Annotated in this window: 57 protein-coding genes (2 of these 57 running past the window's edge); 13 read left to right on the forward strand and 44 right to left on the reverse strand. The window is 47.9% G+C overall.

Annotated elements, in window-relative coordinates; translation table 11 throughout:
* The 10 genes from prc to msrB form a co-directional block, all read right to left on the reverse strand.
* Positions 1-1,699: the 5' portion of a carboxy terminal-processing peptidase gene (prc, locus tag CWE09_RS03020; protein WP_126802534.1), read on the reverse strand. It extends 338 nt beyond the left edge of the window; 1,699 of the gene's 2,037 nt are visible here — the first part of the coding sequence; its start codon is at positions 1,697-1,699; the stop codon falls past the left edge of the window.
* A gap of 10 nt (positions 1,700-1,709) precedes the next feature.
* Positions 1,710-2,351 (reverse strand): RNA chaperone ProQ, encoded by a 642-nt coding sequence (proQ, locus tag CWE09_RS03025; protein WP_126802535.1) that lies wholly within the window; start codon positions 2,349-2,351, stop codon positions 1,710-1,712.
* Between the two features lie 10 nt (positions 2,352-2,361).
* Positions 2,362-2,673 carry a hypothetical protein gene (locus CWE09_RS03030; RefSeq protein WP_126802536.1) on the reverse strand — a complete coding sequence of 104 codons (312 nt, stop codon included), beginning with the start codon at positions 2,671-2,673 and terminating at the stop codon, positions 2,362-2,364.
* Entirely contained in the window at positions 2,663-3,145 is a 483-nt protein-coding gene (locus CWE09_RS03035) for a GAF domain-containing protein (protein ID WP_126802537.1), read from the reverse strand. Before CWE09_RS03035 ends, CWE09_RS03030 begins: the two co-directional genes overlap by 11 nt.
* A 3-nt stretch (positions 3,146-3,148) precedes the next feature.
* Positions 3,149-3,436 carry a YeaC family protein gene (locus CWE09_RS03040; RefSeq protein ID WP_126802538.1) on the reverse strand — a complete coding sequence of 96 codons (288 nt, stop codon included), beginning with the start codon at positions 3,434-3,436 and terminating at the stop codon, positions 3,149-3,151.
* 1 nt (position 3,437) lies between these two features.
* On the reverse strand, positions 3,438-3,773 hold the full coding sequence (locus tag CWE09_RS03045) for a hypothetical protein (protein WP_126802539.1): 336 nt from the start codon (positions 3,771-3,773) through the stop codon (positions 3,438-3,440).
* Between the two features lie 126 nt (positions 3,774-3,899).
* Entirely contained in the window at positions 3,900-5,576 is a 1,677-nt protein-coding gene (locus tag CWE09_RS03050; RefSeq protein ID WP_126802540.1) for an alanine/glycine:cation symporter family protein, read from the reverse strand.
* Positions 5,577-5,662: 86 nt separating this feature from the next.
* Complete coding sequence (locus tag CWE09_RS03055; protein WP_126802541.1) at positions 5,663-6,790, reverse strand: M14 family metallopeptidase; 1,128 nt, start codon at positions 6,788-6,790, stop codon at positions 5,663-5,665.
* Positions 6,791-6,882: 92 nt separating this feature from the next.
* On the reverse strand, positions 6,883-8,328 hold the full coding sequence (locus CWE09_RS03060; RefSeq protein WP_126802542.1) for a glyceraldehyde-3-phosphate dehydrogenase: 1,446 nt from the start codon (positions 8,326-8,328) through the stop codon (positions 6,883-6,885).
* Between the two features lie 74 nt (positions 8,329-8,402).
* Positions 8,403-8,789 carry a peptide-methionine (R)-S-oxide reductase MsrB gene (gene msrB / locus CWE09_RS03065; RefSeq protein WP_126802543.1) on the reverse strand — a complete coding sequence of 129 codons (387 nt, stop codon included), beginning with the start codon at positions 8,787-8,789 and terminating at the stop codon, positions 8,403-8,405.
* A 118-nt stretch (positions 8,790-8,907) separates the two neighbouring features.
* On the opposite strand from msrB, the gene pyk reads away from it, so the two are divergent.
* Positions 8,908-10,341: a pyruvate kinase gene (pyk, locus tag CWE09_RS03070; RefSeq protein WP_126802544.1), complete on the forward strand. Its 1,434-nt coding sequence runs from the start codon at positions 8,908-8,910 to the stop codon at positions 10,339-10,341.
* On the opposite strand, the gene CWE09_RS03075 is transcribed toward pyk, so the two are convergent.
* From CWE09_RS03075 to CWE09_RS03085, 3 genes are all read right to left on the reverse strand, one after another.
* Positions 10,342-11,220: a DUF6279 family lipoprotein gene (locus CWE09_RS03075; protein WP_126802545.1), complete on the reverse strand. Its 879-nt coding sequence runs from the start codon at positions 11,218-11,220 to the stop codon at positions 10,342-10,344.
* Between the two features lie 76 nt (positions 11,221-11,296).
* Positions 11,297-12,124, reverse strand: a complete 828-nt coding sequence (locus tag CWE09_RS03080) for a LytR/AlgR family response regulator transcription factor (RefSeq protein ID WP_126802546.1) — start codon at positions 12,122-12,124, stop codon at positions 11,297-11,299.
* Positions 12,125-12,128: 4 nt separating this feature from the next.
* Positions 12,129-13,196, reverse strand: a complete 1,068-nt coding sequence (locus CWE09_RS03085) for a sensor histidine kinase (RefSeq protein ID WP_126802547.1) — start codon at positions 13,194-13,196, stop codon at positions 12,129-12,131.
* Positions 13,197-13,333: 137 nt separating this feature from the next.
* On the opposite strand from CWE09_RS03085, the gene CWE09_RS03090 reads away from it, so the two are divergent.
* A complete protein-coding gene (locus tag CWE09_RS03090; RefSeq protein ID WP_126802548.1) occupies positions 13,334-15,127 on the forward strand; it encodes a M61 family metallopeptidase in 1,794 nt (597 codons plus the stop codon).
* Here the strand turns inward: CWE09_RS03090 and CWE09_RS03095 are convergent.
* The 3 genes from CWE09_RS03095 to CWE09_RS03105 are packed head-to-tail and all read right to left on the reverse strand — an operon-like array spanning position 15,107 to position 17,435.
* The gene (locus CWE09_RS03095; RefSeq protein ID WP_126802549.1) at positions 15,107-15,931 is read right to left on the reverse strand and encodes a M23 family metallopeptidase; all 825 of its coding nucleotides are present in this window, start codon (positions 15,929-15,931) and stop codon (positions 15,107-15,109) included. The genes CWE09_RS03090 and CWE09_RS03095 overlap by 21 nt on opposite strands.
* Complete coding sequence (locus CWE09_RS03100) at positions 15,924-16,805, reverse strand: 6-carboxytetrahydropterin synthase (RefSeq protein WP_126802550.1); 882 nt, start codon at positions 16,803-16,805, stop codon at positions 15,924-15,926. The genes CWE09_RS03095 and CWE09_RS03100 overlap by 8 nt, the downstream gene beginning before the upstream one ends.
* Positions 16,806-16,859: 54 nt before the next feature.
* Positions 16,860-17,435: a LysE family transporter gene (locus tag CWE09_RS03105; protein WP_126803898.1), complete on the reverse strand. Its 576-nt coding sequence runs from the start codon at positions 17,433-17,435 to the stop codon at positions 16,860-16,862.
* Between the two features lie 167 nt (positions 17,436-17,602).
* Between CWE09_RS03105 and CWE09_RS03110 the strand changes: the two genes are divergently transcribed.
* On the forward strand, positions 17,603-18,493 hold the full coding sequence (locus CWE09_RS03110) for a LysR family transcriptional regulator (RefSeq protein WP_126802551.1): 891 nt from the start codon (positions 17,603-17,605) through the stop codon (positions 18,491-18,493).
* Here the strand turns inward: CWE09_RS03110 and CWE09_RS03115 are convergent.
* The 10 genes from CWE09_RS03115 to CWE09_RS03160 all read right to left on the reverse strand — a co-directional run bounded on the left by CWE09_RS03115 (position 18,480) and on the right by CWE09_RS03160 (position 31,349).
* Complete coding sequence (locus CWE09_RS03115) at positions 18,480-21,134, reverse strand: cation-translocating P-type ATPase (RefSeq protein ID WP_126802552.1); 2,655 nt, start codon at positions 21,132-21,134, stop codon at positions 18,480-18,482. The genes CWE09_RS03110 and CWE09_RS03115 overlap by 14 nt on opposite strands.
* A 27-nt stretch (positions 21,135-21,161) precedes the next feature.
* Positions 21,162-22,445 (reverse strand): acetyl-CoA hydrolase/transferase family protein, encoded by a 1,284-nt coding sequence (locus CWE09_RS03120; RefSeq protein ID WP_126802553.1) that lies wholly within the window; start codon positions 22,443-22,445, stop codon positions 21,162-21,164.
* A 77-nt stretch (positions 22,446-22,522) separates the two neighbouring features.
* Positions 22,523-23,977, reverse strand: a complete 1,455-nt coding sequence (locus tag CWE09_RS03125) for a phospholipase D family protein (RefSeq protein ID WP_241974293.1) — start codon at positions 23,975-23,977, stop codon at positions 22,523-22,525.
* 203 nt (positions 23,978-24,180) lie between these two features.
* Entirely contained in the window at positions 24,181-25,536 is a 1,356-nt protein-coding gene (locus CWE09_RS03130) for an MBL fold metallo-hydrolase RNA specificity domain-containing protein (protein WP_126802555.1), read from the reverse strand.
* 73 nt (positions 25,537-25,609) lie between these two features.
* On the reverse strand, positions 25,610-26,779 hold the full coding sequence (locus tag CWE09_RS03135) for a vWA domain-containing protein (protein WP_126802556.1): 1,170 nt from the start codon (positions 26,777-26,779) through the stop codon (positions 25,610-25,612).
* Positions 26,779-27,627, reverse strand: a complete 849-nt coding sequence (locus CWE09_RS03140) for an AAA family ATPase (RefSeq protein ID WP_126802557.1) — start codon at positions 27,625-27,627, stop codon at positions 26,779-26,781. Before CWE09_RS03140 ends, CWE09_RS03135 begins: the two co-directional genes overlap by 1 nt.
* 114 nt (positions 27,628-27,741) lie before the next feature.
* Positions 27,742-27,948 (reverse strand): DUF3185 family protein, encoded by a 207-nt coding sequence (locus tag CWE09_RS03145; protein ID WP_126802558.1) that lies wholly within the window; start codon positions 27,946-27,948, stop codon positions 27,742-27,744.
* A gap of 48 nt (positions 27,949-27,996) precedes the next feature.
* Positions 27,997-29,916, reverse strand: a complete 1,920-nt coding sequence (locus CWE09_RS03150; protein WP_126802559.1) for a PAS domain-containing hybrid sensor histidine kinase/response regulator — start codon at positions 29,914-29,916, stop codon at positions 27,997-27,999.
* A 23-nt stretch (positions 29,917-29,939) separates the two neighbouring features.
* Positions 29,940-31,010 (reverse strand): alpha/beta hydrolase, encoded by a 1,071-nt coding sequence (locus CWE09_RS03155; RefSeq protein WP_126802560.1) that lies wholly within the window; start codon positions 31,008-31,010, stop codon positions 29,940-29,942.
* Positions 31,011-31,028: 18 nt separating this feature from the next.
* Positions 31,029-31,349 (reverse strand): DUF3392 domain-containing protein, encoded by a 321-nt coding sequence (locus CWE09_RS03160; protein WP_126802561.1) that lies wholly within the window; start codon positions 31,347-31,349, stop codon positions 31,029-31,031.
* A 126-nt stretch (positions 31,350-31,475) separates the two neighbouring features.
* Here CWE09_RS03160 and xthA point away from each other — a divergent pair, with 126 nt between their 5' ends.
* Positions 31,476-32,285 (forward strand): exodeoxyribonuclease III, encoded by an 810-nt coding sequence (xthA, locus tag CWE09_RS03165; protein ID WP_126802562.1) that lies wholly within the window; start codon positions 31,476-31,478, stop codon positions 32,283-32,285.
* Here xthA and yfbV read toward each other — a convergent pair.
* Entirely contained in the window at positions 32,282-32,719 is a 438-nt protein-coding gene (gene yfbV, locus CWE09_RS03170) for a terminus macrodomain insulation protein YfbV (RefSeq protein WP_126802563.1), read from the reverse strand. The two genes, xthA and yfbV, sit on opposite strands and share 4 nt — an antisense overlap.
* A gap of 240 nt (positions 32,720-32,959) precedes the next feature.
* Between yfbV and CWE09_RS03175 the strand changes: the two genes are divergently transcribed.
* The 4 genes from CWE09_RS03175 to CWE09_RS03190 are packed head-to-tail and all read left to right on the forward strand — an operon-like array spanning position 32,960 to position 35,609.
* Positions 32,960-33,454, forward strand: a complete 495-nt coding sequence (locus tag CWE09_RS03175; RefSeq protein WP_126802564.1) for a PTS glucose transporter subunit IIA — start codon at positions 32,960-32,962, stop codon at positions 33,452-33,454.
* A 9-nt stretch (positions 33,455-33,463) separates the two neighbouring features.
* Positions 33,464-33,811: a Spx/MgsR family RNA polymerase-binding regulatory protein gene (locus CWE09_RS03180; RefSeq protein ID WP_126802565.1), complete on the forward strand. Its 348-nt coding sequence runs from the start codon at positions 33,464-33,466 to the stop codon at positions 33,809-33,811.
* A complete protein-coding gene (dapE, locus tag CWE09_RS03185) occupies positions 33,808-34,956 on the forward strand; it encodes a succinyl-diaminopimelate desuccinylase (protein ID WP_126802566.1) in 1,149 nt (382 codons plus the stop codon). Before CWE09_RS03180 ends, dapE begins: the two co-directional genes overlap by 4 nt.
* Positions 34,957-34,979: 23 nt before the next feature.
* Positions 34,980-35,609, forward strand: coding sequence for a M15 family metallopeptidase (locus CWE09_RS03190; RefSeq protein ID WP_126802567.1), 630 nt, complete (start codon positions 34,980-34,982; stop codon positions 35,607-35,609).
* Positions 35,610-35,660: 51 nt separating this feature from the next.
* Here the strand turns inward: CWE09_RS03190 and purC are convergent, their stop codons facing one another.
* Genes purC through dapA form a run of 3 tightly spaced genes read right to left on the reverse strand, consistent with a single transcriptional unit; the run spans position 35,661 to position 38,381 of the window.
* Complete coding sequence (purC, locus tag CWE09_RS03195; RefSeq protein WP_126802568.1) at positions 35,661-36,371, reverse strand: phosphoribosylaminoimidazolesuccinocarboxamide synthase; 711 nt, start codon at positions 36,369-36,371, stop codon at positions 35,661-35,663.
* Positions 36,372-36,397: 26 nt separating this feature from the next.
* Positions 36,398-37,492: an outer membrane protein assembly factor BamC gene (bamC, locus tag CWE09_RS03200; RefSeq protein WP_126802569.1), complete on the reverse strand. Its 1,095-nt coding sequence runs from the start codon at positions 37,490-37,492 to the stop codon at positions 36,398-36,400.
* 10 nt (positions 37,493-37,502) lie between these two features.
* The gene (dapA, locus tag CWE09_RS03205) at positions 37,503-38,381 is read right to left on the reverse strand and encodes a 4-hydroxy-tetrahydrodipicolinate synthase (RefSeq protein ID WP_126802570.1); all 879 of its coding nucleotides are present in this window, start codon (positions 38,379-38,381) and stop codon (positions 37,503-37,505) included.
* 144 nt (positions 38,382-38,525) lie between these two features.
* Here dapA and bcp point away from each other — a divergent pair, with 144 nt between their 5' ends.
* Positions 38,526-38,987 (forward strand): thioredoxin-dependent thiol peroxidase, encoded by a 462-nt coding sequence (gene bcp / locus CWE09_RS03210; protein WP_126802571.1) that lies wholly within the window; start codon positions 38,526-38,528, stop codon positions 38,985-38,987.
* A 49-nt stretch (positions 38,988-39,036) separates the two neighbouring features.
* Here bcp and CWE09_RS03215 read toward each other — a convergent pair whose 3' ends face one another.
* The 5 genes from CWE09_RS03215 to ltaE form a co-directional block, all read right to left on the reverse strand.
* Positions 39,037-39,648, reverse strand: coding sequence for an ABC-type transport auxiliary lipoprotein family protein (locus tag CWE09_RS03215; protein WP_126802572.1), 612 nt, complete (start codon positions 39,646-39,648; stop codon positions 39,037-39,039).
* On the reverse strand, positions 39,645-40,583 hold the full coding sequence (locus CWE09_RS03220; RefSeq protein ID WP_157982797.1) for an MlaD family protein: 939 nt from the start codon (positions 40,581-40,583) through the stop codon (positions 39,645-39,647). The genes CWE09_RS03215 and CWE09_RS03220 overlap by 4 nt, the downstream gene beginning before the upstream one ends.
* A gap of 1 nt (position 40,584) precedes the next feature.
* On the reverse strand, positions 40,585-41,364 hold the full coding sequence (locus tag CWE09_RS03225) for an ABC transporter ATP-binding protein (protein ID WP_126802574.1): 780 nt from the start codon (positions 41,362-41,364) through the stop codon (positions 40,585-40,587).
* A complete protein-coding gene (locus CWE09_RS03230) occupies positions 41,358-42,494 on the reverse strand; it encodes an ABC transporter permease (protein ID WP_126802575.1) in 1,137 nt (378 codons plus the stop codon). The genes CWE09_RS03225 and CWE09_RS03230 overlap by 7 nt, the downstream gene beginning before the upstream one ends.
* A gap of 77 nt (positions 42,495-42,571) precedes the next feature.
* Positions 42,572-43,591, reverse strand: coding sequence for a low-specificity L-threonine aldolase (gene ltaE, locus CWE09_RS03235; protein WP_275541087.1), 1,020 nt, complete (start codon positions 43,589-43,591; stop codon positions 42,572-42,574).
* Between the two features lie 59 nt (positions 43,592-43,650).
* On the opposite strand from ltaE, the gene CWE09_RS03240 reads away from it, so the two are divergent.
* Complete coding sequence (locus CWE09_RS03240; RefSeq protein ID WP_126802576.1) at positions 43,651-43,812, forward strand: YqaE/Pmp3 family membrane protein; 162 nt, start codon at positions 43,651-43,653, stop codon at positions 43,810-43,812.
* A 59-nt stretch (positions 43,813-43,871) separates the two neighbouring features.
* Here the strand turns inward: CWE09_RS03240 and CWE09_RS03245 are convergent, their stop codons facing one another.
* The 7 genes from CWE09_RS03245 to waaA all read right to left on the reverse strand — a co-directional run bounded on the left by CWE09_RS03245 (position 43,872) and on the right by waaA (position 50,968).
* The gene (locus CWE09_RS03245; RefSeq protein WP_126802577.1) at positions 43,872-45,956 is read right to left on the reverse strand and encodes a M13 family metallopeptidase; all 2,085 of its coding nucleotides are present in this window, start codon (positions 45,954-45,956) and stop codon (positions 43,872-43,874) included.
* Between the two features lie 191 nt (positions 45,957-46,147).
* Complete coding sequence (locus CWE09_RS03250; protein ID WP_126802578.1) at positions 46,148-47,398, reverse strand: conjugal transfer protein TraF; 1,251 nt, start codon at positions 47,396-47,398, stop codon at positions 46,148-46,150.
* A 68-nt stretch (positions 47,399-47,466) separates the two neighbouring features.
* Positions 47,467-47,994, reverse strand: a complete 528-nt coding sequence (locus tag CWE09_RS03255) for a YgjV family protein (RefSeq protein ID WP_126802579.1) — start codon at positions 47,992-47,994, stop codon at positions 47,467-47,469.
* A 14-nt stretch (positions 47,995-48,008) separates the two neighbouring features.
* Positions 48,009-48,362 (reverse strand): outer membrane protein assembly factor BamE, encoded by a 354-nt coding sequence (locus tag CWE09_RS03260; protein ID WP_126802580.1) that lies wholly within the window; start codon positions 48,360-48,362, stop codon positions 48,009-48,011.
* A gap of 15 nt (positions 48,363-48,377) precedes the next feature.
* Entirely contained in the window at positions 48,378-48,908 is a 531-nt protein-coding gene (locus CWE09_RS03265; protein WP_157982798.1) for a DUF192 domain-containing protein, read from the reverse strand.
* Positions 48,892-49,659 (reverse strand): 3-deoxy-D-manno-octulosonic acid kinase, encoded by a 768-nt coding sequence (locus tag CWE09_RS03270; RefSeq protein ID WP_157982799.1) that lies wholly within the window; start codon positions 49,657-49,659, stop codon positions 48,892-48,894. Before CWE09_RS03270 ends, CWE09_RS03265 begins: the two co-directional genes overlap by 17 nt.
* Entirely contained in the window at positions 49,640-50,968 is a 1,329-nt protein-coding gene (waaA, locus tag CWE09_RS03275) for a lipid IV(A) 3-deoxy-D-manno-octulosonic acid transferase (RefSeq protein WP_126802583.1), read from the reverse strand. The genes CWE09_RS03270 and waaA overlap by 20 nt, the downstream gene beginning before the upstream one ends.
* A 110-nt stretch (positions 50,969-51,078) precedes the next feature.
* Here waaA and CWE09_RS03280 point away from each other — a divergent pair, with 110 nt between their 5' ends.
* The 3 genes from CWE09_RS03280 to CWE09_RS03290 are packed head-to-tail and all read left to right on the forward strand — an operon-like array spanning position 51,079 to position 56,684.
* Complete coding sequence (locus CWE09_RS03280; protein WP_126802584.1) at positions 51,079-51,975, forward strand: gluconeogenesis factor YvcK family protein; 897 nt, start codon at positions 51,079-51,081, stop codon at positions 51,973-51,975.
* 34 nt (positions 51,976-52,009) lie between these two features.
* The gene (locus CWE09_RS03285) at positions 52,010-54,694 is read left to right on the forward strand and encodes a M14 family metallopeptidase (RefSeq protein ID WP_126802585.1); all 2,685 of its coding nucleotides are present in this window, start codon (positions 52,010-52,012) and stop codon (positions 54,692-54,694) included.
* 1 nt (position 54,695) lies between these two features.
* Entirely contained in the window at positions 54,696-56,684 is a 1,989-nt protein-coding gene (locus tag CWE09_RS03290; RefSeq protein WP_198679584.1) for a S9 family peptidase, read from the forward strand.
* A gap of 97 nt (positions 56,685-56,781) precedes the next feature.
* Here the strand turns inward: CWE09_RS03290 and dcd are convergent, their stop codons facing one another.
* On the reverse strand, positions 56,782-57,369 hold the full coding sequence (dcd, locus tag CWE09_RS03295) for a dCTP deaminase (protein WP_126802587.1): 588 nt from the start codon (positions 57,367-57,369) through the stop codon (positions 56,782-56,784).
* Positions 57,370-57,376: 7 nt separating this feature from the next.
* Positions 57,377-57,671 carry the end of an iron-sulfur cluster carrier protein ApbC gene (gene apbC / locus CWE09_RS03300; protein WP_126802588.1) on the reverse strand. 725 nt of this gene lie beyond the right edge of the window, so the window shows 295 of its 1,020 coding nt (coding positions 726-1,020); its start codon lies off the right edge, out of view; it ends in the stop codon at positions 57,377-57,379.

The following is a 57,671-nucleotide window of genomic DNA, read 5'->3' on the forward strand; positions in this document are numbered from 1 at the left end:
AGCCTAAACGGTCGAACTCTACTGAATCAATTTGATCCCAGGGTAAAGCGTTGTCAGCACGGCTTTCACCAAAATCATCAGGTTCAATAGGTGAAGGGAACAGAATATCAGGCACTACGCCGCGATGCTGTGTACTGCCCCCATCAATACGATAGAACTTAGCGATCGTATACTGAATGCTACCTAATGGATTTGAGTAAAAATCAAAACGACGCTGCAGGTTCCGATGCTGCTGCACAGTACCTTTTCCGAAGGTCTGCTCACCCACTACAATGCCTCGGTTATAATCCTGAATAGCTGCGGCAAAAATTTCAGAAGCCGAAGCGCTGAAGCGGTCCACCAGTACTGTCAATGGGCCTTCATAATAAGACACACCATCTTCATCCCTATTAACATCGATACGTCCACTGCTGTCGCGAACCTGAACAACCGGGCCCGATTCAATAAACAATCCGGTTAGAAAGATAGACTCACTCAGCGAACCGCCGCCGTTGCCTCGCAGGTCAACAACAATGCCTTCAATATCTTTCTCTTCTAATTCTTTAAGCAACTTGCGTACATCCGCTGACAAGTTGTTATAAAAACCAGGGATTTCAATAACCCCAACAGGGCGATCAGAATATTCACTTTCTTCCAGAATTTTCACGCTGGCTTTAGCTTCACGATCTTCAATACGTACTTTATCGCGAACGATTTCAACCGTTTCTGGTGTTCCCCCAGAGCCTTCGCTTTCTTTCAACACCTGCAACCGCACGGTGCTGCCTTTAGGGCCGGTAATTAAATCGACCACGTCATCAAGACGCCAGCCAATGATATCGACGAACTCTTTATCGCCCTGGGCCACTGCAATAATGCGGTCATCCGGGGCCAGTTCACCGGTTTGGTCAGCCGGACCACCAGGCACCAGGCTACGAATAACGGTATAGTCATATTCAGCCTGCAATACAGCCCCGATGCCTTCCAGTTGCAGATTCATATTTTGCTGGAAACGTTCGGCGTTACGCGGAGACAGGTAACTCGTATGGGCCTCTACGCTTCGGGCAAAGGCGTTCATTACTGTTTGAAAAGCATCTTCGCTTTTTGAGTTGGTTAACCGCTGTATCGCACTTTGGTAACGCCGCTCAAGGTTTTCCTGAATTTCATCCTGGTCGCGGCCTGCCATAGCCAAATTCAGTGCATCATTCTTCAGTCGCTGCTGCCACACAGCTTCTAACTCACTCGAATCCGCAGCCCAGTCTTCTTCAGCACGATCATAATAATAACGTTCGCCTTCGACCTCGAAATCAAACTCTTCACCTAATAACGATAAAGCATGAGCATAACGCTCGTAGCGACGTTCCAGGCTCAACTGGTAAATTTCATAAGGGAGAGAAAGATCCCCTTCCTGTAACATCACATGAAAGTTTTCAGCGTGCTCTCTGAACTTGTCGATATCTTCCTGCAGGAAAAACATGCGATTGTAGTCAAGCTGTTCAAAGAAACGGTCAAAAATTTGCTCGCCCATTGCCTCGTCCATTTCAACGCGGCTGTAATGGTAGCGGGTAAAATACGACGCAATCCGTTTACTCGCCGTTTCATGCTGGGACTCAGCGGATAATCTGGGTAATTCATCAAGATTATGATTTGGGGTTACCGCAAAAGCCAGCGGTGCCATTATAAAACCACTGAGAATCAGGCTACGGAAAAACGGCTTTCTCATTCATATACTCCTAAGATGTGACAAACACATTCTCAATCTTTACTTTCACAGTGATGCCAGACACCAACTGTACTTGTACCTCAGACTTCTCAATAGCAATAACAGTTCCCGGCATTGGTGACTGTCCTACTTTAACCTGAACATTCTGACCTTCTTCGAGGTCACCGAGCGTAACTGCTTTCAATTCAGGTTCCGCTTTTTTGTGCTTAGATTTATTGGCTGCTTTGCCCGCAGAAGGTTTTGGCCGGGGTTTCTTTTTATCGCTGGGCTGAGTTTTATCTGCTGCCGGTTTCTCCGCTTTGCGTTTTTCCGCCACTTTAGCTTTGGATTCAGCCAGAGTTTCCTGAGCATGCTGCGCATGCTCATCTTCTACAATACCCGCTTTAGCACCATCAAGATCAACACGGTCCGTACCTGTTTTCACTCCCCTAAGGTAGCGCCAGGAGCTGGTGTACTGACGCAGAGCGCTGCGCAGGCGTGTTTTACTGACCTTGGGATCCCCTTCCATGCGCTTCGCAAGGTCTTCAAAAATGCCAATTTTTAAAGGCTTAGCTTCACCACTGAGGGTAAAACACTGCGGAAATTGTTCAGCCAGGTAAGCTATTACTGCTTTGCTGGTCGCAAGCTTTTCTGATGTTTCTTGGTTGTCCATTAACTAAACCTTAATTACTGTCACTATCATCATAGTCAGCTTCATCGCGTTGTTGTTCCATTTTACGAATCACACCTGACACATAATCATCCATCTCATCACTTTCCAGCTCTGTAAGAGCTGGCTCGCGAAACCAAATGAAGCATAACTCCTCAATCAACTCAATAATCTGGGGATGACTCCAGTCATCTGCCTGCGCCTGAGTAACGGCGCTGTGTAACATCATATTAAGTTGATCAGCAGCTAATTCTGCCTCTTCTTCAAATTCATCCATATCCGCCACACTAACCAGATAGGGATGGATCTCAAATTCATTTAACATAAAAAGACCAGTTAAGGCTTTCTAGCAAATTAAGTAACTTCTCTAATCCTGCCTGGTCATCTTCATTAAAGCGACCCAAGTCAGGGCTATCTATATCAAGAACAGCCACAACTTGCTGTTCTTTTACAATAGGTATGACAATTTCTGAATTACTGGCAGCGTCACAGGCAATATGTCCTGGAAACGCATGCACATCAGTTACCAGTTTAGTCTGCTTTTCTGCTGCTGCACTACCACAAACTCCCTGTCCAAAAGGAATGCGCACGCAAGCTACTTTTCCCTGAAAAGGGCCCAGCACTAAAGTCTGGTCCTGAGCCTGTTCGTTAATATAAAACCCGGCCCAATTAATATTATCCAGACGTTCATAAAGCAACGCACTAATATTGGCCAGATTCGCAATTAAATCAGGTTCATCGGCGCACAAGGCTTCTGCCTGCTGCGTAATTTCGAGATACAAATTTGGGTCTTTCACTACTTAAGTCGACTCCGTTTCAGACGAGTTTAGGTCAAAGCGCGCGATGCTTTGCTGTTCGCGACGAAGCTCAGCCTTAGTTTTTTCTACCAGGGTGCCATTTTTACTAATTGAAAATGGTTCATCCTGTTCCAAATGACGCGCCTGATATAACATGACCAGCGCTAACGTATCTTCCCGTTGTGAAGGTGTTAATATCTGACCATCGGCCCAGCGCCCAGTCTCAACAGCATCAAGCAAACGCTGATACAGGTCGATAGTCATGTTGGCAATCAGTTGCTCATGTTGCATATTACAGTCGCTTCTTCACTAAAATGATGCGAGCCCGGTTAATCAGATACCAGATAAAACCAACAACCATAACCAGCATTGAAACCTGTACCTGCCATCCCGGGTCCGGGCTGCTTTCGTCCCGGAAATAAAAAGTACCTGCTATACCTAACATGAACAGAAGCATAGCAAGCATGCTTTGAGAGGTTAGTTTATTGATTTTGTCGGCTTTGGTGCGGCTACGCAAGCGGGCAAGCTGAGCCTGGTCCTGCCCTTCAAGGACAAAACCGCAATGCTCACATACCGCTGCTTTATCTGAAATTTTCTGACTGCACTGTGGGCAGCTTACAATAGCCATAGCTTTTCCTCTCACTACTCACTTTATGTGGGCATTGTGCCACAACATCAAGTAGCAAGGTAAGCGTAAAAAAATAAAGCAACAAACTGAACTCGTCAGTTTGTTGCTCGCTTGCGACTAACTACCTTATTTTTTATCAGGTAACTTATGCTTGTTCTCTTTCCAGTACTTATTAACGGTGCTTTTCATTTCTTTACGCATCAGAAAAATGCCCAGCAGGTTTGGCAATGTCATCATGACAATAGCCACCGCTGCGATTTTCCAGATAAGGGTAGTGTCTGACACCGCCGCGATGAAGAAACCCGCAACATAGAACAAGCGATATGGCATCACTGAACGAGGCCCTGCCAGGTAAATCATAGCTCTGTCACCATAATACGACCAGGCAATCGCTGTCGAAAATGCAAACATCAACAGACCAATAGAGACTATATACTGGCCAAAATCACCGAAGTAACCTCTGGTAAAAGCCACCGTTGTCAAGGCTGCCGAGTGAATCAACGACTCTCCCTGCACCTGAATATTATCTCTGGTGAAACGGCCATTAGTAACGTTCAGAGTGCCTGAATATGGGGTATCACCACCAATCAGAATCTCTACATTTTCCGCCACTGAACGTGAGTTCAAAATGGTATACTCACCCGCTACCGGACGGCCGGAAACAACCTCTATCTCACCTTCAAAAACTTCAACGTCATGATTGCGGCCTTGATTCAAATAGGTTGAAAGCTGGCTTCTATCCTGCTCTATCTGATCCGAATATACACCGCTTATAATACGCATATCAGAGCGATCAAAGCGATTTTGATGTTTTTCTGTCCAGACACCCGATGCCAGAATCACCAGACCGGTTAAAGTACAGATTATGATGGTATCAATGAAAGGCTCAAGGATGGATACCATGCCTTCTTCAGCAGGCTCTTTGGTACGCGCTGAAGCGTGCGCAATAGCGGCAGACCCCTGACCCGCTTCGTTCGAGAATAAACCGCGCGCTACACCCATATTGAAAGCGTAAGCAAAGCTGGCACCAACGAAACCGCCCACAGCTGCAGACCCGGTAAAGGCATCAGAGAATATAGAAACAAAAGAAGGAATGATATTTTCTACGTTATAGAAAATAACCGCAAAAGCACCCAGCACATATAAAACCGACATCAAAGGCACAATGCGCGAGGTTACTTTAGCGATACGGCGAATACCGCCGATAATCACCAGACCAAGCAATATTGCCATAACACCGCCGACCCAGACAGGCGGCACGTTGAAAGTCGCTTCCATAGCCTGAGCAATGTTATTACTTTGTGGCATGTTACCGGTACCGAAAGAACTGATAACGGTCGCGATAGCAAATATCACCGCCAACCATTTCATATTCAGGCCTTTATCCATGAAATACATGGGGCCACCGGCCATAGTGCCATCTTCGGTTTTGCTGCGATATTTATGCGAGAGCGTGACTTCTACAAATTTGGTGGTCATACCAAAAAATGCTGTCATCCACATCCAGAACAAGGCTGCGGGCCCACCTAAAAACAGAGCTAGTGCCACGCCACCTATGTTACCGGTACCTACTGTGCCGGATAAGGCTGTTGTCAGTGCCTGAAAATGAGTGGTATCACCGGGATCACGGCTGCGATCAAACTTACCGGTAACGACTCGCCAGCCATGTTTAAAAAAGCGAATCTGCGGAAACTTGAGGTAAATGGTGAAAAACAAACCCACCCCAAGCAGAATAAACGGAAAATAAAAAGCTCCGCCTAATATGCTGTCCAGAAAATCCAGTGTGTTATTGATAAATTCCAAGGTAGCCCCCTGACTTTATTATTGTTTATTGTAATTATGACGGCGCTCAGCCAATTCTCTGGCGCCGTTTGATAGTAGCAGGTTTTTTAGCGTAATTGGTCCGCTACCGCATGTATTGCCGCCAGGGTATCGTAGCCGAACTGCTGACTACGTATATCCGACCAACCGGTTTCCAAGTTTGGAATACCGTCGTTATCTTTAAAAGGCATCTCAACAGTAAAGGACAAACAATTGAAAGTCTCCCCCACATTTGCGGAGCCTACCGTCAGATTCGCTTCACCAGGAGCACTTCGCTCATAGCCATGCTCAACCTGAAACTCCGGAGTAGCTGCCAATAGCGCATTTTTAAAAGCGTTTTCCAGTTGCTCCAGCCGTTCATCATATCCTGGATTCCCCTCACAGCCAGCAACGAAGTTATATGGAATCGCCTCATCGCCGTGAATGTCTAAAAACATATCCACACCACTGTCGACCATTGCCTGACGCACCAGGTAGACTTCCGGGCTCTTCTCCATGCTGGGCGTCTGCCACTCACGGTTCAGATTAACGCCTTTAGCATTAGTGCGCAGGTGGCCACGTGCACTGCCATCAGGATTCATATTAGGTACAATAAAGAAGGTTGCTTTTTGCAGCAATAAGCGCGCAACACCATCGTCGTCATCTAATAAGCGATGTAAAAGGCCTTCCACAAACCATTCCGCCATACTTTCACCAGGGTGTTGCCGGGCGGTAATCCAGATATTCAACTTTTCCGGCGAGGGTTCACCCACCACTAACAAAGTCATATCACGGCCATCCAGAGTCTGTCCCAGCAAGCGCTGCTCAACCCAGGAAGACTGCTGTGCTGCCTGCAACAAGTCCTGATGCCGCTCGTAACTATAAGGTACAAAGTAGGCGTAATACACGGTTTCCTGTTCTGGTGCATGCGTAATCAACAGGTTTTCACCATCAAACTCAGTAGGTACCCGGAACCAGTGTTCACGATCATAACTAGCCATAGCCTGATAACCTTTCCAGCCATCAGGGTAAGCCGCTTTGTCGACACCTTCAATCACCAAGCGGTGCTCAACATCCGCCTGACTGTATAATTTAAAATGGAACCATTGAAAAAAATCAGACTGATGATCGGCGCGAATGCGGAGGCGGATAGCATCAGGTTGCTCAGCAGCAATCACTTCTATATTGCCACTGTCAAAATTACTGGAGATAAACATACAACGAAAACTCCCTGCTTAAATAGTAAGCATAGATAAAAAAGACCACAGTAAAAATAAAGCGCCCGCAGGCGCTTTATCATTTCATTTACTTATTTAGGAAAGCTAAGTACGTGCTGGCCAGCCATATCCTGCACTACCCGCAGAACCTGACAGCTATAACCAAACTCATTATCGTACCAGACATAAAGGACCGCTCTGTTGTCTTCAACAATGGTTGCCTGAGAGTCAACGATGCCCGCATAGCGACTACCGACGAGGTCAGAAGACACAATCTCAGTAGACGCCGTATAATCAACCTGATTCTGCAAATCAGAAAATAGCGCAACTTCACGCAGGTATTCATTCATCGATTTTTTATCAGAAGATTTACCCAGATTCAGGTTCATGATCGCCATGGATACATTCGGAGTAGGCACCCGGATTGCATTACCGGTCAGCTTGCCCTGTAACGCAGGAAAAGCTTTAGCGACCGCTTTAGCAGCGCCTGTTTCAGTCAGTACCATATTAAGCGGGGCCGAACGTCCGCGTCGGTCAGCACTATGGTAATTATCAATAAGGTTTTGATCATTAGTATAAGCATGCACAGTTTCTACGTGGCCACTAAGAATCTCAAATTTGTCGTGCAGTGCTTTCAGTACTGGCGTTATGGCATTGGTAGTACAGCTTGCGGCTGATAAAATCATGTCTTCTGCCAGAATATCTGCATCATTTACGCCATGCACGATATTCTTAATACTGCCTTTTGCTGGTGCTGTTAACAGTACTTTTTTAGCCCCTTTGGACTTCAGGTGCAGGCCCAGGCCGTCCTCATCTTTCCAGATGCCGGTGTTATCCACGATAATGGCGTCTTTAATCCCGTACTTGGTGTAATCCACCTGATCCGGGCCATCCGAATAAATTACCTGAATCTTAGTACCGTTAGCTTTAATTGCCTGCGCCTCATGATCAACCGTGATAGAACCATTAAAAGGCCCATGCACCGAATCACGGCGTAACAGGCTGGCACGTTTTTCTAAGTCCCCTTCACGACCACCACGAACAACAATAGCCCGTAAGCGCAACTTGTTGTTTTTACCATTCTTTTCAATCATTAAACGGGCGAGCAAACGACCAATGCGACCGAAACCATAAAGCACCACATCCTGAGGCTCTACATTATCCGGCTTGCCAATTACGTCGGATAGTTCCTGCTCTAGGTATTCTTCAATGCTTAGCTTCTGGTTTTCGCTTTTAAACAGATAATTGAAAGCAAGCTTACCGATATCCACCCGCGCCGGTGCCATTTCCATTTCTGATAAGGCTTTTAAGAAAGGGTAACTTTCCCGTAAACGCAGCTTTTGACCTTCGTGCTGACGAACCAGACGGTGAGTTTTGATAATATCAATGGTAGAACCGTTTAACAGCGTACGGCCATAAACCAGTATTTCTACGCCTTTAGTGCGGTACATGCGGCCTACCAGAGGCTGCATTAATTCAGCATATTCCTGACGCTCTTCCCAGCTCGACAAGGTACGATCATTCTGCGCTTCAGTCATTCCAAAACCCTTTAATTGCAAAAAAATTTCGGCCGCTATTGTACTCAAAATCAAGGCTAGCGACCATAGCTAAATTATTCATCGGCTGCTTTAAAATCCAGTGACAGAGAATTTACACAATAACGCTGCCCTGTTGGAATGGGTCCGTCTGGAAAAACATGCCCTAAATGGCCACCACAGTTAGCACAGAGGATTTCAGTACGGCGCATGCCCATTGAAACATCTTCTTTATATTCAACCTGATCGCCAAGTGACTGATAAAAACTAGGCCACCCGCACCCTGCATCAAACTTAGTATCTGCTGAAAACAGTTCAGTGCCACACCCGGCACAAACATAAATACCGGGGCGTTTTTCGTCCAGCAAGGCGCCAGAAAAAGGTCGCTCAGTGCCTTTTTCTCGCAGAACCCGATATTGTTCCGGGCTAAGTTTTTCTTTCCACTCACGCTCATCATGACTCATATTTTATTCCTCTGATATCCAGACACAGCCACTTAATAGCCTAATTGTCATAGGTTAGAAATTTTTCTTATGGTAGCATTAGGATCATCTCCCGCAAGCGACCTGAGGAGCTTTTCGCATGCTACGACGTACCAAAATCGTGACCACTTTAGGCCCGGCAACGGACGACCCAGCAGTGCTGGAAGCGCTTATAATTGCCGGTGCCAATGTAGTTCGCCTCAACTTTTCTCATGGTGCCGCGGAAGACCAAATTCGCCGTGCCGAAATGGTTCGTGAAATAGCCGCCAGGTACAATCGTTATGTAGCTGTTTTAGGCGACCTACAGGGTCCTAAGATCCGTATTGCGCGCTTTATTGACGAGAAAGTCACTTTACATACGGGCGCTACTTTTATTCTTGACGCCGAACTCGACAAACAGGCAGGCAGCGAGAAAAGTGTCGGTCTGGATTATGCTGAACTGCCAAATGATGTAATTAACGACGATATTTTATTATTGGATGATGGACGTATCCGTTTACAGGTAACCGATGTTTCCGGCAGTCAGGTTATCACTAAAGTATTGATAGGCGGCAAGCTTAGCAACAATAAAGGCATTAATCGCCTGGGCGGTGGTTTGTCTGCTGAAGCTTTAACCGAAAAGGACCTGGCAGATATTAAAACTGCGGCAGAGATTAACGTCGACTATCTGGCTGTCTCCTTCCCTCGCACCAGTGACGATATTAATCGCGCACGTAGTCTGTTGCGTCAGGCTGGCGGCACCGGCGCTATGTGCGCCAAAATTGAGCGCGCCGAAGCGGTTGCTACAGATGCTGCGCTCGACGACATTATCTATGCATCAGATGCTGTTATGGTTGCGCGGGGCGATCTGGGGGTAGAAATCGGAGATGCTCAACTGGTCGGCAAGCAAAAGCAGATTATTAATCGTTCACGCAGCCTGAATAAAGTGGTTATTACAGCCACTCAGATGATGGAGTCGATGATTGACAACTCAATGCCGACCCGGGCCGAAGTCATGGATGTTGCGAATGCAGTACTGGATGGTACCGATGCGGTCATGTTATCTGCCGAAACCGCTGCTGGTAAATTCCCGGTAGAAACCGTTAAAGCTATGGCTGAAATCTGCGCGGGTGCTGAAATTCATCCCAGTGTCAAAATCTCCTATCATCGAATGGATGAGAGCTTCACCTCAGTGGCAGAGTCTACGGCAATGTCAGCAATGTACGCGGCTAATCATTTAACTGGCGTTAAAGCTATTATTGCACTAACTGAGTCTGGTCATACCGCTAAACTGATGTCGCGCATTACTACAACCTTGCCCATTTTTGCCTTATCCAGACATTCAGACACCCTGGCGAAAGTAGCCCTCTATCGCGGTGTTTATCCGTTATATTTCGACACACGAAAATCGGAACTTAGTAAACTTATTCGTGATGCCATGGCTGTGGTAGAAAAACGAGGGCATCTCAATAAAGGAGACTTCGTGATTGTCACCCACGGTGATGTAATGGAAACCGTGGGATCTAGTAACACCCTTAAGATCATGCAGGTGTAACTAAATTTCAACCGAACGGCTGCGCATCATAGAAGCTAAGTCAGTGCGCCAGCCGTTCAGCTTTTCAATAGCGTGTTCGCGTTGTTCCGTGGTCAATTTATCCGTAAGCTCTAAAAGCGCCTGGCGGCTGAGAGCCTGACTCTGCTCGCCAAGCTCGTTAAGCTCTTCACTACGCAGTTGCTCTGGTTGCAGAAAAAGGAGCTCTAACAAGGCAGCAAGTTGCTCACTATCGTGTCGCTGATTAAGCGCTTCCGAAAGCCCTTCTGCCCAACGTACACGATATTCAATCCATAACTGAGTCATATCCGGCATTTGCTGGGTCCAGGTTTTGATGATTTGCTGCTGTTCATCGGTAATCTCACCAAACCATCGCTCAACCTGCTCAGCTATGGACTCAGCACTTTCATCGCGTCTTTCTGCAGTGGTCTGTTCTTTGTATTGATCCGCTCTTTCCTGAATATTTCCCGCAATACTAACTATGAGTTCGTCAGCCTGTTCATCGCTTAAACGGGGTAAGAGACTTTGCGCCGGCGAAAGTGCACTTTGACGTATCGCCAGCCAGTAATCCGCCATCTGTTGCTCGTAATAAGACAAGCGTTCAGTATTCAAATTCTGCTTTTCCAGATCCTCGGTTAGTTCACCAATTAAGGCATGATAACGTGGCATTTCATGCTCAGCGTGCCACTGTAGCAACGTGTCAATGTTACCTCGCAATGCGCCCCTTTGCTCGCTATCTAAAGATACGAAGCTCCGGGCCTGCCAGGCCAGATAAGTATCCGCAAAACGGTATGCCATCTGACGCGCACAACCTGCGACGGCAAGTATGATGAAAAATACAATGAGTATGCGGCCGGTAAAAGGCCAGCTGATTTTTGCCATGAAAGGGCTACCTCGTAAACCTGGGAAGGCGAGTTACATTAAAGTGGGATACGATAGTACTAAGGGCTTTGATCAGTTAATTGCCTAAAATAAGTTGTTTGATTTTATCTTTATAACTACGACTAACCTTAAGTTCTTCACCATTTTGCAGGATAAGATGATACTCACCGTTCTGGCGGCTACACAGTTTTTCAACCTGACTTAGATTTACAATAGCCGAGCGATGTATGCGCTGAAAACTTTTTGGGTTCAGCTCTTTTTCCAGTTCTTTCATGGTGCGTCGTAAAATATGGGTTTCATTGCAGGCGTGAATACACATGTAGTCACCGGCAGCATCAATCCATTCAATAGCGCTGATCGCAACACGGGTAATTTCACCGCTTTCTTTAATCGCGATATGTTCCGGGTAGTTGTCCTGAGTAAGCTCCTGCCCGGCTGCCAGACGTTGCAAAATATCTTCGCAGTCTTCACCGGTCATATCTGAAACCAAATCCAGTAACTTAGCCTGATGTTCTTTTTCGCGACGACCTGATAACTCAGCAGTGATACGTTCCAGAGTTTGCGTCAGCCGTTCCTCGTCTACAGGCTTTAGCAAATAATCCAAAGCACGAACTTCAAAAGCTCGAATCGCATACTGATCATAAGCAGTCACAAAGACCACTGCAGGCATAGTGATGTTTTTCTCGTTCAGTTTACGCAGAACATCAAACCCGCTTAACCCTGGCATTTGAATATCTAGTAATACCAGGTCGGGTTTATGTTCCTGAATAGCGGCCAGAGCTTCACGACCACTGCTGCATTCCTGAATTAGCTCAATCTGCTCAAATTGAGCCAGTCGAACTAGCAAACCACGACGCGCAAGTTGCTCATCATCTACTACAATAGTTCGAATTTTCTCATTCATGACATTACACTACCTGCCAGGGTATACGAATTTCAACCAGGCATCCGTTTGGTTGGTTTGCAGACAGATTAAAGGAGTAACGCTTCCCATACAAGGCCTTTAATCGCTGGCGGGTATTACTTAATCCTACTCCGGTTCGCCCATTATAGGTAGTTTTCGGCTCTGAGAAAGGTACGGGCCCATTGTCCGCAACCTCAATCAACAGATCTTCCCCGTCGACCTTCGCCCTTATTTCTATCAAACCACCTTCCTCCAGCCTGGCAATCGCATATTTTATCGAATTTTCGATAATAGGTTGTAGCAACATGCTGGGCACCAGTCCACGACTGGCCGACTCGCTTACAGATGTGGTTACCTGCAGGCGTTCTTCAAAACGCACTTTTTCAATATCCAGATACAGCATCATCACCTCCAGCTCCCGGGATAACGGGATTCTTTTAATAGGTTCGTTATCCAGTGAGAAGCGCAGAAAGTCACTGAGTTTAGCCATCATCTTATTCGCCGCTTTATTCTCCTGCACCAGAATAAGCGTCGAAATAGCATTCAGTGTATTGAACAGGAAGTGAGGATTTAACTGGTAACGCAGCATTTTTAGTTGCGATTGATGTGCCATGGAAACCGCTGTCAGGGCTTTTTGTTTCTCGTCCTGCAGCATCTGATAGTACTTGATCACAAAGTACAGCCCGCTCCAGCTCAACATAATATAAAACTTAGCGATACTATGGTTAAAATAGAATAATGGATTATGTGGGCGATAACCGAACTTATAGATTTCCCACTGAGTCGCATTGTCTATCACAGCCCAGATAGCCGCCGCCATAAAGGAACAGAAAAATACCACAGTACCCAATAGCCAGGGCGACCAGTCCCAGATACGCCGGTACAAATAGCGTAACGGAATGGTGAGCAAGAAGCCGGCATAGGCGCCCAGCAAAATGATCACCACGTAAATATCACGCATTTCCTGAGTCAGCGAGCCTATGTATTGCACCAGGGCATAGCCAAACCAACCGCATGTCTGCAGAATCCAGAAAAACTTATTTCTGTCTTCGAGTAAGAGTCGCCACTTCACAAATGTTACTTAGTTGTACAAAATTTTAACAATTATAATTAATTTCTACTGATAAACCGACTCTCTTTATCTCGCCATTGTCGCCCTCTGTCGCATTGGTTACACTCGTTAACCAGCTATCGTATAAGGAGTAATCAATGTCACAGAGCGCAATTCGATATCAGGTGTCTGCCAGCGACTGCAATGGACATTATTTTACCGTCAGCATGCACATCCCTGCCCCTGATAAAAAAGGACAACAACTGCGCCTGCCCGCCTGGTTACCCGGTAGTTATATGATTAGGGATTTCGCTAAGAACATCATCACATTGCAGGCTTATTCGGATGGTCAGCAAGTTGAGGTCATACAGTTGGATAAGCAGCAGTGGCAGATTGCTAAGGTCAGTGGCCCACTGGATATTGTCTATCAGGTCTACGCCCGGGACCTCTCAGTGCGCACCGCTTACCTGGATGACGAATTTGGTTTCTATAATCACAGCGCACTCTGCCTGGAAGCGTTAGGCCAGGCCGACTCACCCTGCGAAGTCAGTATCCAGGTACCCACTACTAAACCGGATTGGAAGCTGGCTACCGGTATGCCCAGAGTGAGTGGTGAGCACTTTGGCGAAGGCCGCTTCATGGCCAGTAACTACGATGAACTGATAGATTTTCCAGTGCTTATGGGCGACCTCAGCATTCAGGACTTTATTGCTCAGGGCACTCGCCATCAAATAGTACTCGCAGGCCAGCATCATGCTGACATGCAGAGGATCAGCGGTGATTTAGCCCGTATCTGTGAAACCCAGCTGGATCTCTTTGACGATCAGGCGCCTTTCGAGCATTACACCTTTTTAGTCATGGTAGTAGGTAACGGCTTTGGAGGACTTGAACATCGCAACTCAACTGCTTTATTGTGCAGTCGCAAAGACCTCATTCATGCCAACCAACAAGGCATTACCGACAGCTATCGCACTTTCCTGAGCCTGTGTTCTCATGAGTACTTTCATAGTTGGAATGTGAAACGCCTGCGCCCCCGTGAGTTTATCCCTTTTCAGCTGGATAAAGAACAATACACTGAGCAGTTATGGTTTTATGAAGGGGTCACTTCTTACTACGATGATTACCTGCTGCACAGGGCTGGCCTGAGCTCGGCTACACAATACTTACAGAGCATGGCCGCGACTATGAGTCGCGCCCTCACCTACAAAGGCGCCCAGCGTCAGAGCATTACCCAGTCGAGCAAACTGGCCTGGACTACTTTTTATCAGCAGAATGAAAACGCACCCAACGCTATTGCCAGTTATTACAGTAAAGGCGCGGTCACTGCGCTTTGTCTGGATCTGCTTATACGACGTCATAGCGAGCACCAGCATAGTCTGGACGATGTCATGCGTTATTTATGGAATAGACTCGGTAAACCTGAAAAAGGTACCCGCATGGAAGATTTGACCGCCGCGTTTATTCAGTTTGGTGGCAAGCCGGTTGAAGATTTCCTGCAACTAGCACTGTATAGCACAGAACCCTTACCAGTAGAGGAACTACTCAAAAGCTTTGGGGTTGATGTGCAGTATTATGCGGCGGAAACCGAAAGCAGCCAACTGGGTAAAAAACCACGGATACAACTTCCGGTAGCTTTGGGAGCCCGTTACCAGGCCTCAGAACAGGGACTGGTGTTACAACAGGTATTTGAACAGGGAGCTGCCTATGAAGCGGGCTTGAGTGCCGGTGATCGTATTATCGCCATCGATAACTTACAGATAGGCGCCAACAATCAACTGGAATTCTGGAGCCGCTATCAGCCAGGTGATCAGGCCATAGTGCATGCCTTTCGCCGCGATCAGTTGCAGTCGCGACCTTTAGTTTTTCAGGCAGCAGAGAAAAACAATATAGTGCTCGAAATCACCGACCCTGAGCAATTAAACGGCTGGCTCTCAACGCTCGTCGAGCAATAACTCAGGATCCAGACGCACCTGGCCCCAGTTCAAACGCCAGTCCAGATGGGGGCCAGTGGCGCGCCCTGTAGCACCTATCTCCGCTATTACATTGCCCTGCACCAGATAATCACCCTCTTCCACCAGAATACGGTGCAGATGAATAAAGGTCGAAAACACACCATGTCCGTGATCGACAATCAAAGTGCCCCCTGACATCAGCATGTCCGGGTGTACCAGGGTCACTACACCGTTGGCGGGAGCCTTCACCGGAGAACCTGTAGGTGCTGCGATATCAAAACCCCAATGTGGGTTACGGGGTTCGCCATTTAAAATGCGTTGACTGCCGTAGACACCGGTCACACGACCTTCCGCTGGCCAGATAAAGTTACTGGAAAAATAGGTCATGTCGCTACGCTGCTGGCGTGCTTTCCAGACCAGCTCAGCATCCGCCCGGGCACGTTTCTGTGCTTCCGGATCCGGGGTTACTGTCTCCTGCGGCAAACCGTCAACTCGTTGAATATTATACTCACGACTGGCCACTTCCAGAGTTTTCTGATGTGACTGCCCTTCGTTATCAATCACCGTCAGTTGATATTCAGAATCGGCCTCTCGCGGAAAACCTATGACAAAATAACCATTTTCGGCGACTTTAATTTCTTCGCCATTAAACTCAACCCGGTTACCCGGTTCCGTTTTACCTACCACCATGCTGCCCTGTTTAAGCTCGCCTTTGAGTGTTGGCTCAGCCGCACTGGCGGTACCTATCGCCAACACAGCAAGGCAGCTCGCCAGCAGCAGATTCGTCGCTATTTTATTACGCATAACCTATAGCTCCTTTACCAACGCCTTCATAAGCTATAACTTTCACTTTCGAATCCGGAAAGTCAGCTTTGATGGCGTTCGCCAGATATTCTGAAATACATTCAACCGTTGAGTCAGTTGCAATAATAGTATTCTCAGCGGCTGGAATGGCTAATTCAAAAAGCCCCTGGTCCGCCTGATAGCTATAACATACATGATGTTCGCCAACGAGTTCAGCAGCTTTACCTGATAATTGCATAACCTTCGAAGCCACTTCATCTTCTGCTGAGCCCACATAAATATCTTCCCACCGTGACGCCCATAACTTTTCCAGACGTGGAAAGCGAATGCCATCCACAAAGATCTGCAATCGTGAACGATGGCCATGAGCAATCCGCTGGCAGTTCCCATCATGCTTTTTCAGTCCGTGCGTGTAATGATAGTAGAAACCACTAATATCCTCAGCACGCAGTGTCAGCTTCAGCCCTTCTACGTTAGTCGGCAACTCTCGTTTTATAACCGCATGTAAATAGGTTTTCACGGTCTCCATACTGACTTCATCGGCATCAATAAACGCGAAAGCATCTGCAGGGCAAAATAAATGCACTGACTTTGTATCCGGACGGATAAAATCAACCCAATAACCACTCTCGTCTTCACTGCGACTAACCTGGGTATAAGGATGATCGCTGGGAACCGCCAGTTTATGGTCAACCGAGTCATCAATAATAGCTTTAATCTGCTTTTTAACCCGCCCAAAATCGAGCACCATAGACTGATCATTCAGCGAGCCATCCAGCGTAATATCCACTATCCAGCTTTCACCCACCACACCCCGTTGCGGACAGAGGTAAGAAAAGTCGATAACGGTGAGATCATTTACAAATAATTGCATGCCAGTGGTTAACTCTTGGTCGGGAAAAATATAAAGGTCTATTGTACATTAACTTCAGCTGAGCCACCATTGCCACAGCAGGTGAGCCGCCAATGCCCACAAAAATACGCCCATGATACGGTCAAACCAGTAGCCTTTCTGCAACAGCAGCATACGTATGTATGTATTACCCAGCAAAACTGATAATAAACAGAACCACAGCATAGTCGCTAACGCCATGTATAAACCGTACCCTGCCTTCACCATCATAGGTGTGGTGGGTGCTATTACCGAGGTAAAAAGGGCCAGGAAGAACAAGGTCGCTTTCGGATTCAACGCATTGGTAAAAAAACCAATCAGCCAGGCTTTACCAGCACCTGGTTTCTGCATTGCTGATGTATCCAGAGTCTGTGCCTCGGCGGGTGAACGTATGGCCTGCAAGCCTAGCCAGAAAAAATAAGCAGCGGCCAGCATCAGTAAGCTCTGATACAGCCAGGGAGTGGTGTTAATGATTAACGCCACACCTAACAACGAATAAGCGATATGCACCAGAATGCCAGCACCAATGCCAATGCTGATATAGCAACCTAAACGAATTCCGTAACGTACGCTGTAACGACTGACGACCGCAAAATCTGGACCAGGACTCATGACCGCGAGCAAATGGGCAATCGCAATGGTGGCAAACTCCACCCCATAGTTAGCTAACAAAAGATACCGTCTCCTATTCTCCGGCAAATAAACAAAAGACCTGTACTTGCGTCCTGCAATCGGGCCATCTATGATTATTAAAAATTAACTTAAGTTGATATAAAGTCATGACAAAGTCTTCATTACCTTCGCTCAACGCGCTGCGTGTCTTTGCCACTGTTGCCCGTGAGCAAAGCTTTAAAAAAGCAGCTACTGAGCTGGGAGTTACCCAATCTGCAATCAGCCGCCAGATAAATACCCTGGAAGAGCAACTGGGCATGCGCCTCTTACAGCGAGATAACCGGGTACACGCACTAACAGCGACTGGCCAGTTATTAGCCCCTGAATTGCTGCGTATGTTCGAACAATTGCAAGAGCTTATCAATAAAGCCACCAGCAGCGAAGCCGCCAATGCCCGTTTACTGAAAATAGGTATCAGTAATGAACTGTTACGCTGGTGGTTAGGGCCTTTGCTGAAAGAGTTTTATGCCATTTACCCACATCTGGAACTTGAGTTTGTTGCCTTACCCGAATACTCAAGTAGCCAAAATGCAGAATATTTAAAACAACTGCTCACCCAGGATCAACTCGACGCAGTGCTGATTATGGGGCAACTCAGCGGCCGGCATTTACAAGCCACCAATCTGGGAGATACCGAACTGTTATTTTGCAGTACCCGTCTGGAGTCCGCTCTGAAGTCTGACAATGCGGTCTACAGTATCCGTGAAAGCAATGATTGGCAGGACTGGAGCCGAATTCACAGCCCTCCTGCCCACACTAAAACGAAAGCTACAGATAACACTGCGATGGCCCTGGATCTCATCAGCCTTCAGGGCGGCAGCCTGTTGCTGCCCTCTCACTACCGCAAGCTACTTAAGGACGCGCCACTGAAAAATAACAGCGACCTGAATGCCTCAGGCTCTGCCAGCCTGCGTCTTTATACCGCACGTCATAAAGAACACGAGCTGGCTGTAATTGCTTTCAGTAATTGGTTACAACATGTGGCTAAGCGTGGTTAAGGCGTCGTCTGAGCCACTTTTCAGCTTCCAGTACGATAAACAACAGTATGCCTATAGCCACACATAACAAACCATGCCTGAGACTCAGGCCCTGGGTATCAAACAAAGTCTGTAATATCGGCAGGTAGGTAAACAGCAGTTGCAGCACCAGTACCAGACTGACCGCCAGAATAACTGGCCGTGAGCCTTTAATCCCATGCCAGGTCAATGAGGCACCGTGTAAATACCGCACGCTAAATAAATACCAGACTTCCATAGCCACTAAAGTATTAACCGCTAAAGTGCGTGCATAAGCATCCTCAAAACCCTGTGCCAGGCCCCATTGGAAAACGGCGAAAATACCGGTGGTAAATAACAGCGAAACAAAAACCACACGCCACACCAGAAAACCCGATAACCAGGCTTCATCAGCACGCCTTGGCGGTCGTTGCATCACGTCTTTTTCGCTCGGTTCAAAAGCAAGTGCCAACGCCAGAGCTATTGAACTGACCATGTTAACCCAGAGGATCTGCAGCGGCATTATGGGGAGGGTCAAGGCAAACAAAAGTGCCAGTATGATCGCCAGCGATTCCCCACCGTTAACTGGTAAGAGAAAGGAAATCGCTTTTTTCAGATTGTCGTACACCGTGCGTCCCTCGTGCACAGCATTCACTATAGACGCAAAGTTGTCATCGGTGAGCACCATTTCACTAGCTTCACGAGCGGCCTCTGTACCGTTGCGTCCCATAGCAATGCCGACATCGGCGCGTTTTAATGCAGGCGCATCATTGACCCCATCTCCGGTCATAGCCACCACCAGATTCTGTGCCTGCAACGCTTTTACCAGACGTAATTTATGTTCCGGAGTGGTACGAGCAAACACATCGGTATCTAAAATAGCCTGAGTCAGCGCCTCATCGTCCATCTCATCCAGTTCACTGCCGGTAATGGCTCTGTCCGTATGTTTGAGTTCCAGCTGCTCACCGATAGCCCGGGCTGTAGCGCCATGATCGCCGGTGATCATTTTCACCGCAATGCCCGCTTCATGACAGGCTCGAATCGCCTTCAACGCTTCTTCACGGGGTGGATCCATCAGCGCCACCAGGCCTATCAGTTGCAGTTCATCCTGCAATTCTTCATGTTCCAGCTGTTCCTGTTTCGCGCTGCATTTTTTGACTGCAAGTGCCAATACGCGCTGCCCTTCAGCCGCCAGCTCGTCTACTCGTTCTTTCCACCGCGTGGCTGAATAACCGCCGTCAGTGAAATCAGAGCTGCACATATCAATGACTCGTTCAGGCGCGCCTTTTACGAAAATGCGCGCATCTTCTCCCTTGTGGTGCGCCGTCGCCATGTATTTGTACTTAGAATCAAAAGGAATTTCGGCGTCACGTGGCCAGGCTTTCTGATCGTCATCCGTTAAGCCGCTTTTGTAAGCCATAGTCAACAAAGCGCCCTCCATGGGATCACCCCTGACCGCCCATTGGTCATCTTTTTGTTCCAGACTGGAATCATTGCAAAGCAAAGCCGCTAGTGCCAGCTCCTGGAGTAGCTCCGGTTGTGCACTGAATTCACCAGTGGGTTCATAACCCGTTCCAGATACATCCACTGTCTCCTCAGACAATTGCAACTGAGTAACCATCATTTCATTGCGGGTCAAGGTACCGGTTTTATCCGAACAGATAACAGATACCGCACCCAGCGTCTCAACCGCGGGCAAACGTCGAATAATTGAGTTGCGCGAGGCCATGCGGGTCACCCCGATGGCCAGCGCTACAGTGAGTATGGTGGGCAAACCTTCCGGAATCGCCGCGACCACCAGACTGACGATGGCCATGAAGAGGTAACTGGGATCATTGCCACGCAACATGCCAAATAAGAATACCAACGCCGCCACGCCCAGAATCGTAAACGTCAGATAACGAGCAAACTGGGCCATCTGGCGCAATAAGGGTGTGGTCAGTTCTTCCACGCCGGAGAGCATCTTATTAATGCGACCCAGTTCAGTGTCACTGCCTGTGGCTACGACCAGGCCCGTGCCCTGCCCCTGAGTAATCAGAGTTCCAGAAAAAGCCATATTCCGGCGATCCGCCAGTGCCGTATCCTGACTCAGGGAACCCGTTTCCTTCTCAATCGCAAGCGATTCGCCCGTTAACGCCGCTTCCTGAATCGCTAAGCTGTTGCTTTTCAAAAGCCGCACATCAGCAGGCACCTTAGCGCCTGCCTCCAGTACAATAACATCGCCAGGCACCAGCTCTTTGGCTGCAATTTGTTGTTTTTCACCGTCCCGGATGACCAGAGCATTACTGGATAACATGCCCTGAATGGACTTCAGCGCCTTTTCCGCTTTGCCCTCCTGAAAAAAACCGATAATAGCATTGACCAGAACGACCGCCAGAATGACCGCCATATCAATCCATTCACCGAGCATAGCGGCCAAAGCCGCGGCCACCAGCAGCACATAAATCAGCAGGTTCTTAAACTGGCGTAATAAGCGTTGCCACCAGGGTACATTTTTGCCCTGCGGTAATAGATTCTGACCATACTCTTGCTGCAACTGAGCAATGTCCTCAGCGTGCAGCCCCTGTTGCATATCACTTTCAAGATGGGTAACGGCATCTTCTTTACTCAGTTGATGCCAGTGCGTCGATTCATCCTTACTCATGGTTCTCCTTAGTCCGTCACTTGAAAATCAGTCACTTAGTAATATGCCCCAGTCCTGATAAGCCTGTCGGGCAAGTTGCTCACGAAATTGCGGTGCTGCAATCTGAACCAGGCTGCGCATACGTTCAGACATGCTTTTAGCTCTTAAGTTAGCAACCCCATGCTCAGTTACAATATAGTGCACATGAGCCCGGGTTGTTACTACACCAGCGCCCGGTGTTAACAGGCTCGAGATCCGCGAGACCTGACCGCCTTTGGCCGTAGCAGGCAACGCTATAATAGCTTTGCCTCCTTCTGACAACGAAGCCCCGCGCACGAAATCCATCTGCCCACCTACACCAGAATAAATACGGGTCCCTATGGAGTCTGCGCATACCTGACCGCTTAGATCCACCTGCAAAGCGCTGTTAATCGACACTACCTGATTATTCTTACGGATCACCGCAGTGTCGTTGGTATATTCCACATCCAGAAAAGCAACATCCGGGTTGTCATCGACAAAGTCATAAAGTGCCTGACTGCCCATCGCAAACGTCGTTACGATACGCCCACGATGGCGGTGCTTATTGCTGTTATTAATGACGCCACTCGCCACCAGCGGCAAGACACCGTCAGAAAACATTTCCGTATGTATGCCCAGGTTCTGGCGATCGCCCAGGCAAGCCAGAGCAGCATCCGGTATCGCCCCTATGCCCATCTGCAGGCAGGAACCATCTTCAATTAAACTGGCAACATGTTGGCCTATCTGGCTGGTCGCATTGTTCTGAGGCGCAGCAAGGTGCAACGGCATCTCTTCTGCCGCCTCAAAATAACGGTCAAACTTGCTGATATGGACAAAAGAATCACCATGAGTGCGTGGCATGCGCGGGTTTATCCAGGCAATGCATCTGTTAGCTACCTGCAACGCTGCTCGTGTCGCCTCAACCGAAATGCCCAGACTGCAATGCCCATGTTTATCCGGAGGCGATACCTGTACCAGAACTACATCCAGCTTCTGCTCACCACGACGGAATAATTTGGGAATTTCAGACAGGAACACAGGCACATAGTCTGCCAGGCCTTCCTGCACAGCAGCCCTGGTTGAACTACCAACAAAAAAAGCCCGTTGACGAAGATGTCCCTTCAATTCAGGAGCAGACAACGCCTGACTTTTTTCGGTATGTAATTGCAGGAGGGTAAGATCGCGGTGCGAAAGGGCAACCCGCGCCAGCGCCTCTAGCAATAAATAAGGAGTGGCAGCCATGGAGTGGCACCAAATAGCGTCACCATCCTGAAGGATATCCAGGGCCTGAGCGGCGGTAGATACTTGCATGTAGATTCCCTGAACTTAAAACCCACAGCTTAGCAGATAGTTAACTTAGTCATCTTAACGGCGATCAATAAATATTATTACAATAGCCAGTCGATAGGCAGCCAGGAAAAGAAACGAACCGAGAGCCGTTGACCAAAACTGGTACCAGGTTCCCTGTCATGACGAACATGTTGACCTGTGTTACGTTCCAGCCAGTACATGCGGCCACTGGCGGAAAGCCTTAATTCATATGCCTGCTTGGGTACTTCCTCAGCAAAGATGCGTGCCGTTTCTTCTGCCAGCTCCTTACTTTCGATAACAAATCCTAGTTCAGTATTAAGTTCTGCAGACCTGGGGTCAAAATTAAAAGAACCAATAAATACACGTTCTCCGTCAATCGCAAAAGTCTTGGCATGCAGACTGGTCGCAGCGCTCGCGAAACGCGGTAGCCTGTTTTCATCAGGTTCCGGAGCGACAATACCCGGACGCATTTCATATAAACGAATACCAGCTTCAAGCAAAGGTTTACGCCACTTCGCGTAACCAGCATGCACTATGGCTACATCTGTCGCCTGTAAAGAGTTAGTCAGAATGCTTATCTCTACACCTTGTCTCGCCATAGCCACCAGCGCATTCACTCCTGCCTGAGTGGGTACAAAGTAAGGTGAGACCAGTTGCACGCTTCTTGTCGGGTCACCGATAATTTCCTGTAACTCATGAGTAATAAGTTGTTCAGGGCTCGCCTTCCCCAACCCTTTGGCTGGGCTATCGCTGACCATTTTAGTAATTGCCCAGTTCAGCTGTACCCCGCCATTAAGCAACTTGCGGAATAGTTCTCGATCACGCACCGCCGCCAGATAAGTTACGGTTTCTTCCTGACGGCTATGAATGAGTTGCATACTGTACTCATACTCATCAACATCCGGCTGCCGCTGAAATTCCCTGGCCGGATAACTGGAAGGACTGGCCCAGAATAAATCGAAGTCAGTAGCTACCTGTTTTACCACAGGACCTATAGCCAATACGTCTAGGTCGGCAAACAAGACGCCGTCTGCGCCACTAAAATAATCATCGCCTACATTTCGGCCACCAACAATAGTAGCACTGCTGTCAGCGGTGAAAGACTTGTTGTGCATGCGACGATTTGCACGGGGAAAGTCAGAGATAAATCCCCATACACGATTACTACGATTTATAAACGGATTAAAAAGGCGCACCTCGATATTCGAATGCTGATCCAATGCTGCCAGCTTATTATCAATCGGAGAGGTATTAAGATCATCCAATAACAATCGGACCCGAACGCCTCGCTCTGCAGCAGCATAAAGCGCCTGCATTAATAGCAATCCCGTTTTGTCATCTCGCCACAGATAATACTGTACGTCCAGAGTTTGTTCGGCAGCGCCAGCCAGCAGTAATCTTGCCGCAAAAGCGTCTTTAGCTTCGGCCAGATTCAATACACCGCTTTTACCTGCATGTTCTTGCAATAAAGGCGCTACGGTGTCGCCAATAGCCGTATTGGCCGCTTCTGCGGCCGATAGAGATTGACTCACCGTACGCTGGTCTAGCGTGGGCAAACTTCTGCTACAAGCACTCAGCAACCCAAATAAGATCAGTGTAACGGTGGTCCATTTTAGTAGCATTATTTACTGCTTTTTATTGTGTTCGTCTTTACGCACTGTCCAGATCAAGAAAAATCCAATCAAAGCAATAAAAGTAATAGGTGTTAATACAAATAGAAGAAGTCCAAGCATTATTAAAACCTTAAAATACTCATGTAATCCGGTATATCAACGTCAAACTGAGTGGTTTGTTGTAAGTGATCGCGCATCGCCTCTAAAGCGTCGGGTTCACCGTGCACCAACTGAATACGGGTGCCTGCCTTCAGGTCCGATGCACGCAGCCATTGTTCAATTTCTTTGTAATCAGCATGGCCGGAAAGACCATCCAGGTTACGTACTTTGGCCCTGACATCAAGCCACTCGCCATGTAACTTAATGCGCTCCACACCTTGAACCATTTTGGCACCCCGGGTTCCCCCAGCCTGATGCCCTGCAAAGAGCACCGTACTGCGGTGATCCTGTAACCAGTGCTTAAAATGATGGAGTATCCGGCCTCCGGTAGCCATGCCACTGCCTGCGATTATAATATAGGGGCCTGCCTGATTACCAATTTGTTTCGATTCATCGACACTCATAGTGTACTGAATTACCTGTTCAAAACGCTGGCATTGCTCCGCAGTCAGCCGATGGTGCTCATGAAACTCTCCATAGATGTCTGAGACCCTTATAGCCATTGGGCTATCAAGAAAGATAGGCATCCGTGGAATACGCTTATCATCCATTAAAGTAACCAGCATATGCTGTAATAACTGGGCCCGCCCCACAGAAAAGCTAGGTATCATTAAAACACCACCTGCTTTGGCTGTTTCATTGACAACTTCAGCCAGCTGCTCGAAAGGTTCCTCGTCATTGTGCAGACGGTCTCCATAGGTAGCTTCCAGCAACAACATATCTAACTCAGGTAACGGCTGCGGCGGTTTCATTAAAATATCCTGAGGTCTGCCAACATCCCCTGAGAAACCGACCCGTTTTCCACCTGATGATGCAATTACACAGGCGGCACCGAGCAAGTGACCAGCCGGTAACATTTCAAACTCAATATCACCCACTGCAAACTTTTGACTGAACTCTACTGAACGCAATAATTTCAATGCAGCCTGAGCCGTGGCTTCATCATAAAGAGGTTCCGGATTTTCATGTTTGCTCAGTTTATGCCGAGAGAAGTATTTGGCGTCTTCTTCCTGAATACGACCGCTGTCTGGCCATAAAATTGAACATAACGAAGAGGTGGCACGATGAGCCCAGACCGGCCCACGATAGCCATGTTTATGCAACACAGGAACAAAACCCGAATGATCCAGGTGAGCATGAGTCAATACTACAGCATCCACATCATCAATGCCCAGTGGTAAAGGTTGCCAGTTTCTTCGGCGTAACCATTTGTACCCCTGGAACAGACCGCAATCAACCAGCACCCTTGTGCTTTCAGTTTCTAATAAAAAACGTGAACCGGTAACTGTTTCCGTACCACCAAGAAAAGTTATACGCATGACTCATAGCCTTATTTATTTACTCAATGAGCTCAGTGTAAGCTATTGACAGGCCAGGCAACAGGCATCTGGATCAAGCTAATTCATTTATTGCCGAACTTAATCCTTCCAGAGTCAGCGGCTGCATACGGCCCTGCATTATTTGCTGTATTAATTGAATAGAGTAATAGTATGGCCAGCGCTCTTGCGGTTGTGGGTTAAGCCACACGGCTTTCGGAAAATGCTGCAGCACCCGATCCAGCCAAACCTGTCCAGGTTCTTCATTCCAATGCTCTACACTGCCTCCTGGGTGAGTGATTTCGTAAGGTCCCATAGTAGCATCACCAACGATAAGTACCTTATAATCGCTGCCGTAGGTATGTAATACGTCCTGCAATGGGATCTGCCCATTAAAGCGGCGCTTATTTTCACGCCAGACCCCTTCATACAGGCAGTTATGAAAATAGAAAAACTCCAGATGCTTAAACTCGCTGCGCGCCGCCGAAAAGAGCTGCTCACATTCATAGATGTAATCATCCATAGAACCGCCCACATCAAAGAACAGCAACACCTTAACGGCGTTATGACGCTCTGACTGCCATTGCAGATCGAGTAAGCCGGCCTGCCGTGAAGTCGCTTTAATGGTGCTGTCTAAATCCAGTTCAGTCGCAGCTCCTGTGCGCGCAAACCGGCGCAGTTTACGTAATGCCAGTTTAATGGTGCGGTTATTAATCTCCGTATCTTCATCCAGATCTTTAAACTCGCGTTTATCCCAGACTTTTACGGCCTGTCGGGCATTACTGCCTTCCTGACCAATACGAATACCTTCCGGGTTATAGCCATAGGCGCCAAAAGGTGAGGTACCGCCGGTACCAATCCATTTATTACCGCCGGCATGACGCTTTTGTTGCTCGGCCAAACGTTCTTTAAACTGTCGCATCAGTTCCTCCAGGCTTCCTAAACCCTGCAGCTTTTGCTTATCTTCGTCACTTAGCTGCCGCTGCATAGTCCGTTTTAACCAGTCTTCAGGAATAGCGCTAGCAATATCAACCTCCGCGACCCCTTCAAAGTACTCTGCAAAAGCACGGTCAAACTTATCGTACTGACTTTCATCTTTAACCAGCGTCAGCCTGGATAAAGTGTAAAAATCCTCCACACTGGCAAACACCACGTCCTGATCCAGAGCGGCCAGTAAATCCAGCAATTCAGTAATGCTGGTCTTTAACCCATGCTTACGCAGACATTCAAAAAAACCAACTAACATTAGCGCCCCTGCCGACGGCTCATAAAGGCAAGTTTTTCGACCAGTTCCACATCCTGTTCATTTTTCAGTAAAGCGCCAAATAATGGCATTAATCCGCCTTTCTGCTGTTTCTCCTGAAGCTCCTCAACAGGCACCTGCTCAGCAAGCAAAAGCTTAAGCCAGTCCAGTAACTCTGAAGTAGAAGGTTTTTTCTTCAGATTCGGTGTATCTCTGATGTCAAAGAACACCTCCAGTGCCACACTCAATAGACGCTTCTGTATATCCGGATAATGCACAGATACAATCTGCTTTAGCCCCTCAGCATCCGGAAAACGGATATAGTGAAAAAAGCAACGACGCAAAAACGCATCAGGAAGTTCTTTTTCATTATTTGAAGTGATAATCACAACCGGTCGTTGTTCAGCAGTCACCTGTTCACCGGTTTCATACACGTGAAATGACATTTGATCCAGTTCATGCAAAAGGTCATTCGGAAATTCAATGTCTGCTTTATCTATTTCGTCGATCAGCAATACAGGCCGTTGCGGTGCCGTAAAAGACTGCCACAGCTTACCGGGCCGGATGTAGTTGGCAATATCATGTACTTTTTCACTGCCTAGCTGGCTATCGCGCAATCTGGATACTGCATCATATTCATACAATCCCTGCTGTGCCTTGGTAGTTGATTTTATCTGCCACTGTAATAACGGACTCTCCAGGCTCGCCGCCAGCTCTTCCGCCAGGCGCGTTTTGCCAGTCCCGGGCTCACCTTTAATTAGCAAAGGCTTTTCTAGCTTAATAGCGGCATTAACGGCCAGAGCAAGTTCCTCTGACACTATATAGCTGGATGTACTGCTGAATTTCTGCAAAATCTGCTTCCTCGTTTATAAAGTCTATCTGCCTATGATACGCAACTGACCGCTATCCCCCAAGCATAAAAAAACCTGCGCTTTGCGCAGGTTTTTTATCTTACCAGCAAGGTATTAGCGACGTACGAACCCACGAATAACACCACCGATGCCAATAATGGCTAATACAGCCCCCGAAATTAAAAACCAGATGGCATTATCAGTCGGTTGGCCTGTCACTGCTTCACTCACGTCCGAAGCAAAAGACTCAGACTCCTGATATCCAAAATACAATAAAATCAGACCAGCAACTAAAATAGCCAGCGAAATAAATTTATCCATAATAATGCTCCTCAGTTATTCATTACTAACCGTAGAACAATAAGTTAGCTATTGCCAATCTGATTTACTTAAAGTTAACGGCGGCACCTCTGATAGCAGGTTTTTTATATGCTCTAACGTGAAAGGTTTTGTCAGATAGGCATTCATCCCGGCGTTTAGACTTTGCTTGCGGATAGTCGCTACTGCATTTGCAGTCAAACCAATGACATAGGGCTGTTGTAACGCTTTCTCGCGTATTTTCCGGGTCGCTTCAATGCCACTCATATCAGGCAGATGGATATCCATAAAAACAACATCAAAAGTTTGCTGTTGTAAAAGTTCTAAACCCACTTCTGCGCTGGAAGCGCAAACATACACATGCTCTAAAATACTTAGCATCTCGCCTACCAGCAACTGATTAACATCACTGTCATCGATTACCAATATGCGCAGAATATCCTGTTCTCCGGCTAACGCCGAACTTACTGGCGGAGGTTCGCATACGATTGCGGGGATGCTGACTCTAAAGCAACTGCCCCGACCTGGAGAGCTTTCCAGATCTATAGATCCATCCATCAGCTCTACCAGACTTTGCACAATGCTAAGACCTAAACCACTGCCTTCCGAGATCCCCCGGGCAGTGTTTTCCTCTTGCTCAAACACCTGCCAGACTCGTTTGGTATCAGCAATGCCGCTACCCGAATCACGGACTTCCAACTGCAACTGATTCTCAGGCTGAGAAATCCAGTTAAGATTAACCTGGATAAACCCCAACTGAGTAAACTTGAATGCGTTATTAATCAGGTTAGTAGCAATTTGTAAAAAACGGGACTTATCAAGACTCAACCACAATGGCATCTGCGGCGCTGCTTTAACCTCATACTCCAGTCCCTGCCGGTTTGCCTGCGCCGCATATAAAGCGCGAAGGTGGCGTACAATATCTGCCACTTGAGTAGGTTGAGCCGCGATTGTCAGTTTACCCTCTTCAGCACGGCTGATATCAATTGCATCATTCAGAGTATTTAGCAGATAGTCGCCACTCTCCTGCATGGTTTTCAATAAATCACGCTGGTATTGATTAAGTTCGGTGCCTTCCAGCACTGAAGCTAAACCCAGAATTCCGTGTAAAGGGGTGCGTATTTCATGAGACATGTTAGCGACAAAAACCGTTCTGGAGCGGGCCGTTCTACGAGCCTGAATTTCAGCCTTTTTTTGTTCTGAAATATCAGTATGGGTGCCAGAAAAACGCACCGCACGGTGACGTCCGTCCCATTCCACAATTTTACCTCGATCCAGAATATGTAACCAGTGTCCCTCGCGGTGACGCATCCGGTAGACATGTTCATAGAATGGTGTATGGCCCTCTATATGGGCTTTCAAGGCCCTTTCCCAGCCTTCAAGATCCTCGGGATGCAACAGGCTTCGCCAGAACTGCATGCTCTGATACGATGAGTTATTTTCATACCCATACATAGCCAGCCAGCGTGTATTACATAACAGACTGTTGTTCACCGGGTTCCAATCCCAGCTGCCTAAACGAGCCCCCTCCAGCACCATGCTTAGATGAGTACGTTCAGCCAGAAGTGCCAACTCCAGGTGCTTTCTATCGGTAATATCCAGCAGGTAACCCATCAGGTAGCGGACTTTGCCTTTTTTATCACGCTCTATGACTGTTGTATCAGAAATCCATATCTCCGCCCCATCGGCTCGTATCATGCGGTAATCCTGATGAGTAAACGACTTGCACGCGGGCTGTTCAATCGCATCATTTGCTTCCTGGCTGACACGTTCTAAATCCTCAGGGTGAAGCGTGTCGATAAAACGGACATTCCGCTGATAGAAGTCTTTCTTATTATAACCCAGCAACGACTCCACATTATCGGTGCAATGCAACACTGGCCAACCCGGCGAATGCTCCCATACAAACAGGGAAATGTGGTCACTGGCGGCAAACAATGCGGCCAGGTCGGGAGCTATAAAGTCACGCACTTGAAAGCCTCATGCTATTTCACCTATTCCCACAGCTTGATTTTACGGCGCAACTGGTCAGTGGCCTGCCATTCTGCCAACTGTTCGGACATCCGGTACCCTATCTGTACAGCCTGACGCCAATATTTTTGCCGTTCTGCAACATCCATTTTAACGAAGTCAGTACGATCCGGTATTTTGCCGTAAGGTAACGCATCCAGAAAGGCCTGGGTTGGCGTCAGAAGAATCACATTTGGCCATTGTTGGCCCGTGGTTCGACGCCAGCGCAATTTCTTATCAAACCAGCCTGGTACCACCTGATTATGAAAATGTGGATACAACACTAATCCTGACTGTCTCGACAAGTCGAGATCAAAGTGATAATCGGTAATGCCACCGTCACGATACATGCCCGGTGGCGCACCAGGTATGTCCTTCACGCCTTGTAAAACCATAGGTATTGAACCTGTGGCTAACAAAGCCTGACGGAAGTTTTCTTTACTTAAAGGAACCCTCAATGTAGGCAAATCATCCCAGTGCTCGCCAAGAGCAGGCGCTGCATCAGGGTGATGAAACAGCACACGTTGAAAAGCACTTTTTAAAGCACTGCGACTGAACAGATTGCCAAACGCCGCCCGACTCAAACCCATTGCCTGACGTTTAGGTGATTCGGAAGCTGCCCACCCCTGGCAGCGAGCGACAATAAAATGATGCTGGAAAAGTGATTGGTTCAGTATTTCGTCAACAGCATCATCAGTTACGTAGGTATCCAACAACTCCCGGGCATTATCAGTGATTTCCTGAGGGTCAGGTTTAGCACTGTAAGTCTGAGCCTGATATAAACGGCAAAATAAATCACTGGCGGCTGCCGCGTCCTGCCGACCCAGGCTGGCAAAACGCCAGGCGCCTGCTGATGTACCTAATAACTGTAACGGGGTTTGTCGTCCGGCAAAAAAGTCACTGCATAAATAGTTATCCAGCCCCTGTAAAATAAACCACTTGGGACCGCCTGAAGCGCCCAGCAAAAGGTTAATATCCTCCTGCTGCAGCCCACGCTCCTGAATCTGCAAATAAGCGTCAGCTCCGGCTCGTACTTCCAGCCATTCTGTACTCATACCCACTTCCCTCTATACTTACCGATTGCGCTCAGCAAGCCCCCCTAAGGTGATGCTAATAATAATAACGAGCGGCCCCAGATAATGGTCAGGAACCTGTGCCAGCTGGCGGGCAAGGAAGGGACTTAACAGGCTCGTCAGTAAACCATAACCAAAAGCGCATAGCAGGATGAAAACAATAGTACGCAGAATAAAATGGTAATGCTGTACTTGCCGCCGGACCGCAGCATTCACATTATTTCCATAGAGTACTAACAGAGTGGCCACTATCATTAAGGATATGGTAAACAAATGAGGACGAAGCCAGAGGCTCGATTGAATTATCCAATTTTCCAGCATTACTTTTCACTTCTCTAGCGTTATTAAGGGGGCCAGTATATCCTGCTTTATTGCTTAACGCATTCCAGAATGGAATGCTATCATAGCCCTTTACAGCCCCAATCAGAATTAGCAACGGACTCTTTCATGAAAGTAATAAGTTTTAATATTAATGGGTTACGTGCCCGCCTGCATCAACTACAAGCCATCATAGATAAACACTCTCCAGACGTTATTGGCCTGCAGGAAACCAAAGTGCACGACGATATGTTTCCGCGTGCAGATGTCGAAGCTATGGGTTATGAAGTTATCTTTCATGGCCAGAAAGGTCATTACGGGGTAGCCCTGCTCAGCCGACTACCTATGCAGGATATAAACTACGGTTTTCCTAACGATGAAGCAGACGCCCAACGCCGCATGATTATGGCTAGTGTGACAAGCAAAGAAGGCAAGGTTGTGCGGATTATGAATGGTTACTTTCCTCAGGGAGAAAGTCGCGACCATCCAACTAAATTTCCTGCAAAAGAGAAATTTTATGCCGATCTTATGGATTATCTCGATACCGAGCTTAGCCCTGAACAACCTGTCATAGTTATGGGCGACGTCAATATTTCCAGCACCGATAGTGACATAGGGATTGGCGAAGCTAATGCCAAGCGCTGGTTACGGACCGGTAAGTGCAGCTTTTTACCGGAAGAACGTGAGTGGATGAAAAAGCTTATGGACTGGGGTTTTACTGACACTTTTCGTGAAGCAAACCCGGAAGTAAATGACCAGTTCAGCTGGTTTGATTATCGCTCTAAAGGGTTTCTCGATAACCGCGGCCTGCGTATTGACCTGATACTGGCTACTGAAACGCTGGCAAAGCACTGTATAGACACGGGCATTGACTACGAACTTCGAGGTATTGAAAAACCTTCCGATCATGCCCCTATCTGGTCCACCTTTAAATTTTAATGTTCATCCGGTGGTAAGACTGATAAGGCCTTGCGCAAGATACGCGCAAGGTCAATGTAGCAAGGTCCCTTGCGATCTGAGGGTAGCCTTACGTCCTCGCCATTACTTGACAGCTTATCGCGCAAATCAAAATACCAGGCCTTTAACGCCGGAGTCAGTTCCTGATAAGAACGGCGGCCCAACCAGTAATATCCCTGCAAAGGAAGCAGCAGCAAAAATAAGGACGCAGCAATAATCTGTGGCATATGCTCAGAACCCAGCCAGTACCACTGCACCGCAAAGTTAAGTACCGCTGCAATAGGCAGCCATAACGTTCCTAAGCGAGTGGCCGGGATTATCCTCGCTTCTGGCATAGCTCCGACAACCGCGTGATTCGGCCAGAGCTTCATATATTTCCAACCGTCACTAAATGTTCGCCACAAAGGTTGTCTCATACCTGCCTCATTATTTACCTCTAGTCTTTAAGTGTACGCATTAACACCGCATTATGGCAAATAAACCTACTATCGAACACATATCACCCACCGATATTAACCGTTAAATATCAATTAGTTAATAACTTCAACCCAGCTAACCCACAAGGTTATCCACAGAAAAAGTGGACAATTCATAGCAATTGCGTCGCGACTGCCAATTTGGCACACTAAGTCTCCAGCATGTAGCCAGGAATTACCGTGCAACTTATTACTCAGCCCCCAACTGATCAACAGCCTATGCTGCGCCTGATGGCGCCAGTGTCAGGCCATTGTTCAGCACTACAGCAATTACCTCACGCCTTGTTTCAAATACTGGCTTTTGGTCAGGGTTTCGTTATGCAGCCCGGTACTCAACGGTTTCTTGCGCCGGCCACTTGTAAAATTAAGCAAATCAGCGCTGATCGGACACTATGGCAATTGCAATTGCCAAATACCATTAACTGCCGTATTGAATTGCTTATGCCACGCCATCTTGAGCTACCCTTAGCTCACTCTGAAGCTAGTGTGGGTCAGTTGCTGCAAGCTGGCGATCCTCTGTTTGTGCTAACTGCTGAAACTATGCGTAATGCACCTCTGATTGCTATTACCTTTACCAGCAAAGACCCGGATATAAGCATACAGGTTCACTATGGTAAGGTTATCGCCGCTCAGGATACAGTACTTTCCTTTTTCAACCATTTTATAAGCGAGTAAAAGGCTCAAATGACTACAACTATTTTTGGTATTAAAAACTGTGACACCGTCAAAAAAGCCCGTCGCTGGCTCAGTGATAGAAACATCGAGCATGAGTTTCTTGATTTTCGCGAACAGCCCCTGTCTGAGCAAGAACTGCAAAACTGGCTACACATTGCAGGTGTGGGTAGAGTTCTGAATAAACGCAGTACCAGCTTTCGCAAGTTATCCCCAGAACAACAAGGCTTTAGTACTGAACAGCAGTGGTTACCTTTATTACAACAGCAACCGACCCTGATCAAACGACCGGTACTCAAGCACAAAGGTAGTCTTCATTTCGGTTTTAAAGCAGAACAGTATGAGGAGATTTTCGCATGAGTCATGATCACCCTACACTGCAATTGGCTCGCGAACTTATCAGTCGTCGCTCAGTAACACCTGACGATGCAGGTTGTCAGCAGGTCATAGGTAAGCGTCTGCAGGCATTGGGCTTTAATCTGGAAACTATGTTGTTCGAAGACACTCTTAACTTATGGGCGCGCCGCGATAGCGATGAAGGCCGCTTATTCTGTTTTGCGGGTCATACAGACGTAGTGCCTCCTGGTGATGAAGATAAATGGCAGACTCCCCCTTTCACCCCAACTGATATCGACGGTATTCTCTTTGGTCGCGGTGCTGCTGATATGAAAGGTAGCCTGGCTGCTATGGTCGTAGCCACCGAACGCTTTATCGATAAGTATCCACAACATGCAGGCAGCATAGCCTATTTAATTACCAGTGACGAAGAAGGCCCTTTCATTAACGGTACTACCCGGGTAATAGACACTCTGGAAGCCCGTAATGAAAAAATTGACTGGTGCATTGTTGGCGAACCCTCCAGTACCGATTATTGCGGCGACATCATCAAGCATGGCCGACGGGGTAGTTTGACTGGTGACCTTCAGGTCTGGGGTATTCAGGGTCATGTCGCTTATCCTCACCTGGCCAGAAACCCCGTTCACCAGGCTGCACCTGCCCTGCATGAACTGGCAGAAACTGTCTGGGATGAAGGCAATGACGCCTTTCCTCCTACCAGCTTCCAGATTTCTAACCTGCACGCGGGAACCGGTGCGGGCAATGTCATTCCGGGAACTCTGCATGTGTGTTTTAATCTTCGTTTTAGTACTGAGAGTACGGATGAACAGCTAAAACAGAGAATTCTGGCTATCCTCGATAAACATGGCCTGGATTACGCTATTCACTGGACTCACAACGGCCAGCCTTTTCTTACCGATTCCGGTCCACTATTAGGTGCGGCGGAAAATGCGGTAGAATCAGTTACCGGCCGCACGCCGGTATTATCGACCGCAGGTGGAACTTCTGATGGCCGTTTTATTGCGCCAACCGGAGCTCAGGTACTTGAATTAGGGCCCGTTAATGCCAGTATTCATAAGGTCGATGAATATGTCAGCCATCAGGATCTGATTAATCTCACGGATATGTACGAGAAGATATTGTACAACTTATTGGTAGTCCAGAATTAAGAGTACATTATGCCAGGCACTATATGTTAGAAGCTCAGTTATGCGGTCAAAGCGAAAGCCACTTAACTCTCAAAGTGGACAATACCCAGCTTCAGGTTGAAGCAGGCAAAGCCTACCTGAGTCTGCAACAAGCTGCTGCTGAGGCTGGTTTTTGCCTGCGTATTGCCAGTGGCTTCCGCTCCTATCAACGCCAGGCGGCCATCTGGCAAGCTAAGTTTGATAATTTACAGCACATTCCTGTTCCTGAGCGGTTACACGAAATCCTGCGCTGGTCTGCATTGCCTGGAGCCAGTCGTCATCACTGGGGGACTGATATGGACATCTACGATCCTGTTGCTTTAGGGGATGCCCAACTAAAACTGGAACCCGAAGAATATTTGCAGGGCGGTCCTTTTTCCGATCTCCTCGTTTGGTTACAGCTAGAAGCGCCCCGCTATGGCTTTTTCTGGCCCTACGGTGAGGACAAAGGTGGTATCGCCGCTGAACCCTGGCATTTAAGTTATCAACCCGTAGCCTCGCGATGTTTAGAGCAACTGTCACCGAAGGTGCTCAAACAAGCCTGGCAGCAACAGCCTCCGGCCGGGCATGAGCAGCTTCTACAGCACTTTGACCAGCTTTATAACCGCTATATTACGAATATCTGCAGCGCATAAAAAAACCGACGCCTGGTGAGCATCGGTTTTTTATGCAAGCAGTTAAGAATGCTAAAGTTGAACACCCAGACGTCGGGCAACTTCTTCATAAGCTTCAACTACATTGCCAAGTCCCTGACGGAAGCGGTCTTTGTCCAACTTTTCACGAGTTTCAGCATCCCATAAACGACAACCATCGGGCGTAAATTCATCACCCAATACGATTTGCCCATCAAAGACACCAAATTCCAGTTTATAGTCCACTAACAATAAACCTGCATCTTCAAATAATTGCTTAAGCACATCGTTAACTTTATATGTCAGTCGCTTCATTTCTTCGATATGCGCAGGTGTCGCCCAGCCAAACGTCTCGATGTGCGATTCGTTAATCATGGGATCATGCAAAGCATCGTTCTTTAAAAAGAACTCAAAGGTTGGCGGGTTAAGTGTTTCACCCTCGGCCACACCAAGCCGACGTACCAAAGAGCCTGCAGCCAGATTTCGCACCACACACTCGACTGGAATCATATCCAGCTTCTTAACCAGAGATTCCGTATCCGATAGCAGTTCGTCTACCTGAGTAGGAATACCTGCAGCTTCCAGTTTACCCATAATAAAATGGTTAAACTTATTGTTAACCATGCCTTTACGGTCCAGCTGGTCAATTTTTTCACCGTCAAACGCCGACGTATCATTGCGAAATTGCAGGATCAAACGATCGACATCATCAGTCGTATAAACAGTTTTTGCTTTACCGCGGTACAATTCTTCACGTTTTTGCATGGTCAGGGCTTATCTCATCTCAGAGGTTAATCACTGTGTTCACTGAAAGCTTCAGCAAACATTGGGAACATGTCATCAAGTTGTTCTTCACTTAACAACTCGTCATCCCGACGAATAACGATGTAGAAGATACCTTCTACTTCATCAACTTCAAACAGATACTCGCCGCGAGGAATCCCCAACGGAGTTTCGCTGCTACGCCAGAATGCCAGACGGCTAAACCAACCTCGGGTCCCACCCGGTTGATAATTGACATAATAACGGCCATCACGCTGATTTAAATCTTCAACAATAAAATCCAGATACGAGAAAACACCAGGCATCATTACCCAGCCTGAGTCAAAACCGGTATCCAGCGCGTAAGCAGGATGTCCTTGTGGACTTTCAGCGTGGCGTAACGCACGGGTCGCTCTTACCGAGGCAACGCGTTCACTTTCATAACCACGCTGTAGACGCAACGACAATTGATTAAGAAAGTCGGCCTCCAGCTGGCGTTGTATAAATAACGGTTCTTCAACCTGTTTGCCGCCAATCAACCAGCGAATATCATCAGCCGTCACCTCAACCATAGCCGTACGGCCATGCTCAGGTGCTTCCATGTTTATTTTAAAAGCCTGCTCTGACTCTATGGGGTCACGTTGACGACTGAGTCTGTTAAAAAAGCCGCTCCGCGCCAGACTTCCCTGCTCCAGAATAAAACGACTAGTATGAAGATGTTCCTGCTCAGCGCTACTTTCAATATCTACATCATAATCATCGACCAGTTCTAATAGTTCACGCCACACCCAGTCAGCAACATTGTCCATATCTTCTATAGCATCAAACCAGATACGGGAGTTTCTGTTGCTTTCTTCAATACGACTACCGGGCACCAGGGGCATTACCTGACGAGGTGAACGAATACTTTGTTCACGGCCCAGGCGTCCAGAATAATGCTCTTGCTCGGGGATAATATAATCAGGATGTGGGATCACCGGATTCAAACCTTGCGGTACCAGAATAGCCGAGTTTTCCTCAAGCTCCAGATAGTCAAAATCACCCTGAGCGACATCGCGCTGACTACTACAGCCAGCGACTACAATTAGTGTTGATACTGCGGCAAAACCACGCCAGAACTTCATGCAAACTCCGTTATTTTAATAATCCAGCACTCTGTAACGCTGCTTCGATGACTTTCTGGCTCGCAAGTTCCGGAGCAGTGAGCGGTAAACGATAATTTTCTTCAATCCAACCCAGTCTCGCCATTGCCCATTTCACCGGCATCGGATTAGCTTCAACAAAAAGACCGGCATGCAAAGAGCGTAAAGGTTCATCAATAGCCTCCGCTTCTTCACGTTTTCCGGCACAAGCCGTAACCACAAGGTTTTTTATCGCCTGAGGCGCCAGATTAGCCGTTACACTAATAACGCCATGCCCGCCCTGCAATAAGAATTCACAGGCCGTAGGGTCATCACCACTAAGAAGAATAAAATCATCGCCGCAAGCGTCTTTAATAGCTTTAACCCGCTCTACTTCACCGGTCGCTTCTTTAATGCCTACAACATTAGGGAAATTAGAAAGTTCAGCAATAATTTCAGTACTGAGATCACAGCAGGTGCGGCCAGGTACATTGTATAAAATCTGCGGGATGTCACTGGCTTCAGTAACCGCACGATAGTGTGCAAGTAAACCTGCCCGGCTCGGTTTATTATAATAAGGGGTTACATTCAGGAAACCATCTATACCAAGAGGCGCGATTCGCTCAGTAAGCTGAACCGCTTCGGCAGTCGCATTCGAGCCGTTACCAGCAACGACCTTAATACGGCCAGCAGCAACTTCAACGGTAGCACGAACAACGTCTACATGTTCATCATGACTTAATGTTGGAGATTCACCCGTGGTACCAACTGACACAATAGCGTCTGTGCCATGGTTAATATGAAATTCAACCAGTTCAGCTAGCAAAGTGTAATCAACATTTCCGTGTTTGGTAAAGGGGGTCACCAAGGCTACCATACTACCAGTTAACATATTTTCTCCCACCGTTGTTAAGGTGCATAATCTTACTTGTGCATGCTAGCAAACACAAGTGCGCTGGCACAGACTGGCGTATCTGTTTACCCTATGTTTAGATTAGCAGTCGTAATTTCAGAAACTATTACCAAGGAGTCTTTCATGAATACCCTTAAACAAGGTGACAAAGCACCACTTTTTTCGCTACCGGATCAAACTGGCGAGTTAGTTTCGTTACAGGAACTACTAAAGCAAAATCGGGTGCTGGTTTATTTCTATCCAAAAGCCATGACTCCAGGATGCACCGTACAGGCTCAACAGCTGCGCGACCATAAAGCAGAGCTGGCCGAAAAAGATACCATCGCAGTAGGTATTAGTCCGGATGCCAGTAAGCGACTGGCTAAGTTTACCGAGCGCGATGAACTCAATTTCACTTTACTGGGCGATGAGGATCACGCCGTTGCTGAGCAGTTTGGAGTCTGGGGGCTGAAAAAGTTCATGGGCAAAGAATACGATGGTATCCACCGCATCAGCTTTTTAATTGAACAGGACGGTACTATCAGCAAAGTATTTGATAAATTTAAAACCAAAGAACATCATCAGGTAGTGCTCGATTCCCTGTAATTTAATTTTCCGCCTGTATTCTGCAAGCACCTGCCATGCCGGTGCTTTTTCAATTTTGTTCGCGCCCTAGTTCACTCCGTGTCCATTGCACTGTCTTAAGACTCAACTCATCCATAGCCCGGCCAAAACTAGCCACTACAGTGGGTACGTCATTAGTAGAAAATGAGTCCTCTGCTGAAATTCGGGTTTTAGCCACTATTTCTCTTGAATGGGCTGTTACCAGACTTAATTCAACTTCTACGCGAACCTGATTGCTTCTAGGGATACTATGAAAAGCCCGCAGCTGACTCAGCAGAATATAATCCACTGGCAGGCGCTGGCTATCGCTGCTCACATGCGCGATCTGAGCATAGTCCCAGAACGCATCCTTAATTCTGTATTCCACCAGCACGGGAGCCCGCTCTGACCAGCGCACGCCCGCATAATAACTATGTTGAATATCCGTCGGTCGCACACTAATTCTTGACGTATCGAACATCGCCAGTGCTTCAGGCTGAGTCACCCTGAGCCTGACATCAATAACGTCTCCTGGCCCCTGGTCCTGCTGACTCGCGGGCAAGTCATACAAAGTCAGTTGTTCAGGCTCAGGCAGAATTGAGCATCCACTAAGTAGCATGCTAAAACAGGCTGCTAATAAGGTCGCTGCTGCTGTTATTTTCATGGGTTAAACTCCTTAACCTCTTCTCGTTGCAACAATAAACTACCCGGATCTTCTTCAAACCGACGAGTAATACGATTTAATGCAGCCAAAGTTCTGCGTAGTTCATAAACAGCTGGCCCAAACTCATGTAATCCTTGTAAACCGCTGTCCAGAGCAGCTTCATTTTCATCCAGTAAACGGGCAAAGCGCTGACTGCTATCATCCAGCGCCTGCAAAGCATTATTAGCCGAAGTGAATAATGCTGGTCCCTGTTCCTGCATAAATTCCCTTCCTTGCTGAGTAAACAAACTGAACTCTTGTAAGGTTCTTTCAGATTGCTCCATGGTGGTTCTAAAAGCCTGTAAAGTAGCAGCTAACTCGTCCTGCTGTTCTGCCAGCATGCCCGTGACCTGCTCCACATTGCTTAAAATATCAACAACTAATTCAGTGTTATCCTCCGAAAACAGGCTGTTTATATTTTCCACGAAGTCATTTACACCGCCAATTAACTCCTCGCTGTTAGCAAGCAGGTTATTCAATGCTGAACGTTCCGCTACTATGACTGGCGGACGATCCCCACTGCTAGTTAAAATGGGGCTCTCTGGCGAGCCACCGTATAAACGAATAATGGCGCTACCTGTTATATTAGCCAGCCCGAGACGAGCACCAGTGTCTTCTTTTATCGGCGTACCGGATGCAACCCGAATACGCACCTGAACAACACGCGGGTCATCAGGGTCAAGTTTCATATTGACCACATCGCCAACGTTGATACCACTGTATTCGACTGCACTGCCCGGTGATAGTCCACTGACTTCATCCTGAAAAATCACGTCATAATAAACAAAGTCGCGGTCCATAGTTGCCTTGCTCAGCCACAACACAAAAACAACCAATGCCAGGCTGGCTATCAGCATGAACAAACCTATCATCACGTGGTGCGCTCTGGTTTCCATATTATTGTCCCTCATTTTTAGTCTGTATAAGGGCTCTGCCCCGCGGACCATGAAAATATGATTGAATCCACTCGTCGTCATAAGCAGCAACCCGTTCCAGCCGGTCCGCTACCAGAACTTTCTTTTGCGCCAGTACCGCGACTCTGTCACTAACCGTAAAGATAGTATCCAGATCATGGGTTACCAAAAATACCGTTAAACCCAGTGCCTGCTGTAAGGTTTTTAATAGATGATCAAAAGCACCGGCTCCAATTGGGTCTAGGCCTGCAGTAGGTTCATCCAGAAACAAAATTTCAGGGTCTAAAGCCAATGCCCGGGCCAGCGCTACCCGTTTGATCATGCCTCCCGACAACTGCTGAGGCGACTGTTCACCTACGCTGTCATCTAAGCCTACTAAAGCCAGTTTCATAGAGGCTAATTCGTCTGCTTCCTGTTTACTCAATCCGGCGTGTTCACGCATCGGCAAAGCAATATTTTCACGTACGCTAAGCGATGAAAATAAAGCTCCTTTCTGGAATAAAACACCAAATTTTCGCTCTATCAGCTGTCGCTCATTATCCGGCAGGTTAAGAACATCTTTATCAAGCACTTCAATGCGCCCGCTATCAGGTCGATGCAGCCCCAAAATACTGCGCATTAACACTGATTTACCAGAACCAGAACCACCTACAACACAAAGTACCTCCCCTTGCATTACATCGAGCTCAAGCTTCTCATGCACCTGCAAATCGCCGAATCTATTATTCAGACCGCGAACTTTTATAATCGGCTGTGTCACCATCCTATCTCCATAAAGAACAGAGCAAATAATGCATCCAGCAGAATCACCATGAAAATAGACTGCACAACGCTTGAAGTTGTGTGCTCACCGACTGATTGCGCACTGCCACTTACTTTAAAGCCTTCCAGACAACCAATAATAGCAATGATAAAAGCAAACACCGGCGCTTTTATCATGCCCACCCAAAAATGAGAAACTTCAATGTCACGAGAAAAAATGTGCATAAACAAAGCCGGTGAAATATCCAGCGCCAGCATGCAAACTACCATGCCCCCGGCAATACCAGATAACATGCCAATAAAAGTTAATACCGGCAGGCTTATCATCATCGCCAATACCCGAGGCAACACTAGTAACTCAATGGGACTCAGTCCCAGACTCCGTATCGCATCGATTTCTTCGTTGGCTTTCATCGAGCCTAACTGAGCAGTAAAGGCACTGGCTGTGCGTCCCGCCAGTAGAATAGCGGCGAGCAATACACCAAACTCACGCAAAAAAGAAAAACCAATCAGATTAACCGTATAAATACCAGCCCCGAACTGCTCCAGTACAGTAGCACCAAGAAAAGCCACCACAGCACCCACCAGGAAAGTTAGTAAGGCAACTATAGGCACTGCATTTAAACCAGTATATTCAAGGTGAGCAACCAGTGCGGTTTTACGCCAGCGCGAAGGACGCCAGCAGGTTGCTGCAAGGCTTTGTAGTGTGACACCGATAAAACCTAGTATGGCTATTTGCTGATGCCAGATATCAGCACTGACCTTACCAATTCGCTGCAGGATCTCGCTAATATCACCATATTGCTTAGGTGTAATGGTTGGCCCTTTATCGCTAGCGTCAACGACTACCTGTAAAAGGCGCTTCTGGGCCACGTCCAACGGACTATCATCTGCCGCCAGTAAGCGCAGCTGCTGCTCACCAAAGGCCTGGTGCAACAGGTGAACACCTGCAGTATCCAGCTTCTCTACTGCAGAAATATCCAGCGTATAATCCTGGCCCTCCGGAAGCTTATGCAAAGCCTGTTGCAACTGGGCGTAATAATCAATAACCCAGTGTCCACTCAGCTTTATAGTACTGGGTCGCTGGCTGTCATCAATAGTCAGACACCCAGCTCTCTCCGAACCCGACATAGTGGTTAACCTGTTGTTATTTTATATGCTTTAACCTTAACACAGGATTCAGTTTGCTCCAGTATACTACTAGTCAGCTATTTAAGAGCCGCTGCAAAAGTAGTTAAAATACGTTCAATAGAAGCTGCCTTAATGTCCAGATGTGTAACCAGGCGCATACTGCGTTGAGGCGGCACCCAGATATCCCGTTCACGCAAGTAAGTCGATACCGCCTTAGCTTGTTGTTCACTGGCAAAATTAACATAGACCATATTAGTCTGCGCCGCCTCTACCTGAATTCCTGATAGCTTTTGCAAGCCGCCAGCGAGCTGCTGCGCATGCTCATGATCGTCAGCGAGCCGCTGTACCTGATGACTTAACGCATAATCAATAGCAGCAGCCAATACACCGGCCTGGCGCATACCGCCACCAAGCATCTTACGCCAGCGACGAGCTCTTTTTATTAGCTGTTTATCACCACATAACAACGAACCTACTGGTGCACCCAGGCCTTTTGACATGCATACCGAAACAGAATCAAAAGGTTCAGCCAGGGTAGCCAGTGGTGTTTTAGTCGCCACACTGGCATTAAACAGGCGTGCTCCATCAAGATGTAACTGCAGCTGGTGTTTGTCTGCCAGCGCCCGCGCCTGCAGCATAAAGTCCTGCTCTACCACTTTACCCAGATGGGTATTCTCCAGCGCAATCAGACGGCTAATAGGAAAGTGTGGATCGTCTACTTTAACTGCTTGCTCAAGTCGCTCCAGACTCAGGCTACCGTCAGCTTCAACAGGCAAAGTCTGAGGAACAACTCCTCCCAATACCGCCGCACCACCTGCTTCATACTTGTAAGTATGGTACTGCTCACCGACAATATACTCTTCCCCTCGCTGACAATGGCTTAGGATCCCCAGCAGATTACTTTGGGTGCCACTACTGCAAAGTAAGGAGGCTTCTTTTCCCAGTAGTCTGGCTACCCGGTCCTCCAGCGCATTGATACTAGGATCTTCAGCGAATACATCATCACCCACTGGCGCGTTCGCCATAGCTTCGCGCATTGCCTGCACCGGGCGAGTTACCGTATCACTGCGTAAATCTATAACAAATTGTTGATTCAAACTGCCCTCCTTCTAAGCATGCACTACACTTATTTATGTTTTTAGTACAGGAGTTTTATATGCGAATTGTTATTGCGTTACTGGTTCCCTGGTTGTCCTTTTTCTTTATTGGTCGTCCTTTTGCCGCTATTTTCTGTCTGATATTACAACTTACTCTTATCGGATGGGCGCCGGCCGCTATCTGGGCGGTATACGCTTTAAACCAGCATAAATCGGGTTAGAAAAGTCTTTCTGAATAAAAAACGCCGGCCAAAAGCCGGCGTTTTGCATTACTACAGTATTACCAGATTTTCACTCGGACTTCTTCATCTCGATACATTCCATCGCCCGGCTCAACATCATAGGCCTCATAAAATTCAGGCATGTTTGATAACACGCCAAGCACCCGATATTTACCTGGTGAATGAGGGCCCTGTACAACCTGGCGGCGTAAGGCTTCATCGCGGAATTTTATGCGCCATATCTGCCCCCAGCCGGCAAAGAATCGCTGCTCACCGGTCATACCATCAATTACCGGGGCTTCCCCCCCCTCCAATGAGGTTTGATAAGCACGGTAAGACACTGTCAAACCACCAAGGTCAGCAATATTCTCACCCAGACCCAATGCACCTTGCAAATACAGATCATCAATAGGGTTAAAATCACTGTACTGATCGATCATCATCTGCGCTCGCGCAGTAAATTGCTCTTCATCCTGAGCACTCCACCAGTCACGCAGGTTGCCTTCTCCATCTGAGCGACGTCCCTGATCGTCAAAACCATGAGTGATTTCATGCCCAATAACACCACCAATAGCTCCGTAATTAACAGCATCATCTGCATTCACATCGAAGAATGGGGGTTGCAAAATCGCGGCCGGGAATACAATTTCATTCATCGTAGAACGGTAATAGGCATTCACAGTCTGTGGCGTCATGCCCCATTCTTCTTCATCTACTTCCTGCCCCAGGCGACCTATCATGCGATCATATTCACAAGTTGAGGAACGACGCATGTTGCCAACCAGATCATCAGCTTCGATGCTCAGGCAATCATAATCGCGCCAGACATCCGGATAACCAATTTTGGCGCGGAAAGTCGCTAGTTTAGCCTGCGCTTCTTCCTTGGTTTCATCAGTCATCCACTCAAGATCATTAATAGCCTGTTCAAAAGCAATCATCAGGTTATCAATCATTTCTTGCATACGTTCTGCAGAATCTTCCTGATAATGACGCTCTACATATTCTTTGCCTACCATGAAGCCCAACGCACGTTCCACCGTTTCAACAGCCTGCTTTTCACGCTCACGAGGCTCTTCCAAACCTTGTAGTACACGGCCATAGAAGTCGAAATGAATATCCGAAAAGTTGCTGCTTAGCAGATTAGCGCTTTGACGCAAGGTATGAAAGCGCAGGTATTGCTTCCAGTCGCTCATTTCAATATCAGACTGAACCTGAGCAAAAGAGGTAAAATAAGTAGGCTGGCGTACTACTAGTTCATCAATATCTAAATCAGCAGCCTGTAGCAATTGTTGCCAGTCGAAACCCGGTGCTTCCTGATTTAATTCAGCTACCGTCATTTTATTATAAGTAGCCTGACGATCGCGATTCTCTATCCGCGACCATTGCACTTCGGCTAGTTTTGTCTCTAATGCCAGAATGCGTTCCGCAGCGCCTTTGCCGTCATCCCAGCCAGCTTCGTTCCACAGTGTTTCAATAAACTCTGCATACTGCTCTCGCAATTGTTGCGAACTCTCATCATCGCCCAGATAATAATCACGGTCCGGTAATCCCAGCCCCGATTGACTTAAGCCAGCAATATACTGGTCCGACTGCATTTGATCCTGACCCACAAAAAGACTCACTGGAGTACCCGCACGAACACGTTGCTGCTCGCCCCAGTAATTAGCCAGATCCGCATGTTCAGACAATGCATCTATACGCTCGAAGTCTTCTGCAAGTGGACTTAAGCCCAGTCCGTCAATACGTTCTTCATCCATGAAAGATAAATAAAGATCGCCTATTTTCTGGCCGTCTGTATCTTTCTCCCCACCTTGTTCAGCAAACTCCTGAACAATTTCTAGTACATGTTGCTCTGCCATCTCACGCAGCTCATCAAAACTACCCCAGCGCGCCCGGTCAGATGGTATTTCAGTACGTTCCAACCACTGACCATTAATATAACGAAAGAAATTTTCCTGCGGCTCAACACTGGTATCCATATTATCCAGCTCAACACCTGAGGTCAGTTCCCCGTATTCAGTTGAAACCGTCTGTTGTTGTTCCTGATCCTGTGGCACCTCATGCTGTGTTTCATAAGTGTCACTGCAGGCAGTAATACCCAGACCCATAGCAACGCTCAGCGCAAGTATTGAAATTCGTTTCATATGTTGTTCCCCTTGCTAAATGTAATTTATAATTTTGATTGTAAGACTATATGTAGTCTACGTCGCCTGCAGATGGTGTCTACGGCGGACGCGATAATGCTGCCGCTGGCTGCGGTAAACAGCCTTAAATAGAATAACGCGCACAAAAAAGCCAGACGAAGCCTGGCTTTTTTTATTCAGAATCAATGCACTTAGAAAGTGAAAGCTAACTGAGCGCCAGCGCCCATATTATTTTCTCCCGCATATAGCGCCGAGACATTAATGTGTACTCTTCCAAAAGGAGAAAACCCTAAACCTGCGGTTACCGCATCATCATAAGTACCTTTCAGGTCATGCCGATAACCTGCCCGGAACTGCACCCAACGAGCCAGATCCAACTCAAAGCCTGCACGGGCAAACTGAACCTGCAGATGTTCACGAAACAGCAAGAGCTGACTTTCCTGATTAAGACCGAGGTAGTTTTGCGCATTCAAGTCTAAGTCTGCACTAAAGGCCATGCGTTCTGTATTATAACCTACACCTGCAGTTAGCTTAGGCGCCCGTTCGTAACTAAGTAAAACCGGTTCTTCCGCTTGCCGTGAAAATAATGGCACCGATGACACTTCATGTTTAAACAGATCACGCACGGTAAAGCCCAGACTGGTGCGCTCAGAAAGCGCTATCGACATTCCCAAATCCAGATTAAAAGCATCGCTCGAGGTACGGTATTCACCCGCATCAAAATCGTCGTCATCGAAGTTATCAAGTTGAGCAATATAGGCTATGCTTTCCATCTGCTGCAACTTAGGAGCGACCCCTATAGCCACTTCGCGTCCCGCGATGGTGAAATTGCGCGCCATCGCTAAGCCCAGATCAGCGGTCACGTAACCCACGATATAACCCTCCGAATCCAGGTTATCCAAATCGCCAGGAGTCTGCGCATCAAGAATAGTATCCAGGTCGTTTGAGGCAATGCTGCTGCCGCCAAAAATGTTTGCATCGGCATTGAAATATATTGAGGTAGCAAGAAAACGATTAGGTATAGATAGCGAAGCCTGAAGGTTCAAATCCGCGTTTAAGCGTCCTTCGCTATCGGCAAAATCCTGAGCCAGCTGCTGCCGTGCCTGCTGAACTTCAGCTTCATTGACCGGCTGTCCTTGTTCAGCTTGCTCTAACAGACGCTCCAAACGGTCATATGAATCCTGGAAATTATCAATAGAATCTACCAGTTCATCTGAATCAGCAAGCTCAATAAAAACGGCTGGAAGAACCAGCCCAAAATTGTCCCGTTGCATATAATTTGCAACTAATGCCGGATTGAGACTTGCGGCCTGAGTATATTTACCATTAGCTACCCCCGCTCCCCCCATAGCTTGAGTGCGGTTATCTGCGTAACTAACAGAGGTCGCGGTAGCTAATGCGATAGTTAAGGCACTGGCATAAATCTTTGGTTTAAGTGTCAAAATAAAATCCCCCAATAGAACTATATAAAATATCAACCTATAGTCTATATCGGATGTTGTTCACTCAACTATAATTTTTTCGCACTTTGCACCGCTTTATTTTGTTTTGCGTCACTGTGCAGTTTAATAAATATACTACTCAAATTACTAATATTGAAAAGCACACCAAAGACACTTCCAACCAAAACCGCATAAACAAGACCAAGTAGCTCGGCCAGCACAAACCAGCGACGAATACTGACTGCACTTTCTAAGACTATCGAACCCACAGTAAAAATAAGCGAGGATACATAGGCAATAAATAGCAAGGCACTATTGCCCAGAATAAACCATTCCCACAAACAGAAAAGAATATTAAGAAGAACAAATAAGTACAGAATTCCCCGTTGACGATAGCGCAGTGCAACAATATTACGGATAGCTCCCAGTGCCAGACCTATGCCTGCCGCCATCGCACCCAACAAAAAAAAATGCCAGCTTAAAAATGCAAGGGCAATCGCCGACACCAGACGATAGCGGTTCACGGTATTTTGTCGATAACCTATAAAGTTGGTGATCAGGGCTAAAGCCCCTAACAGTTCAATACTATAAGGCAAGGTATTCTCCACTGTTACTCAAGAGGGTAGCTATTATCCTGAAAATCGAAATCGGTGACGACACCACGGCCATCCATGACAATAGTCAAAGACTTCATGCCACTAATGCCTTGGCCAGGGTCCTGAAAACGATATACATAATTCCAGTACATAGCCCGACCACTTTCCGAAACTGAGTTTGGCTGCCCAAAATGTTGCTGTACATCGTGATAGGTGGTCTGCCCTCTGATAAGAACTTGCTCAACCTCTTCTGAGCCATAATTCGCCAGGTTCTGGCTGCCACTTCCTTCTACAGGTAAAGAGGTTGCGCATGCACTTATAAGCAATAACAGCATAAAGGTAACTAATACTTTAAATAACGCAGCCATATTAACTCTCCTTTTTTAACGCGCTAGCCCATTCCAGTTTTCCCATGCCACCCGCTCGCAATCGCTATCCAGCAGATAGTCACCCGGACCAAAGCCTGTTTCATTAAAGTATCCCGCGTTCATCTCCAGGGCCGTTCGAAATGCCTGCCTCGATGGATAACTGACGCAAAGGCGCGGTTCATCACTATCACAGGGTTGCATGGTAAAGACTTGCAGGATTTCACCATCACTGGCAATAAAAGCAATGTCTAACGGTATCAGAGTTTGGAACATCCAGAAGCTGCGCCGTTCACTTGTCGGATAGTAAAACAGCATACCACTGTCCGTTTCCAGATTTTCCCGGTTCATTAATCCGATAGCTCGTTGCTCGCCAGTCACGGCATACTCAGCCTCAATGTGATGACGCCTGGACTCACTTACCAGGCATAACGGGTGCTGTTCCAGGTTCTGCTGTTTAGTTTCTTCGGCTAAAGGAGAATCTGAAGGAGCACAACTGACACTGAGCGTGATAAGTACAAAAAAGGTTAAGCTAAGACGCAATTTCATGATATCCATCCATTAGGTGGCGCCAGTCCTGCAAACTAAACTGAAAACTGGTATGCCGCTGTTTCTCTTTGTTTAAAGAGCGTAATAAACGCGCTAAATTTTCATCCTGCCACTTACCTTGAGAACGCTGTTTGCACTTGTCAAAGTCTATAATCCAGAAGTCAGTATGAGCCCCTTGCTGGCGAATTAAAATGTTATGACAGTTTAAATCGGAATGATAAATACCAGCCTGATGAAACTGAGCAATTATCTTCCCTAACTGCTGCCACTGCGAAGAGCTAAGAGGTTGCTTTTGGAGCGCGGTGTACAGGTCAGAGTCGCAAGGCAAGCGTTCGATCAGTATATCACTTCGGTAAAATAAACCATGTTGACTAAACAGCGCGGCATAGGGCTTAGGCACCGGCAACCCGGCCTGATACATATCGGCAAGTAACGAGAACTCCTGCATGGCGCGGCTTCTGGCAACTTGCCACCCGACAAAGAGATCTTCGTTAAGTTTAGCGATCAGCCCACCGCGATAATAATGACGTAAAACCATATGCAAAGCTTCAGCTCTGGCCAGCTCAGCATTATCTTCGATAAAATAGGCTAAACGCCGCCCCCCTGCGCTGCCAGTCATAGCATCGCGAGCGTTCCAGAACGAAGGTTTAAAATGTTCAACTGAAGGTGCCTCCATCACTTCGTCGTCGTACCATACCGACCAATTATTTTTTCCATTAATTGCTGGCACATTAACCTCTGGTTTTGTCATTTTCCGCCTCATTGCTGGCAAACATTAATTGCGAAACCGCTGAGACAGTGCGTTCAGTAGCGCCACGATGACGAGCAAACAATTGTTGGGCCTGTGCGCCGATACGTTCCGCAGTCTGCGACTCAGTTAATAAGCCCAGCCAGGTGTCGTGCAGAGATTCTTTATCATCCACCCAACGAACGGCCTGCCGCGCATCCATCTGCTGATATACATCGGCAAAGTTAAATACATGTCTTCCGGATACTATTGGCAGACCGAAAGCCATCGGCTCCAGCGGGTTGTGTCCCCCTCTTTCAATCAGGCTCCCTCCCACAGTCGCGATCGTAGCCACACCATACCAAAGCATCATTTCTCCCATGCTGTCAGCCAGCAATACCTGCGTTTCCGGCGTTACCGGGAGCCCTTCGCTACGACGGACCATACGTAGTCCGTTTTCTTTAACAAGCGCAGCCACTTGATTAAAACGCTCCCGGTGACGGGGCACCAAAATTAACAAAGTATCCGGACGAGCTTTCAGAATATCGCTAAATGCCTGCAGTATTATGGCTTCCTCACCTTCATGCGTACTACCTACAGTAATAACCTGTCGTCCTCGCAGCCAGCTTTTGAATTCAGTCACCTGAATTTTAAGCTCGGCGCTCACATTCACATCGAACTTAAGGTTGCCAGTTGTTTGCAACGCTTCTCCGCTAACGCCAAGCGCCCGCAGGCGCTCAGAACTACTTTCATTCTGCGTTGCCACCAGCGCCAGCTGCCGCCACACAGGACGCATTAACAGATCGACTTTTTGATATCCTCTCGCGGAGCGCTCTGACATACGAGCATTGATTAAAGCCACAGGAATACCCGCCTGAGCCGACTGCGCCACAAGATTTGGCCACACCTCTGTCTCCAGAATAAGAATAGCTTTTGGCTGCAGGCGCCAGAGAAACCGTCGTACAGCCAGTGGCGTATCAAATGGCAGATAGCAGTGGTAAACCTTATTTGCGTAAAGTTGCTGGATCAGTTCTGAGCCCGTGGGAGTGGTGCAGGTAATAGTTATCTTCAGCCTTGGATAAACCGCTAATAAAGCCTCCAGCAAAGGTCGCGCAGCCATCAGTTCGCCTACCGAGACACAATGAATAACCAGAGACCCTTTTCTGTTGGGATCTATTTTATGCCAGGCGCCCCGTTCGCTCCAGCGTTGGCGGTATCGCGGGTTTTTGCGCCCATGCCACCATAAATAGCCGTAAATAAAAGGTAAAGCTAACGACAGTAATACACTGTACAGAGCGCGAACCCACCCTCCGCCAAGCCGTTGTTTTGACACCTGGTCACCTGTCTACACTCATAATTAAAGGACTATAATGCCAAATTTTATGACTTCCGGCTATGCCAGTAAGTAGTGGCGAGTTACTGTAAAATACGTACAATAGCAGCATGCAAATTCAACATCTTCGTAAAATCACCGCAATAGGCGGCGGACATGGTCTGGGGCGTTTAATGTCAACCCTGGCTTTTTTAAGGCACCGTCTTATTGGCGTAGTGGCAACAACCGATAATGGTGGCGCAACAGGTCTGTTGCGCCAGGCTCATCAGTGCATTGCCTGGGGCGATATCAGAAACTGTATGTCACAGCTGGCTAACCAGCCTCTCGCCGCGGATGTGCTTAACTTCCGCTTTCAGGAAGGGTCCACCCTGCAGGGGCACAATCTGGGTAATTTACTGTTATATACTCTGGACGAGCTAAGTGCCCGCCCGATTGACGGTATTCAATTACTGAGCCGTCTGCTAAAAGTAGACAGTCGCGTGCTCCCCATGTCAGAGTCACCCACAGACCTTGTAGCTGCCACCCAAGAAAATTTCGACTGTCATGGCGAAATAAGCATCGACGATCTGCCTAATATGCCCGTACGTCTGCAGCTTTCCCCCCAGGTGCAGGCTACACCTGAAGCTCTTCGCCATATCCTGCGCAGCGATGTCATTATTATTGGTCCTGGTAGCTTTATGACTTCGATCATGCCGCCGCTGTTAGTCGGCGAAATCACGCGGGCTATCGTAGAAAGCCCGGCAAAGGTTATTTTTATTGATAACCTGATCCCTGAGCTTGGCCCAGCCGGTCGGGTCGCATTGCCGCAACGTCTGCAATGGATGCGTCAACAGCTGGGTGTTGAACTTATTGACCTGATCATCAGCAATCAAGAATACCCTCAGCTGTCTGTACCTGTTATTGGCGGCGTTGAAGCAGAAGAAGGAACACCGCACCGACACCAACGAGCCAGTTTACTGGACGCTCTGGAGCGAGCCACAGCGCTCCTTCGTTGCGGAGCCGCATAATCATAAAAATAAATAGTTGCAACAAGGACATATCATGACTCAATTTCGTTTATTAGCAGCCGCCGCTGCCATCGCGACCACCTTTACCTCAACCAGTGTGCTGGGATCTTCAGTACCCGTATTTCCAGGCAGTGACCACACTCCTGAAGTCGCCACTGTCGAACAGGTACTGGGTTACCCTTTAGGCAGCCGGGTATCCAGCCCGGCCGCTATTCATGAGTATTATCAGGAACTGGCTCGTCAGCATCCAGACAGGATAAAGCTGGTTTCCTATGGAGAAACCTGGCAAGGCCGCCCTCTGTATTATGCGGTCATTTCCAGTGCCGACAACTTGGCGCGCTTAGACAGCATTGAAAGCAATATGAGGCAATTGGCGGATCCCCGAACACTGAGTGAGAGCGACGCAAGCGATCTATTAACGCAAACTCCATCTTCGGTATGGATAGCCAGTAGTGTGCATGGCAATGAAATCAGCCCGGCTGAGGCTTCCATGGCGACTACTTATCACCTGTTAGCTGATCGCAGTCAAAAAACCCAGGATATCCTGGATAACACGATAATTTATCTGGATCCTCTGCAAAACCCGGACGGACGTGAACGCTTTGTCAGTCGTTATTATGCCACTGTCGGCCTGGAACCCTCAGCCGACCGTTTATCAGCTGAACACAATGAACCCTGGCCCAATGGCCGTACCAATCACTACCTGTTTGATATGAATCGTGATTGGCTGGCATTGACCCAACCCGAGACTCGCGGGCGTGTTGCGGCTCTTTTAGAAAGCTTTCCTTTGATCTTTGTCGACTCTCATGAAATGGGCGGCGATCTCAGTTATTACTTCACTCCCGAAGCTCACCCTTACAATCCACACATTACCGAACCTCAGCGCGAAACGCTGGAATGGGTCGGACGCAATAATGCTGCCTGGTTTGATACTTTTGGTTATGATTATTTCACCCGCGAAATTTTTGATGCCTTTTATCCAGGCTACGGTGCCAGCTGGCCGATTTATCATGGCAGCATTTCCATGACTTATGAGATGGGCTCTGCCCGCGGCCATCACTTTCGCACCCGGGATGGCGACATCCTGACCTATGCGGACGGTATTCAACAAAACTTCGTCGCTTTCATGGCCACCATTGAAACGGCCTCTGAACGGGGTGACGAACTGCAACAGCGTTTTTACGATTATCGCAAAAATGCCATTGAACAAGGCAGTCGCGGCGATGTGCGTAGCTATATTTTAGCCGGTGACCGCGATGCTGCCGGCCATCAGAAGCTAGCCGCTATTCTCTCAGAACAAGGCATCGAAGTGCAGCGTGCTAATGACAGTTTCCGCGCCTGTGGCCAGGATTATAATGAAGGTGCTTATATCATCAATGCGGCACAGCCCAGTTATCACTTAATTCGCACCCTGCTGGACGATCATGTACCCATGGATGAAGACTTCCTCGAGGAACAACACCGTTTGCGCGCCAACAATTTACCGGACCAGATTTACGATGTCACTGCCTGGTCCCTGCCCTTAATGTTTAACCTGGATGTTAGTCCCTGCAACCGTGCCCCTCGGGTTGCCACCACCAATATCGCCCCTGAGCGAATCGCGGAAGGTAGTGTCGATAAGCCAGATGCTGAGTTCGGTTACGTAGTGCCCTGGGGCGATATGAACGCGGTTCGTTTCTTAACAGCCGCACTGCAACTGGACCTGCACCTGCGCAGTTCCGACCTGGCCTTCACCGACGACAATGACAATCAGTATCCGGCAGGCAGTCTGGTAATCACCCGGGCCGGTAATCCGGATGATCTAACCAATATGGTTGCTCAGCTGGCCCGCGACTCCGGAGCTCAGGTTCAGGGACTGGACAGCAGCTGGGTAAAAGACGGCCCCAATGTCGGTTCAGTTAATATGAAAACCATGCACAAACCCCAAATAGCTATGTTGTGGGACGAACCTGCCAATCCATTAAGCGCTGGTAGTACCCGCTTCATCATTGAACGTGAAGCCAATTACCCGGTAACCGCTATTCGGCCTGCACAATTGCGCAACGCGGATCTGAGCCAGTACCAGGTACTCTTGTTACCCGCCTCTGCGCGCGGCAACTACGAACAGGCACTGGGTGAAGCAGGCACAGAAAATCTACGTAACTGGGTGCAACGCGGTGGCGTACTGGTGACCTTAGGCAACGCTACCCGCTTTGTAATCGACGGCGACAACCCTTTGCTCAGTTCAGCGCTGGAAAAACGAGTGCTGCCAGAAGGTGTTAGCGAACAGCCCGAAGATAGCCCCGTACCCGGGCAACTGATTGAAAGCGAGGAAGTTTACAATCATCGCATTCAGGATGCCAATGCGGATCCAGACTGGGTATCTGGCATTCTGGCCAAAGCTAATGTCGATCAGGAACACTGGTTAAGTGCTGGCGTCCCTGAAACGGTCAATAGCATCTATGTAGGGCGCGATATCTATACGCCGCTCACCATCCAGAACGGACGTAACGTAGTTTCTTTTGCTGCCGATGATGAAGTGCTGGCCAGTGGTTTTATCTGGGAAGAGAATCGTCAGCAAATTGCCTACAAGCCATTACTGATGGTGCAACCCCAGGGCCGTGGCATGGTCATTAGTTTCACTCAAGAGCCTAATTTCCGCGCCTACATGGATGGCATGAATATCCTGTTGATGAATGCCATCTTCCGTGGCACAGCCCACGCTACCCCGGTACGTTAAGATGACAAAAATTGCATTTTCTGGTTTATACGGCTGCCTGCTGGCAGCCAGTATTGTTAGCGCTTCCGCCGCCGGGCAAAGAGCCATCACGGCAGAAGATTATTATCAAACTGTCGACAGCCACAGCCCGCTTGTGTCGCCCTCGGGTGAACAGGTGATTTTTGTACGCACCCATATTTCGGAGAATCAAAGAAGCCGGCACTCCAACCTGTGGCTGGCAGATACCAGCAGCGCGCTCTCCGCACGCCAGTTTACCTGGGGCGATTCCGATCGTGCTGCTGCCTGGTCACCAGATGGCCGTTACTTAACTTTTATCAGTAACCGCGATAATGGCAGTGCCCTGTATAAAATAAGAGTCGCCGGCGGCGAAAGCCAGTCCCTGTTACAACTCAAACAAGGCAGCCTGGTTGACTACAAGTGGGCAACAGATGGCGACAGTCTGTTAGTCAGCATCAGTCTGCAACCCGATATCGAAGACCCTTTGACTGAGAAAGAAGACAGCGACGACAAAGCCGACGTACAGGTAGCCCGCCATGCTGTATATAAAACTCAGGGCCGCTATCGGGATGAGAGCCTGACCAGCCTGTGGCGTTATCAACTGGATGAGCAAAAGTTAGTTCCTCTGACCCTGGAGTCAGGGTTTAACGAAGGGGAACCCAGTTTCTCGCCTCAGGGTACCCACATAGCCTTCAGTTCCAATCGCCACCCGGACGCTTTTGAGGGCGCTTTCAGCCAATCTCTGTTCATCATTGATCCACAGGGCGAACAACAGCAACTCAATACCCCTGATGGTCATAACAGCCAGCCCTTGTGGTTGTCCGACGACAGTCTGGTCTTTATCCATCGTGCAGAGCCCTATGCAGCACCTGATTTGTACCGTTATAACCTGCAGCAAAATCAAAGTGAGTTAATTAAGGGCGCCATGGACCTTGCGCCCAATAACCTGCAGGTTGCCAATGGCATGCTCTATTTCACCGCCGACAACCAGGGCAGCCACACTTTGCATCAATTAGATCCAGGCGACGGCGAGATTAGCAGGCTCAGCGATTATGGCTACAGTCTGCATGATATGAATGTCAGTCAGAGCGCTGAACAGATAGTGCTGAGCCGCCATCATGAAGCCAAACTACCCGAACTCTATGCCTTTCAATCCGGTGACTATCTGCCGCTGACTGATTTTAACCAGTCATTGCAAGATCAGCTCAGCTTAGAGCGCTACCAGACTTTCACTGTGCAGGATAGCGATGGCCATGCGGCTCAGGCCTATTTTCTGCCGCCTACGCAATTTGAAGAGGGTCAGCAGTATCCGCTTATTTTAAATATTAAAGGCGGTCCCGGCGGCATGTGGGGGCACCAGTGGATGCAGGAAATGCAACTGATGGCTGCCCGCGGTTACGCTGTGGTCTTCGTCAACTACCGTGGTAGCTCAGGTTTTGGTCATGATTTTGCGCAGCAAGTGCGACTGGATTATGGCGGCGCTGACTATCGCGACAACATGCTCGCTTTAGAAACAGCACTGGAGCAATACCCCTGGCTGGATACGGAACGCCTTTATATCACCGGCGGCAGTCACGGCGGTTTTCTGACCAACTGGATAACCACACAAAGCGATCGTTTTCGTGCAGCCGTTACTCAGCGCAGCGTCAGTAACTGGCTCTCAGAAGCCGGCACTCAGGCATTTCCACCGGCCTCTATGCGGGTCGAGTTTGGCGGCACTATCTGGGAAAACTTTGATTATTACTGGGATCGGTCACCACTCAAATACGCAGACCAGGTAACCACCCCTACTCTGATTATCCATAGCACTGATGATCATATTACCCCTATAGGCCAGGGTGAAGAATGGTTTTATGCGTTGAAAGCCAATGACGTCGAGACTGAACTGGTGGTTTTTCAGGGCGAAGGCCATGGTTTAAGCCGCTCTGGAACCCCTATCAACCTGGTGGAACGTCTGAACCGTATTATTGACTGGTTCGATAAACATCCTTGATTAAAAAGCTTAATAGAAAAAGGGAGCGCAGTATTAAATCTGCGCTCCCTTTTTTTGTCTGTACTAGCTTAAACTCAGAACCATCAGCACCGCTAAATTAAGAGCCGTCAGCGCTTATTCGACTAGCTACTGCGCCACGCTGATCGCGATATTTAGCATCGGTACGAGCGCTGTATGGACGTGCGCAAGGTTCGCTCAAAGTCTCAAAGCTCAGCGCACCTATTTTCATCAAAGGACGTAACGCCAGTGGTAATTTACCACTGTTGTATAGCTCCAATACGATTTGCCCGGACCAGCCTGGATCAATCCGGTGCGCCGTAACATGCACCATAAGACCTAAACGCGCCAAGGAAGAACGGCCATCCAGCCAGCCCACCATATCTGCAGGTAAGGTCAATGACTCTTGGGTCACCGCGATAGCGAATTCACCTGGGTGAATAAAAAACTGTTCCTGCTCGCTGAGTACAATTTCATCGCCGGTAATGCGATCTATGGCTTTATTGATTTCATCCCGCGGACCACTGATATCTATATAAGGCGCCGCATGGTCCTGCAATACCCTAAACTCATGACCCAGATGAATATCCACAGTGACACCGCTGATATTGCGGGTTTCAGGCGCGGGTTCAATGGCTATAGTGCCGGCCGCTAATTCTCGCTCGATCTGAGCATCGGTTAAACGCATGAAACTTTCACTCCTGTGCAGGCTCTGGGCCCAAAAACTCGTACAAATTGCCTGCCATTTGCTGCGCAGACTGCATAATAAGGTCACTGTAACTGTGATTCGGCTTATCGTACACCAGCGGTGTGCCATCATCCATACTCTGGCGCAGCTCAGTTAACAGCGGCCACTGACCCAACAACGGCACGCTATGTTTGCGCGCTACATCGGCGCCGCCCTGCTGCCCAAAAACTGGGTCCTGATGACCGCATTCACCGCACTGGAAGTAACTCATATTCTCGATAATGCCCAGTAAAGGCACGTCG

The sequence above is a fragment of the Aliidiomarina minuta genome (genome assembly GCF_003987145.1).
Classification (GTDB): Bacteria; Pseudomonadota; Gammaproteobacteria; order Enterobacterales; family Alteromonadaceae; genus Aliidiomarina; species Aliidiomarina minuta.

Excerpts from the sequence above, each read along its gene's own strand:
- proQ (WP_126802535.1), bottom strand. The coding sequence starts at position 2,351 with ATGGACAACCAAGAAACATCAGAAAAGCTTGCGACCAGCAAAGCAGTA.
- CWE09_RS03030 (WP_126802536.1), bottom strand. The coding sequence starts at position 2,673 with ATGTTAAATGAATTTGAGATCCATCCCTATCTGGTTAGTGTGGCGGAT.
- CWE09_RS03040 (WP_126802538.1), bottom strand. The coding sequence starts at position 3,436 with ATGCAACATGAGCAACTGATTGCCAACATGACTATCGACCTGTATCAG.
- CWE09_RS03045 (WP_126802539.1), bottom strand. The coding sequence starts at position 3,773 with ATGGCTATTGTAAGCTGCCCACAGTGCAGTCAGAAAATTTCAGATAAA.
- CWE09_RS03055 (WP_126802541.1), bottom strand. The coding sequence starts at position 6,790 with ATGTTTATCTCCAGTAATTTTGACAGTGGCAATATAGAAGTGATTGCT.
- CWE09_RS03060 (WP_126802542.1), bottom strand. The coding sequence starts at position 8,328 with ATGACTGAAGCGCAGAATGATCGTACCTTGTCGAGCTGGGAAGAGCGT.
- msrB (WP_126802543.1), bottom strand. The coding sequence starts at position 8,789 with ATGAGTCATGATGAGCGTGAGTGGAAAGAAAAACTTAGCCCGGAACAA.
- pyk (WP_126802544.1), top strand. The coding sequence starts at position 8,908 with ATGCTACGACGTACCAAAATCGTGACCACTTTAGGCCCGGCAACGGAC.
- CWE09_RS03075 (WP_126802545.1), bottom strand. The coding sequence starts at position 11,220 with ATGGCAAAAATCAGCTGGCCTTTTACCGGCCGCATACTCATTGTATTT.
- CWE09_RS03080 (WP_126802546.1), bottom strand. The coding sequence starts at position 12,124 with ATGAATGAGAAAATTCGAACTATTGTAGTAGATGATGAGCAACTTGCG.
- CWE09_RS03090 (WP_126802548.1), top strand. The coding sequence starts at position 13,334 with ATGTCACAGAGCGCAATTCGATATCAGGTGTCTGCCAGCGACTGCAAT.
- CWE09_RS03095 (WP_126802549.1), bottom strand. The coding sequence starts at position 15,931 with ATGCGTAATAAAATAGCGACGAATCTGCTGCTGGCGAGCTGCCTTGCT.
- CWE09_RS03100 (WP_126802550.1), bottom strand. The coding sequence starts at position 16,805 with ATGCAATTATTTGTAAATGATCTCACCGTTATCGACTTTTCTTACCTC.
- CWE09_RS03105 (WP_126803898.1), bottom strand. The coding sequence starts at position 17,435 with ATGAGTCCTGGTCCAGATTTTGCGGTCGTCAGTCGTTACAGCGTACGT.
- CWE09_RS03110 (WP_126802551.1), top strand. The coding sequence starts at position 17,603 with ATGACAAAGTCTTCATTACCTTCGCTCAACGCGCTGCGTGTCTTTGCC.
- CWE09_RS03115 (WP_126802552.1), bottom strand. The coding sequence starts at position 21,134 with ATGAGTAAGGATGAATCGACGCACTGGCATCAACTGAGTAAAGAAGAT.
- CWE09_RS03120 (WP_126802553.1), bottom strand. The coding sequence starts at position 22,445 with ATGCAAGTATCTACCGCCGCTCAGGCCCTGGATATCCTTCAGGATGGT.
- CWE09_RS03130 (WP_126802555.1), bottom strand. The coding sequence starts at position 25,536 with ATGCGTATAACTTTTCTTGGTGGTACGGAAACAGTTACCGGTTCACGT.
- CWE09_RS03135 (WP_126802556.1), bottom strand. The coding sequence starts at position 26,779 with ATGTTAGTTGGTTTTTTTGAATGTCTGCGTAAGCATGGGTTAAAGACC.
- CWE09_RS03145 (WP_126802558.1), bottom strand. The coding sequence starts at position 27,948 with ATGGATAAATTTATTTCGCTGGCTATTTTAGTTGCTGGTCTGATTTTA.
- CWE09_RS03155 (WP_126802560.1), bottom strand. The coding sequence starts at position 31,010 with ATGAGTACAGAATGGCTGGAAGTACGAGCCGGAGCTGACGCTTATTTG.
- CWE09_RS03160 (WP_126802561.1), bottom strand. The coding sequence starts at position 31,349 with ATGCTGGAAAATTGGATAATTCAATCGAGCCTCTGGCTTCGTCCTCAT.
- xthA (WP_126802562.1), top strand. The coding sequence starts at position 31,476 with ATGAAAGTAATAAGTTTTAATATTAATGGGTTACGTGCCCGCCTGCAT.
- yfbV (WP_126802563.1), bottom strand. The coding sequence starts at position 32,719 with ATGAGACAACCTTTGTGGCGAACATTTAGTGACGGTTGGAAATATATG.
- CWE09_RS03180 (WP_126802565.1), top strand. The coding sequence starts at position 33,464 with ATGACTACAACTATTTTTGGTATTAAAAACTGTGACACCGTCAAAAAA.
- dapE (WP_126802566.1), top strand. The coding sequence starts at position 33,808 with ATGAGTCATGATCACCCTACACTGCAATTGGCTCGCGAACTTATCAGT.
- CWE09_RS03190 (WP_126802567.1), top strand. The coding sequence starts at position 34,980 with ATGTTAGAAGCTCAGTTATGCGGTCAAAGCGAAAGCCACTTAACTCTC.
- purC (WP_126802568.1), bottom strand. The coding sequence starts at position 36,371 with ATGCAAAAACGTGAAGAATTGTACCGCGGTAAAGCAAAAACTGTTTAT.
- bamC (WP_126802569.1), bottom strand. The coding sequence starts at position 37,492 with ATGAAGTTCTGGCGTGGTTTTGCCGCAGTATCAACACTAATTGTAGTC.
- dapA (WP_126802570.1), bottom strand. The coding sequence starts at position 38,381 with ATGTTAACTGGTAGTATGGTAGCCTTGGTGACCCCCTTTACCAAACAC.
- bcp (WP_126802571.1), top strand. The coding sequence starts at position 38,526 with ATGAATACCCTTAAACAAGGTGACAAAGCACCACTTTTTTCGCTACCG.
- CWE09_RS03215 (WP_126802572.1), bottom strand. The coding sequence starts at position 39,648 with ATGAAAATAACAGCAGCAGCGACCTTATTAGCAGCCTGTTTTAGCATG.
- CWE09_RS03220 (WP_157982797.1), bottom strand. The coding sequence starts at position 40,583 with ATGGAAACCAGAGCGCACCACGTGATGATAGGTTTGTTCATGCTGATA.
- CWE09_RS03225 (WP_126802574.1), bottom strand. The coding sequence starts at position 41,364 with ATGGTGACACAGCCGATTATAAAAGTTCGCGGTCTGAATAATAGATTC.
- CWE09_RS03230 (WP_126802575.1), bottom strand. The coding sequence starts at position 42,494 with ATGTCGGGTTCGGAGAGAGCTGGGTGTCTGACTATTGATGACAGCCAG.
- CWE09_RS03240 (WP_126802576.1), top strand. The coding sequence starts at position 43,651 with ATGCGAATTGTTATTGCGTTACTGGTTCCCTGGTTGTCCTTTTTCTTT.
- CWE09_RS03245 (WP_126802577.1), bottom strand. The coding sequence starts at position 45,956 with ATGAAACGAATTTCAATACTTGCGCTGAGCGTTGCTATGGGTCTGGGT.
- CWE09_RS03260 (WP_126802580.1), bottom strand. The coding sequence starts at position 48,362 with ATGGCTGCGTTATTTAAAGTATTAGTTACCTTTATGCTGTTATTGCTT.
- CWE09_RS03265 (WP_157982798.1), bottom strand. The coding sequence starts at position 48,908 with ATGAAATTGCGTCTTAGCTTAACCTTTTTTGTACTTATCACGCTCAGT.
- CWE09_RS03270 (WP_157982799.1), bottom strand. The coding sequence starts at position 49,659 with ATGACAAAACCAGAGGTTAATGTGCCAGCAATTAATGGAAAAAATAAT.
- CWE09_RS03280 (WP_126802584.1), top strand. The coding sequence starts at position 51,079 with ATGCAAATTCAACATCTTCGTAAAATCACCGCAATAGGCGGCGGACAT.
- CWE09_RS03285 (WP_126802585.1), top strand. The coding sequence starts at position 52,010 with ATGACTCAATTTCGTTTATTAGCAGCCGCCGCTGCCATCGCGACCACC.
- CWE09_RS03290 (WP_198679584.1), top strand. The coding sequence starts at position 54,696 with ATGACAAAAATTGCATTTTCTGGTTTATACGGCTGCCTGCTGGCAGCC.
- dcd (WP_126802587.1), bottom strand. The coding sequence starts at position 57,369 with ATGCGTTTAACCGATGCTCAGATCGAGCGAGAATTAGCGGCCGGCACT.